Source organism: Vibrio hepatarius (assembly GCF_011806575.1).
GTDB classification, from domain to species: domain Bacteria; phylum Pseudomonadota; class Gammaproteobacteria; order Enterobacterales; family Vibrionaceae; genus Vibrio; species Vibrio hepatarius_A.
The window spans coordinates 1-57,671 of the sequence record NZ_JAATOO010000026.1; the positions used below are offsets into that span (position 1 = coordinate 1).

General features: G+C 46.4%; 54 protein-coding genes (1 of these 54 running past the window's edge). 44 read left to right on the plus strand and 10 right to left on the minus strand.

The genetic code is table 11. The features are described 5' to 3' along the window. The 7 genes from HCZ42_RS17650 to purF form a co-directional block, all read left to right on the plus strand. Positions 1–1,362 (plus strand): FimV/HubP family polar landmark protein (locus tag HCZ42_RS17650; RefSeq protein ID WP_303047963.1); only part of this gene is annotated, 1,362 nt, incomplete at its 5' end. 82 nt (positions 1,363–1,444) lie between these two features. Then, on the plus strand, positions 1,445–2,239 hold the full coding sequence (gene truA, locus HCZ42_RS17655; RefSeq protein WP_167422085.1) for a tRNA pseudouridine(38-40) synthase TruA: 795 nt from the start codon (positions 1,445–1,447) through the stop codon (positions 2,237–2,239). Between the two features lie 174 nt (positions 2,240–2,413). Further along, positions 2,414–3,340, plus strand: coding sequence for an acetyl-CoA carboxylase, carboxyltransferase subunit beta (gene accD, locus HCZ42_RS17660; protein ID WP_167422086.1), 927 nt, complete (start codon positions 2,414–2,416; stop codon positions 3,338–3,340). 44 nt (positions 3,341–3,384) lie between these two features. Next, positions 3,385–4,650 (plus strand): bifunctional tetrahydrofolate synthase/dihydrofolate synthase, encoded by a 1,266-nt coding sequence (gene folC, locus HCZ42_RS17665; protein WP_167422087.1) that lies wholly within the window; start codon positions 3,385–3,387, stop codon positions 4,648–4,650. Further along, complete coding sequence (locus HCZ42_RS17670; protein WP_167422088.1) at positions 4,651–5,202, plus strand: SPOR domain-containing protein; 552 nt, start codon at positions 4,651–4,653, stop codon at positions 5,200–5,202. 62 nt (positions 5,203–5,264) lie between these two features. Next, a complete protein-coding gene (locus HCZ42_RS17675) occupies positions 5,265–5,756 on the plus strand; it encodes a CvpA family protein (protein WP_167422089.1) in 492 nt (163 codons plus the stop codon). Positions 5,757–5,791: 35 nt separating this feature from the next. Beyond that, positions 5,792–7,306 (plus strand): amidophosphoribosyltransferase, encoded by a 1,515-nt coding sequence (purF, locus tag HCZ42_RS17680; protein WP_167422090.1) that lies wholly within the window; start codon positions 5,792–5,794, stop codon positions 7,304–7,306. Positions 7,307–7,360: 54 nt separating this feature from the next. Here purF and znuB read toward each other — a convergent pair whose 3' ends face one another. Together znuB and znuC are read right to left on the minus strand one after the other, a co-directional pair. Next, on the minus strand, positions 7,361–8,146 hold the full coding sequence (gene znuB / locus HCZ42_RS17685) for a zinc ABC transporter permease subunit ZnuB (RefSeq protein WP_167422091.1): 786 nt from the start codon (positions 8,144–8,146) through the stop codon (positions 7,361–7,363). Beyond that, positions 8,139–8,924 carry a zinc ABC transporter ATP-binding protein ZnuC gene (znuC, locus tag HCZ42_RS17690; RefSeq protein WP_167422092.1) on the minus strand — a complete coding sequence of 262 codons (786 nt, stop codon included), beginning with the start codon at positions 8,922–8,924 and terminating at the stop codon, positions 8,139–8,141. The genes znuB and znuC overlap by 8 nt, the downstream gene beginning before the upstream one ends. A gap of 79 nt (positions 8,925–9,003) precedes the next feature. Here znuC and znuA point away from each other — a divergent pair, with 79 nt between their 5' ends. From znuA to HCZ42_RS17715, 5 genes are all read left to right on the plus strand, one after another. Beyond that, entirely contained in the window at positions 9,004–9,879 is an 876-nt protein-coding gene (znuA, locus tag HCZ42_RS17695; RefSeq protein WP_167422093.1) for a zinc ABC transporter substrate-binding protein ZnuA, read from the plus strand. Between the two features lie 259 nt (positions 9,880–10,138). Beyond that, a complete protein-coding gene (locus HCZ42_RS17700; RefSeq protein WP_167422094.1) occupies positions 10,139–13,462 on the plus strand; it encodes a helix-turn-helix domain-containing protein in 3,324 nt (1,107 codons plus the stop codon). 679 nt (positions 13,463–14,141) lie between these two features. Then, positions 14,142–14,369 (plus strand): FeoA family protein, encoded by a 228-nt coding sequence (locus HCZ42_RS17705; RefSeq protein ID WP_167422095.1) that lies wholly within the window; start codon positions 14,142–14,144, stop codon positions 14,367–14,369. Continuing rightward, complete coding sequence (feoB, locus tag HCZ42_RS17710; protein ID WP_167422096.1) at positions 14,370–16,643, plus strand: Fe(2+) transporter permease subunit FeoB; 2,274 nt, start codon at positions 14,370–14,372, stop codon at positions 16,641–16,643. Then, the gene (locus tag HCZ42_RS17715; RefSeq protein ID WP_167422097.1) at positions 16,640–16,870 is read left to right on the plus strand and encodes a FeoC-like transcriptional regulator; all 231 of its coding nucleotides are present in this window, start codon (positions 16,640–16,642) and stop codon (positions 16,868–16,870) included. The genes feoB and HCZ42_RS17715 overlap by 4 nt, the downstream gene beginning before the upstream one ends. 51 nt (positions 16,871–16,921) lie before the next feature. Here the strand turns inward: HCZ42_RS17715 and HCZ42_RS17720 are convergent, their stop codons facing one another. Together HCZ42_RS17720 and argS are read right to left on the minus strand one after the other, a co-directional pair. Next, complete coding sequence (locus HCZ42_RS17720) at positions 16,922–17,350, minus strand: HIT family protein (RefSeq protein ID WP_167422098.1); 429 nt, start codon at positions 17,348–17,350, stop codon at positions 16,922–16,924. Between the two features lie 104 nt (positions 17,351–17,454). Beyond that, on the minus strand, positions 17,455–19,188 hold the full coding sequence (gene argS / locus HCZ42_RS17725) for an arginine--tRNA ligase (protein ID WP_167422099.1): 1,734 nt from the start codon (positions 19,186–19,188) through the stop codon (positions 17,455–17,457). Between the two features lie 246 nt (positions 19,189–19,434). On the opposite strand from argS, the gene HCZ42_RS17730 reads away from it, so the two are divergent. Continuing rightward, complete coding sequence (locus HCZ42_RS17730; protein ID WP_167422100.1) at positions 19,435–20,031, plus strand: VOC family protein; 597 nt, start codon at positions 19,435–19,437, stop codon at positions 20,029–20,031. Positions 20,032–20,084: 53 nt separating this feature from the next. Here the strand turns inward: HCZ42_RS17730 and HCZ42_RS17735 are convergent, their stop codons facing one another. After that, a complete protein-coding gene (locus tag HCZ42_RS17735; RefSeq protein ID WP_167422101.1) occupies positions 20,085–22,859 on the minus strand; it encodes an insulinase family protein in 2,775 nt (924 codons plus the stop codon). A gap of 303 nt (positions 22,860–23,162) precedes the next feature. On the opposite strand from HCZ42_RS17735, the gene sixA reads away from it, so the two are divergent. From sixA to HCZ42_RS17850, 23 genes are all read left to right on the plus strand, one after another. Then, a complete protein-coding gene (sixA, locus tag HCZ42_RS17740) occupies positions 23,163–23,627 on the plus strand; it encodes a phosphohistidine phosphatase SixA (protein WP_167422102.1) in 465 nt (154 codons plus the stop codon). A 192-nt stretch (positions 23,628–23,819) separates the two neighbouring features. Continuing rightward, complete coding sequence (gene flhA / locus HCZ42_RS17745; protein ID WP_167422103.1) at positions 23,820–25,913, plus strand: flagellar biosynthesis protein FlhA; 2,094 nt, start codon at positions 23,820–23,822, stop codon at positions 25,911–25,913. A 29-nt stretch (positions 25,914–25,942) separates the two neighbouring features. After that, the gene (gene flhF, locus HCZ42_RS17750) at positions 25,943–27,415 is read left to right on the plus strand and encodes a flagellar biosynthesis protein FlhF (RefSeq protein WP_167422104.1); all 1,473 of its coding nucleotides are present in this window, start codon (positions 25,943–25,945) and stop codon (positions 27,413–27,415) included. Between the two features lie 13 nt (positions 27,416–27,428). Continuing rightward, positions 27,429–28,316, plus strand: a complete 888-nt coding sequence (locus HCZ42_RS17755) for a MinD/ParA family protein (protein WP_167422105.1) — start codon at positions 27,429–27,431, stop codon at positions 28,314–28,316. After that, positions 28,309–29,043: an RNA polymerase sigma factor FliA gene (locus HCZ42_RS17760; protein WP_167422106.1), complete on the plus strand. Its 735-nt coding sequence runs from the start codon at positions 28,309–28,311 to the stop codon at positions 29,041–29,043. The genes HCZ42_RS17755 and HCZ42_RS17760 overlap by 8 nt, the downstream gene beginning before the upstream one ends. A 43-nt stretch (positions 29,044–29,086) precedes the next feature. Then, positions 29,087–29,455 carry a chemotaxis response regulator CheY gene (gene cheY / locus HCZ42_RS17765; protein WP_053410859.1) on the plus strand — a complete coding sequence of 123 codons (369 nt, stop codon included), beginning with the start codon at positions 29,087–29,089 and terminating at the stop codon, positions 29,453–29,455. Positions 29,456–29,487: 32 nt separating this feature from the next. Beyond that, entirely contained in the window at positions 29,488–30,207 is a 720-nt protein-coding gene (locus HCZ42_RS17770; protein ID WP_167422107.1) for a protein phosphatase CheZ, read from the plus strand. Between the two features lie 9 nt (positions 30,208–30,216). Further along, positions 30,217–32,373 (plus strand): chemotaxis protein CheA, encoded by a 2,157-nt coding sequence (locus HCZ42_RS17775; protein ID WP_167422108.1) that lies wholly within the window; start codon positions 30,217–30,219, stop codon positions 32,371–32,373. Positions 32,374–32,396: 23 nt separating this feature from the next. Further along, complete coding sequence (locus tag HCZ42_RS17780) at positions 32,397–33,536, plus strand: protein-glutamate methylesterase/protein-glutamine glutaminase (RefSeq protein ID WP_167422109.1); 1,140 nt, start codon at positions 32,397–32,399, stop codon at positions 33,534–33,536. Between the two features lie 9 nt (positions 33,537–33,545). Then, positions 33,546–34,322, plus strand: coding sequence for a ParA family protein (locus HCZ42_RS17785; RefSeq protein ID WP_167422110.1), 777 nt, complete (start codon positions 33,546–33,548; stop codon positions 34,320–34,322). Then, positions 34,315–35,265 carry a chemotaxis protein CheW gene (locus HCZ42_RS17790; protein WP_167422111.1) on the plus strand — a complete coding sequence of 317 codons (951 nt, stop codon included), beginning with the start codon at positions 34,315–34,317 and terminating at the stop codon, positions 35,263–35,265. The genes HCZ42_RS17785 and HCZ42_RS17790 overlap by 8 nt, the downstream gene beginning before the upstream one ends. 37 nt (positions 35,266–35,302) lie before the next feature. Continuing rightward, on the plus strand, positions 35,303–35,797 hold the full coding sequence (locus tag HCZ42_RS17795; RefSeq protein ID WP_053410729.1) for a chemotaxis protein CheW: 495 nt from the start codon (positions 35,303–35,305) through the stop codon (positions 35,795–35,797). Further along, positions 35,797–36,288: a DUF2802 domain-containing protein gene (locus HCZ42_RS17800; RefSeq protein WP_167422112.1), complete on the plus strand. Its 492-nt coding sequence runs from the start codon at positions 35,797–35,799 to the stop codon at positions 36,286–36,288. The genes HCZ42_RS17795 and HCZ42_RS17800 overlap by 1 nt, the downstream gene beginning before the upstream one ends. 199 nt (positions 36,289–36,487) lie before the next feature. After that, positions 36,488–37,108, plus strand: a complete 621-nt coding sequence (gene ccmA, locus HCZ42_RS17805; RefSeq protein WP_167422113.1) for a cytochrome c biogenesis heme-transporting ATPase CcmA — start codon at positions 36,488–36,490, stop codon at positions 37,106–37,108. Between the two features lie 2 nt (positions 37,109–37,110). After that, complete coding sequence (ccmB, locus tag HCZ42_RS17810; RefSeq protein WP_053410732.1) at positions 37,111–37,779, plus strand: heme exporter protein CcmB; 669 nt, start codon at positions 37,111–37,113, stop codon at positions 37,777–37,779. 103 nt (positions 37,780–37,882) lie between these two features. Then, positions 37,883–38,635 (plus strand): heme ABC transporter permease, encoded by a 753-nt coding sequence (locus HCZ42_RS17815; protein ID WP_053410733.1) that lies wholly within the window; start codon positions 37,883–37,885, stop codon positions 38,633–38,635. A 3-nt stretch (positions 38,636–38,638) separates the two neighbouring features. After that, entirely contained in the window at positions 38,639–38,845 is a 207-nt protein-coding gene (gene ccmD / locus HCZ42_RS17820) for a heme exporter protein CcmD (protein ID WP_053410734.1), read from the plus strand. Beyond that, positions 38,842–39,327 carry a cytochrome c maturation protein CcmE gene (gene ccmE, locus HCZ42_RS17825; RefSeq protein ID WP_167422114.1) on the plus strand — a complete coding sequence of 162 codons (486 nt, stop codon included), beginning with the start codon at positions 38,842–38,844 and terminating at the stop codon, positions 39,325–39,327. The genes ccmD and ccmE overlap by 4 nt, the downstream gene beginning before the upstream one ends. Continuing rightward, on the plus strand, positions 39,324–41,282 hold the full coding sequence (locus HCZ42_RS17830; RefSeq protein ID WP_167422115.1) for a heme lyase CcmF/NrfE family subunit: 1,959 nt from the start codon (positions 39,324–39,326) through the stop codon (positions 41,280–41,282). The genes ccmE and HCZ42_RS17830 overlap by 4 nt, the downstream gene beginning before the upstream one ends. Beyond that, on the plus strand, positions 41,282–41,836 hold the full coding sequence (locus HCZ42_RS17835; protein ID WP_167422116.1) for a DsbE family thiol:disulfide interchange protein: 555 nt from the start codon (positions 41,282–41,284) through the stop codon (positions 41,834–41,836). The genes HCZ42_RS17830 and HCZ42_RS17835 overlap by 1 nt, the downstream gene beginning before the upstream one ends. Then, complete coding sequence (locus HCZ42_RS17840) at positions 41,833–42,312, plus strand: cytochrome c-type biogenesis protein (protein ID WP_167422117.1); 480 nt, start codon at positions 41,833–41,835, stop codon at positions 42,310–42,312. The genes HCZ42_RS17835 and HCZ42_RS17840 overlap by 4 nt, the downstream gene beginning before the upstream one ends. Next, a complete protein-coding gene (gene ccmI / locus HCZ42_RS17845) occupies positions 42,312–43,529 on the plus strand; it encodes a c-type cytochrome biogenesis protein CcmI (RefSeq protein WP_167422118.1) in 1,218 nt (405 codons plus the stop codon). Before HCZ42_RS17840 ends, ccmI begins: the two co-directional genes overlap by 1 nt. Before the next feature lie 65 nt (positions 43,530–43,594). After that, positions 43,595–44,374, plus strand: a complete 780-nt coding sequence (locus tag HCZ42_RS17850; RefSeq protein WP_167422119.1) for an MlaA family lipoprotein — start codon at positions 43,595–43,597, stop codon at positions 44,372–44,374. Between the two features lie 62 nt (positions 44,375–44,436). On the opposite strand, the gene HCZ42_RS17855 is transcribed toward HCZ42_RS17850, so the two are convergent. From HCZ42_RS17855 to HCZ42_RS17870, 4 genes are all read right to left on the minus strand, one after another. Beyond that, the gene (locus tag HCZ42_RS17855; RefSeq protein WP_167422120.1) at positions 44,437–45,729 is read right to left on the minus strand and encodes an outer membrane protein transport protein; all 1,293 of its coding nucleotides are present in this window, start codon (positions 45,727–45,729) and stop codon (positions 44,437–44,439) included. A 310-nt stretch (positions 45,730–46,039) separates the two neighbouring features. Next, positions 46,040–47,320 carry an outer membrane protein transport protein gene (locus tag HCZ42_RS17860; protein WP_167422121.1) on the minus strand — a complete coding sequence of 427 codons (1,281 nt, stop codon included), beginning with the start codon at positions 47,318–47,320 and terminating at the stop codon, positions 46,040–46,042. A gap of 271 nt (positions 47,321–47,591) precedes the next feature. After that, positions 47,592–48,323: a DUF3379 domain-containing protein gene (locus HCZ42_RS17865; RefSeq protein ID WP_167422122.1), complete on the minus strand. Its 732-nt coding sequence runs from the start codon at positions 48,321–48,323 to the stop codon at positions 47,592–47,594. Further along, positions 48,316–48,822, minus strand: a complete 507-nt coding sequence (locus HCZ42_RS17870; RefSeq protein WP_254868988.1) for a sigma-70 family RNA polymerase sigma factor — start codon at positions 48,820–48,822, stop codon at positions 48,316–48,318. Before HCZ42_RS17870 ends, HCZ42_RS17865 begins: the two co-directional genes overlap by 8 nt. Positions 48,823–49,501: 679 nt before the next feature. On the opposite strand from HCZ42_RS17870, the gene fadI reads away from it, so the two are divergent. The 3 genes from fadI (at position 49,502) to HCZ42_RS17885 (ending at position 53,584) form a co-directional block, all read left to right on the plus strand. Next, a complete protein-coding gene (fadI, locus tag HCZ42_RS17875) occupies positions 49,502–50,809 on the plus strand; it encodes an acetyl-CoA C-acyltransferase FadI (RefSeq protein WP_167422124.1) in 1,308 nt (435 codons plus the stop codon). Then, positions 50,809–52,932, plus strand: a complete 2,124-nt coding sequence (fadJ, locus tag HCZ42_RS17880) for a fatty acid oxidation complex subunit alpha FadJ (RefSeq protein WP_167422125.1) — start codon at positions 50,809–50,811, stop codon at positions 52,930–52,932. Before fadI ends, fadJ begins: the two co-directional genes overlap by 1 nt. Before the next feature lie 103 nt (positions 52,933–53,035). Beyond that, positions 53,036–53,584 (plus strand): NAD(P)H nitroreductase, encoded by a 549-nt coding sequence (locus tag HCZ42_RS17885; protein ID WP_167422126.1) that lies wholly within the window; start codon positions 53,036–53,038, stop codon positions 53,582–53,584. 83 nt (positions 53,585–53,667) lie between these two features. Here HCZ42_RS17885 and HCZ42_RS17890 read toward each other — a convergent pair whose 3' ends face one another. Beyond that, positions 53,668–54,543 (minus strand): LysR family transcriptional regulator, encoded by an 876-nt coding sequence (locus HCZ42_RS17890; protein ID WP_167422127.1) that lies wholly within the window; start codon positions 54,541–54,543, stop codon positions 53,668–53,670. A gap of 235 nt (positions 54,544–54,778) precedes the next feature. Here HCZ42_RS17890 and HCZ42_RS17895 point away from each other — a divergent pair, with 235 nt between their 5' ends. From HCZ42_RS17895 to dnaX, 5 genes are all read left to right on the plus strand, one after another. Continuing rightward, the gene (locus tag HCZ42_RS17895; protein ID WP_167422128.1) at positions 54,779–55,879 is read left to right on the plus strand and encodes a response regulator; all 1,101 of its coding nucleotides are present in this window, start codon (positions 54,779–54,781) and stop codon (positions 55,877–55,879) included. A gap of 164 nt (positions 55,880–56,043) precedes the next feature. Beyond that, positions 56,044–56,175, plus strand: a complete 132-nt coding sequence (locus HCZ42_RS22055) for a hypothetical protein (RefSeq protein ID WP_303047964.1) — start codon at positions 56,044–56,046, stop codon at positions 56,173–56,175. 44 nt (positions 56,176–56,219) lie between these two features. Beyond that, complete coding sequence (locus HCZ42_RS17900) at positions 56,220–56,585, plus strand: YbaN family protein (protein WP_167422131.1); 366 nt, start codon at positions 56,220–56,222, stop codon at positions 56,583–56,585. Positions 56,586–56,759: 174 nt separating this feature from the next. Continuing rightward, positions 56,760–57,305, plus strand: coding sequence for an adenine phosphoribosyltransferase (gene apt, locus HCZ42_RS17905; protein ID WP_167422129.1), 546 nt, complete (start codon positions 56,760–56,762; stop codon positions 57,303–57,305). 12 nt (positions 57,306–57,317) lie between these two features. After that, positions 57,318–57,671: part of a DNA polymerase III subunit gamma/tau coding region (gene dnaX, locus HCZ42_RS17910; protein WP_167422130.1), annotated on the plus strand (this coding region is incomplete at its 3' end). The annotated region continues 1,197 nt past the right edge of the window; the window shows 354 of its 1,551 annotated nt.

Genomic DNA, 57,671 nt, shown 5'->3' on the forward strand with positions numbered 1-57,671 from the left:
GAAGAAGACGCGCTAGCCGATATGGTATCTGAGCCTGGCGAGCCGACTCAGCCTCAAGTTGAAGAAGTACAGCCAGAACCAGTCGCGGAAGACTCGGTTGCATTAAACGATCTAGAGCTACCGGAATATAGCGAAGAAGATGCGCTGGCCGATATGGTATCTGAACCTGGCGAGCCGACTCAGCCTCAAGTTGAAGAAGTACAGCCAGAACCAGTCGCGGAAGACTCGGTTGCATTTGACGATTTAGAGCTGCCGGAATACAGCGAAGAAGACGCGCTAGCCGATATGGCGTCAGAGCCTAGCGAGCCGACACAGCCTCAAGTTGAAGAAGTACAGCCAGAGCAAGCCGCGGAAGACTCGGTTGCATTAAACGATCTAGAGCTGCCGGAATACAGCGAAGAAGACGCTCTGGCCGATATGGTATCTGAGCCTGGCGAGCCGACTCAGCCTCAAGACGAAGTAGCGGAATCTGAGCTGGCAGCGGAAGAGTCAGTAGAGTTCGATGACCTAGAACTGCCGGAATACAGCGAAGAAGACGCGCTGGCCGATATGGTATCTGAGCCTAGCGAGACGACACAGCCACAAGCTGAAGTAGCGGAATCTGAGCTGGCAGCGGAAGAGTCAGTAGAGTTCGATGACCTAGAACTGCCGGAATACAGTGAAGAAGACGCGCTGGACGAGCTGTCAACACAACCTCATGCGGAAAGCGCTGAGTCGTCACACGACCCAGTCGCAGCACATCAAGATTACGATGAACAGGCGTTTGACGAGCTATTGACGGAAGACGACAGCCAAGCAAAGAGTTTCTCGTTTGATCAGCCAATAGATGCCAAGACTTCTGACAGTGCGGGTATGGACATTGACGCTATGTTGGAAATGGGTGGGGAAGACTGGAACGGTTTTACCCTTTCTCCTGAACAACAAGCGCAAATCAGTGATGATATTCCAGAAGAAGACCAAGCTATTTGGTCACAAGAAAATCAGCCTGCTAAAGCAACGGTGCAGGAAGAAAATTGGGAAGACCAACATTCACTGGATGACTTTAATCCGAAAGAAAACCAGTTCCGCACTATTGATGAGTTGATGGCGGAAGTGGAAGGTGATGAAGATTACTTTATCGATGAAGCGCTTAAGCTTGATGTCGGTTTGAATGACTTCCCAGACGTTATAGGCGATATCGGTGAAGAAGAGGATATCGATGCAAATGCTGAAGCTGCGGGCAAACTTGATCTGGCCAAAATCTACATGGAAATGAATGATACGGTGGGAGCAAGAAAGCTGCTGGAAGAGGCGATTGTCGATGGTAACGAAGATATTCGCCGAGAAGCTAAATCTCTCATCGACGGAATCAGTCAAAGTTAGGTAAAAGGGGGCGAGTAGCCCCCTTAATTTTTTATCGAAAAGTGTTTATACTTCCCGCCCCATTTTCTAAGAGAAATCCAAGATGAAAATCGCTTTAGGTATTGAGTACAACGGCACTCATTACTTTGGCTGGCAGCGTCAAAGAGATGTAAAAAGTGTACAGGAAGAGCTGGAACGTGCGTTAAGCGTTGTTGCGAACCATCCTGTTGAAGTTCAGTGCGCAGGTCGAACCGATGCGGGTGTTCACGGCACTGGTCAGGTAGTACACTTTGAAACGACGGCAAATCGTAAAATGGTCGCCTGGACTATGGGAGTGAACGCAAATCTGCCTTCGGATATCGCGGTTCGCTGGGCTAAGGAAGTTCCTGAGGAATTCCATGCTCGATTTTCTGCCACTGCACGACGTTACCGCTACATCATTTTTAATAGCGCATTAAGACCGGGGATTCTTTCTTCAGGTGTCAGTCACTATCACGGTGACTTGGATGTAGAGAAGATGCATCAAGCGGGGCAGTATTTACTCGGTGAAAATGACTTCACTTCTTTCCGTGCGGTACATTGCCAATCACGCAGTCCGTGGCGCAATATTATGCACCTCAACGTGACTCGTCATAATCAATATGTTGTGATTGATATTAAGGCAAATGCATTTGTTCACCACATGGTGCGAAACATTACCGGTAGTCTGATTTGTGTTGGACGTGGCGAGCAGAAGCCAGAGTGGATTCAATGGCTGCTAGAGCAGAAAGATCGTAAGTTGGCAGGGGCGACAGCGAAAGCAGAAGGCTTGTATTTGGTCGATGTGGATTACCCTGAGAATTACGAATTGCCAATAGTGCCGATTGGGCCACTATTTTTACCAGATAATTTGAACTAAACCGTGTTAAATTGTCCAAATTATCATCTCTTTAGAGTGCGTGAGCATGGCTGAAAAATAGGTACAACCAGTTTTTTATCTACAGCTGGCATTTAATATGCTTTAATCCTCACGCGTAAATTAAGAATTTGATCCCTCGCATTTTGCGTGGGAATAATAGAGAAAAGGTCTTCCATGAGTTGGCTTGAAAAGATTTTAGAAAAAAGCAACATCGTAAGTTCACGTAAAGCGTCCATCCCTGAAGGTGTATGGACTAAATGTACATCTTGTGAACAGGTGCTTTACCACGCTGAACTAGAGCGTAACCTAGAAGTATGTCCGAAATGTGACCATCACATGCGTATGAAAGCTCGTCGCCGTCTGGAAACTTTCCTAGATGAAGCTAACCGAGTTGAACTTGCGGATGAGCTGGAACCAAGAGATAAACTAAAATTCAAAGACTCGAAGAAATACAAAGATCGTATTTCAGCGGCACAGAAGAGCAGCGGCGAAAAAGACGCGCTTGTTGTGATGCAAGGTGAGTTGCTAGGTCTACCTATCGTCGCGTGTGCTTTCGAATTCTCATTCATGGGTGGTTCGATGGGTTCTGTGGTTGGTGCTCGTTTTGTTCGCGCAGTTGAAGCAGCGATCGAGAACAACTGTGGCCTAGTGTGTTTCTCTGCGAGTGGTGGTGCTCGTATGCAAGAAGCACTAATGTCACTGATGCAAATGGCGAAAACCAGTGCAGCGCTAGAGCGTCTGTCAGGTAAAGGTCTGCCGTTTATCTCGGTAATGACTGACCCAACCATGGGTGGTGTATCTGCGAGTTTGGCGATGCTGGGTGATATCAACATCGGTGAACCAAAAGCGCTTATCGGTTTTGCTGGTCGTCGTGTTATTGAGCAAACAGTACGTGAAGACCTACCAGAAGGCTTCCAACGTAGCGAATTTCTATTAGACCACGGTGCTATCGATATGATCGTTGACCGCCGTGAAATGCGTCAGCGCATTGGTAGTCTGGTCGCTAAAATGACGAATCAAGCGTCTCCATTGGTTGTTTCTGTGAATGATTCACCAAATGAAGAAGCTTATGAAGTACCAGAAGCTGACGAAAAAGGGTAAAGTAGCACACTAACAAACAACCGCAATTTTTTGGTTTAAGTTAGATGAATCGAACCCAAACTCCTCAAGCCACATCACCACTAGAGATGTGGCTTGATTATTTAGCTAATATCCACACGTCAGCCATCGACCTTGGCTTAGATCGTGTTCAAGCAGTGGCGAAATCCGCCAATCTCACCAAACCTGCTCCTACCGTTATTACCGTCGCTGGCACAAATGGCAAAGGCTCGACTTGTGCGATGATGGAAGCAATTCTACTTGATGCAGGCTACTCAGTCGGTGTTTACAGCTCCCCACATTTGATTCGCTACAACGAACGCGTACGTGTGAATGGTCAAGACTTGGCTGATGAAAAGCACACCGCGGCGTTTGACTTTGTTGAGAAGCAACGTGGTGATATCAGCCTAAGCTTGTTTGAATTTGGCACTCTTGCCGCGTTACGTTTGTTCCAAACAGAACAGGTTGATGTGGTGCTGCTAGAAGTCGGTTTAGGCGGACGACTCGATGCAACAAACGTGGTTGACCATGATGTCTCAGTCATTACTAGTCTGGCAATCGACCATGTTGACTGGCTTGGTGATGATATCAATGTGATCGGTTTTGAAAAGGCGGGCATCTACCGCTCAGGAAAACCAGCAATCTGTGGCCAACCCAAAGCCCCTGCGACTGTAGCGGCGCACGCCGATGATATCGGTGCCGAGCTATTTCAGGTTGAGATTCAGTACGGTTATAAGCAAGTCACTGACACGACTTGGCAGTGGACACATGGCTCTTACGAGTTAACAGACCTGCCTATCCCAGGATTACCACTCCAAAACGCGGCTACGGCGCTGATGGCGTTAGCGACGGCAAACCTAGACATTAGTGACGTAAACATTGTTAACGGCTTAAACAACGCTCAGTTGCCGGGCAGGATGCAGCTAATCAACCAGCAACCGACTATTTTGTTGGATGTGGCACACAACCCTCATTCAGCGCAATATCTGGTGGAGCGCATAAAGCAAAAGTTTGATGGTAAGACGGTTCATACCGTAGTTGCGATGCTGCACGACAAAGACATCAAAGCGACACTGCAAGAATTGTCTGAAATTGCCTCAAATTGGTACCCAGCCTCATTGATGGGACCTCGCGCCGCGAGTGCGGACGAATTATGTCAGTATCTACCTGAAAGTAATCAGAAATACCGCTCTCCTGTTGAGGCTTTTAAAGCTGCAATGACAAATGCCCGAACAGAAGATGTCATTCTAGTGGTTGGATCTTTCCATACCGTAGGGGAAGTTCTCGAATACTGGCAGAGCAAAGGAGCATAAATGGCAAGTAAGTTTCAAAACCGATTAGTCGGCACCATTCTGTTGGTGGCGCTTGGGGTCATCATTTTACCGGATGTCCTAGACGGTAAAAAAACGCACTACAAAGAAGATGTCGCCAGTATTCCGATTAAACCCGATACTGGTAACGACGTAGAAACTTTTGAAGTGTTAGACCCAGTTGATGATAGTGCCAGCTTACCTGAGTCACCTGTTGAAGTCGTGGTTGATGATTCAACGAGCGATGTAGAAGCTCAACAACAGCGTGATGAAATGCCGGTCGTTGTCAAAGATGTTCCTGAACGAAATGACTACGAAGACAGCGCTTGGTTTATCCAGTTGATGGCACTGAAGAATGCTGAAAACGCGAAGAACCTCGTTTTGGACTTGCAAAAGCGTGGATACCAAGCTCATGTGAAACCAGAAAATGGCTTTACTAGGGTCATTATTGGTCCCGATGTATCCAAGAGCAAACTAGAGCGCCAAGTTATTGAACTGGAAAAAATTACCGGTTCGAAAGGTCAATTGCTTAAATTTAAACCACTAAATCCTTAAGAAAACGTTTGCGTCAGCGTTTTTTCTGTTAAAATGCGCGCCAACTTAAGATGTAAGAACAGATGAATCCGTTAGATATTGTCATTTTAAGTGTGATCGGCCTGTCGGCTTTGATCAGTTTAGTTCGTGGCTTCGCAAAAGAAGCATTGTCATTAGTTATTTGGTTTGGTGCGTTTTTCATCGCCAGTCAGTACTACGCAAAATTAGCGGTGTACTTTACTAATATTGAAGATGACATGTTTAGAAATGGAGCCGCAATTGCAGCCTTGTTTGTTGCTACATTAGTAGTAGGTGCAGTGGTCAACTATGTCATTGCGCAACTGGTGCAGAAAACAGGCTTGTCAGGAACAGACAGAGTGTTGGGGATCGTCTTTGGTGGTCTGCGCGGTGTGTTGATTGTTTCTGCTGCACTATTTTTTATGGATGCGTTTACTTCGTTTCCAGACTCAGAGTGGTGGAGGAACTCGCAATTGGTACCGGAATTTAGCCGTATCATCGCGCCGTTCTTCGAGCACTTGCAAGCAACATCTAGTTTCTTATCTGGCGCGTTATAGCGCGCCAGCCATTGTCGCAAATCGAGGGTTAGGACATGTGTGGTATTGTTGGAATCGTGGGCACAACGCCTGTAAACCAGTCTATCTATGATGCATTGACGGTATTGCAGCATCGTGGCCAGGATGCAGCGGGTATTTGTACCATAGAAAGCAATCGTTTTCGTCTAAGGAAGGCAAACGGTTTAGTGAAGGATGTGTTTGAAGCAAAACACATGCAAAGGCTTCAGGGTGAAGTTGGTATCGGCCATGTTCGTTACCCAACAGCAGGCAGCTCTAGCGCCTCAGAAGCTCAACCATTCTACGTAAACTCTCCATTCGGTATCACTCTTGCTCACAACGGTAACTTGACCAACGCGAAAGAAGTTCGTCAAAAACTGTTCGAAAAAGACCGTCGTCACATCAACACAACGTCTGATTCAGAAGTCCTACTTAATGTACTGGCTCACGAAATTGACACGGTTAAAGGTAACGTAACGGCAGAAGATGTATTCCGCGCAGTGACAAATGTTCACCGTACTATCCGTGGTGCATACGCGGTAACTGCGATGATCATTGGTCACGGTATGATTGCCTTCCGCGATCCAAACGGCATTCGCCCTCTATGCCTTGGTAAACGCGAAGTAAAAGGCAAAACAGAATACATGGTGGCGTCTGAGTCTGTTGCATTGGATGCGGTTGGCTTTGACTTCATTCGTGATGTGGCACCGGGCGAAGCAATCTACGCGACGTTTGACGGTGAGCTTCACACCAAGCAATGTGCCGATAATCCTGTACTGAACCCATGTATCTTCGAGTTTGTTTACTTTGCTCGCCCAGACTCGTTCATCGACAAGATTTCGGTGTACAGCGCGCGCGTGGAAATGGGTAAGAAGCTAGGCGAGCGTATTCGTGATGAATACGCGCACCTTGATATCGATGTGGTTATCCCGATTCCAGAAACATCATGCGATATCGCACTGCAAATCGCTCAGGCGATTGATAAGCCTTACCGCCAAGGTTTCGTTAAGAACCGCTATGTTGGACGTACCTTTATCATGCCGGGTCAGCAGCAGCGTAAGAAATCGGTTCGTCGTAAACTCAATGCTATTCGCTCCGAGTTTAAAGACAAAAACGTACTACTGGTTGATGATTCAATCGTTCGTGGTACTACGTCTGAACAGATTATCGAAATGGCGCGAGACTCAGGTGCAAACAAAGTATTTATGGTTTCAGCAGCACCTGAAATTCGCTTCCCGAACGTGTATGGTATCGATATGCCAAGCGCAAACGAGCTAATTGCTCATGGTCGTGACAATGATGCGATCTGTAAGCAAATTGGTGCGGATGAGCTTATCTTCCAAACTCTTGAAGATTTGGTTGATGCCGTTGGTCTAGGTAATACAGATATTGCTAAGTTTGAAACGTCAGTATTTAACGGTGAGTATGTGACTGGTGACATCGACCAGAAATATCTAGAGTTCCTAGAGTCACTGCGCAGCGATGATGCCAAAACGCAGCGCGAGATTAAGCAAGAGTTAGCAAACTTAGAATTGCACAACGAAGGCGCTTAAGTGCTCGAATGACTGAAAAAGGCTTCCTAAAGGAAGCCTTTTTAGTTCTGGGGATTAACGACGCGATTTAGTCAGTTGTGAAAGCATAAACATTGCTGTTGCACTAATGACCACTGAAGGACCAGCGGGCGTATCGAAGTGCCAAGATAGGCTTAGGCCGAGCAATACCGCTACAGAGCCGATAACCGAGGCAAGTAACGCCATTTGCTCGGGAGACTGAGCAAAACGCCTTGCGGCGGCGGCCGGGATAATGAGCAGAGATGTCATGATCAACGCGCCGACAAACTTCATCCCTATCGCGATCACCAAACCAACCATCAACATAAGTAATAAGCGCATCAAATCGACATTGTGACCATCGACTGCCGCGAGATCTTCGCTGACAGTTGTTGCAAGCAATGAACGCCAGAATATAGCTAGGACCATTGATACCGCCAGGACACCAGAATAGATGTAGATAAGGTCAACTGGGGTCACGGCGAGTAGATCGCCAAACAAATAGCTCATTAGATCAATACGTACATCGTCTAAAAAGCTTACCGCAACCAAGCCCAAAGATAGCGAACTGTGCGCAAGAATACCGAGCAAAGTATCTGTTGCGACTTGCTGTTGCTTCTGCAATGTTACCAATAGAAACGCGAGTGCAAGGCAGCAAACCACTAAGGCAAGGTATAAGTTCACATCCAGCAAAAAGCCGAGTGCAATACCCATCAAAGAAGCGTGTGCCAGTGTGTCGCCGAAGTAAGCCATTTTCCGCCATACGACGAAAGAACCGAGTGGACCAGCGATAATTGCAATCCCTAGTCCGGCAAAAATAGAAGGTAACAAAAACTCAATCATGATGGTGACCGTGAGAATGGTGCGAACAGGTTTCAGCGTCACCTGACACAGGCTGCCCCGCTAAATCGTGGTGATGGTGATTATGCTGGTGATGGTAAAGCGCAAGGGCTTCGTTGCGATTATTGCCAAACAGCGCAATATAACTGGGGTGCTGGCTAATCGCGGCAGGGGAGCCTGAGCAACACACGTGGTGATGTAGACAAATAACATCGTCCGTTTTTGCCATCACTAAGTGCAGATCGTGCGAAACCATAAATACCGCGCAGTTGAAGCGATGGCGAATCGTATCAATCAGATCGTAGAGGTCAATCTGGCCTTGAACATCTACGCCTTGTGCGGGCTCATCCAAAACTAATAAGTCCGGGCGTTGCAGCAATGCTCGCGCTAACAGTACGCGTTGATTCTCACCTCCAGAGAGGGAGTGCATATTAGAGCTGAACAGATGCTCAGCACCGACGAGCTTGAGCGCTTCGATGATCTCTTGCTGGCTATATTTGCCTGACAAACGCAGAAATCGCTCGACATTGAGCGGCAATGATTCATTGAGTTTCAGTTTTTGAGGGACGTAGCCGATCCGCAGCGAACGGTCTTTAGTAATCGTGCCTTGGAATTGACGCTGCAATCCAAGCAGGACCTTAACTAGTGTAGACTTACCCGCGCCATTGGGTCCGATCAGTGTGGTGATTTCGCCACGATTCAACGTGAGTGAAACGTTGTCGAGGACCTTTCGTCCGTCAAATTGAACAGAGATATTAGTGAGTTCGACCAATGTCGACATGAATAGCACTCATTTGCAATTATCTAATGTTATAATGTAACATTTAATCTCTCATTAGACTAGATAGCAGTATTCATTTATGAAGCGTATTTTTGCCCTTTTATTCACCGTCGTGGCTGCATTTTCTGTACAAGCAAACACGGTGCTGACCAGCATTAAGCCAATCCAGTTGATTACTCTGGAACTGACCAAGGGTATCTCTCAACCAGATGTTCTTTTGGCTTCCAATACTTCTCCGCACGATTACGCTTTACGACCTTCAGATGTGAAGCGTATTCGCAACGCTGACTTGGTGATTTGGTTTGGTCACGACTTAGAGCCGTTTTTAGAGAAGATCCTCCAGGACCAAGCAAACGTACTTACAATTAGTGATATGTCTCAACTGGCGCTGCGTGAATACAACGGCGACCACGATGATCACCACGGGCATGACCACGGAAATTACGATCCTCATTTCTGGTTGGGTTATGCGCCTACCCAGCAAGTCGCTAAAGCGATTACGGAAAAGTTGATTCAGACAGACACCAGTAATGCACAAGCGTACCGCGATAACTTAACGGCTTTCCTTTCACAGCTAGACAAGCAACATCAAGCGATCAAGCAACAGTTGAATACGGTTAAGAGCCAAGGTTACTACGTTTTTCACGATGCCTATGGCTATTTTGAACAGGACTTCGCACTTAACCACTTAGGCCATTTCACTGTCAGTCCAGACCGTAAGCCGGGGGCCAAAACGCTGATTAAAATTCGCAAGTCTCTGGCGTCTAAGCAAGCACAATGTGTGTTCTCAGAGCCTCAGTTTACGCCTGCGGTCGTGGCATCTGTCACTCGAGGTAGTCACGCAAAAGTTGGTGTTCTTGACCCATTGGGGACAGATGTAGAAGCCGCGGAAGGTGGATATTTCACTTTACTTGGCCAGTTAGCGGATAGCTTTGAGACTTGTTTAAAATCATAAACGAGCAGTTATAGGTAGGGTAAAAAGGGAGCAATAAGCTCCTTTTTTGTAAAGTCCGTATGCTCACTGAGCAATTTGTAAGCTCGTATGTGAGCTCAGCTTAAAAAGTCAGGGAAATTTAGAACGCTGGCTTGTTTATTCGTCATATTCTTAGATAATTATCGAACAAAATAAAGATACATGTTGACTGCTAATCTTTGGTAAGTGGTATGACGTGGTTATGCATTAAAAATTTATTGCTGTTAGGGACTTACTGGTTATGAGAGCCATATTGTTAGCTATCACTTTGTGTTTAGCTACGATAGCAAATGCGGTAGAGCAAACACCGACCGTGTTCTATCCATTGCCCACACAAGCGCAAGGCAAAGTATTTGCGGCCAAAGAGCTGTTTTTAGCTAATGGTGGTGGGGTATGGTTTCAAGATGTTCGCAACCAGATCATGTTCTTCGATGGCCAAGATATCATGCCGAGGTCCGGTTCCGCTCTGGAACATGAGGTTGAACAGGTGACTTATCTCGATAATGCATTCTGGTCGTTCTTTCGCAACGAAATCTATCGAACCGTCCCTAACCAAGAAAGAGAGTTGGTGTTTAGCCTCAAGCCTGGCTCAGAAATTAAACGTATCGGTGCTTCGAAACGCTTTATTTGGCTCTCAGATGATACCCACTTCTACACTTACAACGTCGATACTGGCGAGTTCTCAACCTACTCACTGCTTGAACTGTATAAGTACAGCCAGTCTTCCACGATTCAAATTAACGATGCTAAGTTTGTGCTGTCTAAATGGGTAGTGGCAACCAACGCAGGAGTGTATTTATCTGACGAGAATAACTTTGACCACGTCACTAGCTCTGGTCAGAATTATGTTGAGAAAATTTACTTTTCAGATTCACGTCGAGAGTTGGTCATTGGTTCACTCAAAGGTGCGTTGATTTTTGATATCCAAAACCCTAAACGTCCGACGAAATACATCCCGGGTTCTCATGTTCTCAGTATCACCGAAACCAGCGAAGAGTACTGGATTGGTACTGAAAACGGCTTGCTGGTCTATTCTTTCCTAACGGGTGAGACCAAACGCCTCATCTCTTCTGGCGTGCACGACAATTCGGTTATCCAAGGTAAAATCTACGCGTTACTTAATGATCAAGCCGGCGGGATATGGATCGCTACTGACAGCGGTGTCCGCTATTTTTCACTGTTTTCTCATAAGTTTGAGCGAGTATCTGGTCGTGTACTGACGCCAAACATCGATATCGACAAACCCAAACTGATGCGAAGAAAAGAGAGCAGTGAAGGCTATTGGATGGTCAGTGATTCGGGTATCTACAGTGTTAGTCTTGAGCCGTTCCAGAATCGTCGCTTAATGTATCGAGGTACGGTGAGCGATTTTGCTGAGTCTGATGGTGTGTTGTGGTTAGCGACCAATCAAGGTATACGCAGAATTGACAACGTAACAGGACATGCGGTGCAAGGTAAGCCGATGCCTGAATTTCTCAAAACTGCCGATGTTCGCTTCCTGGAATTGGGCAAGAACGGGGTATTATGGGGAGCAGGGGATGACCATCTTTGGCGCTATGATTTAAACAGTGACCAGTTAACTCAGTATGGTTCAGACTGGATGATAAAAAAATATCTTCCAGCTCAGTTGACTGATATGAAAGTGACCGAACAAGGCTTTTTGATTCTCGGTACCGAACACGGTGTTTACGTGCTGCGCAATGGCCAAATTCATTTTATCGGTGAAAGTGTTCCGTTTGGTTCCGTCATTAACACGGTACAAGTTGATGACTACGATATATGGGTAGCGAGCCGCTACGGATTATATCGATTTGACCTCTATACTGGACATGTCAAATCTCTCCCATTGCTTGATGGACATATCACACCGAAATGTCTCATTGGAAACCAAGACGGCATGTGGTTGACTTCGTCTGCCGGACTTACTCGTTATTCAGAAAAAGGTTATCTGCTGCGTCACTACGGTGAACCTTTCGGCTTAATCAGCAATGAGTTTGCCGCCGGGCAATGCTCATATGGAGCGGGAGACGAACGGACCTTGTTGTTTGGCACGCATTTCAACCTGATTAAGGTCAGTACCCAAGAACTGGTAGTGAGCAAGCTACCAGATGTTCGGGTGATTATCAGCCAAGTAAAAGTGAATCAAACGCTGGAGTCTCTCGGCGCCACAATTAGCTCTCAACCGGAAATCAATTACGGCGAGTCTATCGCTTTTAAATTTGGCGTATTGCCACGTGTGAATAAAGTCAGTGTCGAATACCGACTCAATGATGATGAATGGCAGTTACTCGATGGATCGACTCTTAATATCGAACACTTGATGCCTGGTGATTATCAGCTTGAGGTTCGTGCCGTGCTAAACAATATGCAGCGTGGGCGAAGTAATGTGTTTGAGTTTTCAGTTTCTCGGCCTTGGTTTATGACGCCATACGCGATCATTGCTTACTTTGCTGGAGCGATTATTTTTATCGCCGCGATCGTCTACTGGCGTTCAAGAATCATGAACCAAGCTAACCGAGACCTGAAAGCACAAGTTGCGTTGAAAACTAACCAGTTGCGCCACCAAAGCCGCATTTTGCTAACCAACAACCAACAGCTCCGTAAGCAACTGCAAATTAGACGTTTGATCGCCAACAAATCAATTAAGGCGATGAAACAAAGGTTAGAGAGCTCTTCTGTTAGCAGTGTGGTTCAGCAAAGCGAGGCAAGCCAAAAAGTTGTCAGTTATCTATTGCAGGAGTTGGACTTATTGCTCCATGTTCGTACAACTGACGGAGAAGCCAAGCCGGTTTACAACCTGACTTTAATTCTAAAGTCGGTCTTGAGTGGTTGGGCGGATGAATTAGAGAAAGCCAATATCAATATCGAGCTAGAGTCTGATTCGAAGCGAGACTACTTTGTTAGTTTGACCAGTTTTAACCTCGACGAACTACTTAACTTGCTGATCGACAGCATAGTAAGGCGCTGCTATAGAAATCAGACGGTACTGCTGTCTACTCGTTTAGACGATAAGCGCGTGGTCTTGACGTTACTGGATCAGGGAGAACCGCTTGAAAGTTACAATCACTCTTCTTTATTACAAACCATCAGCTCATTGATTGAACAGAGTGGTGGATGTTGCAATATTCACTCTTCTGCAGAGCGAAACTTGATGGAGGTGAGTTGGATTGCCAGCGATAACTTCGATGAAGCCTCCATCATCGATATTGAGCCTTTTGACTATCATGAACTCAAACCAAGCGAAGACCCGTGGCTTGAGAAGGTGAAGCAACTGGTGTTTAGCCACTACTCGGATCCCGAACTGAGCACCTCTACTGCCGCGAAAATGCTGTATGTTTCAGAACGCAGTCTGCAGCGCCGTTTGAAAACAGCGATCGATAAGACATTCACAGAGTACTTAACCGAGGTGCGCTTAGATAACGCCTGTCGTCGCCTGTTGGCGGGTGAGAAAGTCTCTGATGTTGCATTTGAATGTGGCTTCAATGACCCTTCTTACTTCAGCCAGAGGTTTAAGCACCGCTTTGGGATGTCTCCAACTCAATTTGTTGAAGAAAAAGAAAACTAGTCAAACCAAGAGTGTGAGTAAGTAGCCAACGCAGCCATTAAGCTGTGTGAGTTGTTTTGCGCTCTTTTTACCTTGGGGCGTTTGTCGACCTCATGGGCCATTCCTCCCTATCGGTGACATCAAGTGATGTACGCCGTTAATCAATCTCAAAGTGGAATAGACTTAATAACCAATGTCCTTGCCAGAGCAAAGTTGGGGTAGTGGGTTTGACGTGAGTTTGGGGAAAGAGAAGAAAAAAAATTCGTGGTATAGCCGGGGGGACCATACCACGGGTGCCAATGACACCTTCGCTTGCTGCCGGAGTGGCGCTGGGTGCGCCACCTCTGGAATTCAATGTTATCGTTTGGGCTAAGCCCTCTCGACGGAATTAACTATATCGTGACGACCTTATTTTACTTATAAAATTAACGCCATTGTTACATGATAAAAACGACAGATTTATCAACTTACTGTTTTTTAAGGTTTATTTTTCTTTATGGTCTTTTTTGTTCCAGTTTTATGACAGTTGGTGTAGCTTCCCGAGTTAGTTTTTGACGGAATTGACGTTTTTGTTTTTAACGGAAATGACGTGTCATTTCTGAAAATATTGATTTCAAGCAAAAAAGCATACCGTTATTAGCGATAATATTGTAAGTGTAAATAAAAACAGTTCTCATTTTCGAGTAGTATAGGTTTGTCGATGAAACTTTCAGAGTTGATGCAAGGGCAAGAAGCGACCATTGTTGGCTTTACAGAGCTATCTAATGATGTAAGGAAAAAGTTGATGGTGATGGGGTTGTTACCTAATACGCCAGTTAAAGTGATCAGAAGAGCACCTATGGGCGACCCACTACAAATAGAAGTCCGCGGTGTTTCTCTTGCTGTGCGTAACAGTATCGCGAAATCGGTTTCTGTGGAGGTGCGCTAGATGGACTATCAGATTTTAACGGTAGGTAACCCTAACAGCGGTAAAACGACTTTATTTAACGGTCTAACTGGGGCGAAGCAGCAAGTTGGTAACTGGGCTGGTGTAACGGTTGAGAAAAAGTCCGGTAAATACGCGCATTCTGGTGACAACTTTTTACTCACCGACCTACCTGGTATTTATGCTCTGGATAGTGGTAATGATGGCAACAGTATCGATGAGTCGATTGCGTCACGAGCGGTGTTGACGCATCCAGCGGATCTAATTATCAATGTTGTCGATGTAACTTGCCTTGAGCGCAGCCTATATATGACGCTTCAACTTCGTGAGTTAGGACGCCCGATGGTGGTCGTGCTTAACAAGATGGATGCACTTAAGCGTGAGCGCCAAACCATCAACATTAAAGCACTCGAGAAAGAACTTGGTTGTCCGGTTTTTGCTATCTCCGCCAACAACAAGTCACAAGTGGTCGCGTTTAAAGAGCGCTTACATAAAGCTTTAGTCCTAGGTATTGCTCTGAACGAATTGACTCTTGACTATGGCGAGCAATTCGAACAAGCGATCCATGATGTGCAAACGTTATTCGCTAAACAAGCTGAAGTATCGGCACGTGCGTTAGCAATTCGTGCATTGGAAAACGATCTGCTGGTTCTCAACTCTTTGCCCCAGCATGAGAGAGAACAAGTGACGACCACTCAAGCGCGCTTAGAACTCGACGTAGACTTAATCGTCGCAGACGTAAAATACACTTACCTACATGAGTTATCAAAACGTGTCCGTCGCAGTGAAGGGAAATTGAGTCATAGCTTTACTGAGAAGCTAGATAGCTTCATCCTGAATAAATGGGTTGGTGTACCTTTCTTCTTTGTGGTGATGTATCTGATGTTCATGTTCTCGATTAACATCGGTAGCGCATTTATAGATTTCTTCGATATTGGCGTTGGCGCATTGTTGGTCGACGGTGGACATTACTTATTAGACGACCACTTGCCAGTCTGGCTAGTGACACTGATCGCCGATGGTATTGGCGGCGGTATCCAAACCGTCGCGACTTTCATTCCAGTGATCGCGTGCCTCTATCTTTTCTTAGCCATTTTAGAAAGCTCAGGCTACATGTCTCGTGCCGCTTTTGTATTAGATAAAGTGATGCAAAAGATTGGCTTGCCAGGCAAAGCATTCGTACCACTAGTATTAGGGTTTGGTTGTAACGTTCCCGCGATTATGGCGACGCGAACCCTAGACCAAGAACGAGAGCGTAAACTTGCGGCATCGATGGCTCCGTTTATGTCTTGTGGTGCACGTTTACCCGTTTACGCGTTATTTGCAGCAGCATTTTTCCCAGAAAGCGGCCAGAATGTGGTGTTCTCACTATACATCTTGGGTATTGTCGCTGCGGTATTTACGGGTTTGGTATTGAAGAAAACCCTTTATCCCGGCTCAAGCGATAGCCTAGTGATGGAAATGCCAGACTATGAGTTACCAACACTGCAAAACGTACTAATCAAAACATGGCAAAAACTAAAACGTTTTGTTCTTGGTGCGGGCAAAACTATCGTGATTGTGGTGACATTATTGAGTTTCTTAAACTCAATGGGTATGGATGGTTCGTTTGGTAACGAAGACAGTGAAAACTCAGTATTGTCGAAAGCATCGCAAGTGATCACGCCAGTATTCGCGCCAATTGGCATTGAAGAAGATAACTGGCCAGCGACCGTTGGTATCATCACAGGCATTTTCGCTAAAGAAGCAGTTGTGGGCACGCTTAACAACTTGTATGCACCAACTGATGCAGGTGAAGAAGAGTTTGACCTCGTCGCAAGCCTTGAAGAAGCGCTGATGTCAATTCCTGAAAACTTGATGGGACTAAGTTATTCCGACCCGTTGGGTATTGAAGTGGGTGATCTGACTGATAGCAGCGCAGTAGCTGAAGATCAGGAAGTAGATTCGTCAATCTTTGGTAACCTTAAGCAGCACTTCATTTCAGGTAATGCCGCGTTTGCATACTTGATCTTTATCTTGCTTTACACACCTTGTGTCGCAGCTATGGGTGCTTACGTTCGTGAATTTGGTGCTAAGTACGCGCGATTTATCGCTGTCTGGACTATGGCTCTCGCGTACGGTACCGCAGCGCTTTATTACCAAGTGACGCACTTTACGCTTCATCCTACGACTAGTGCAGCATGGATTGTCGGTATCTTGTTGCTCTGTGCTGTGACTTATCGAATGCTGAAAGTAGCCGGTAAGAAACAGCAAACCTTAGAGGTTCAAGTTGCATGATCTTATCTGAGCTGAAATCGTACATCGAAGAGCACGGCAGTGTGAGCCAAACTGAGTTAGCGAAGAAGTTTGCTCTCAGTGAGGACGGTGTTGATGCGATGCTGACGGTATGGATTAAAAAAGGCTTGGTGTCGCGTTTGGTCGACACCAACAAAGCCGACAAGGTGACCCGAATTCGCTATGCGTTGGTGAAACAGGATGCTTTGTCGCTGACAGTGACGATGTAATTACAATAGAAAAGCCACTCAACTGAGTGGCTTTTTTGTATCGATTGAAGACTATACGCGGCGAAACAAGCTACTTAACGACAACACGTTTCCGATACGTGTCATGATTTCTTGTTGTTCCTCATCGCTGCGGAACTCACCTTTGGTATTGCCCCAAACAGGACCTGGCCAAGCAATGTCATCTTTAAAGCGAGCAATATGGTGAATGTGTAGTTGCGGCACCATGTTACCAAGCGCACCAAGGTTTAATTTGTCCGGACGAAATGTCGCTTCTAACGCTTGGCTGACCGCTTGAGACTCCAGTAAGAATTGTTGCTGCTCTTGCATTGGTAAGTGGTGCAGTTCTTTTAAATCGTGTCTTTTCGGTACTAGGATTACCCAAGGCACAGCGTTGTCTTTGTGCAATAAGGCAACGCATAACGGGAAGTGACCGATCACAGTGGTATCTTGGGCTAACTGAGGATGGAGTTCAAAGCTCATTTCTTTCGTCTCTTGTCGTTATTTTGTTGTGAGTATACGCCAAACAAAAGAAAAGGTTGACGCCAAAACGCCAACCTTTTTCTATGCAAAACCGCAAGTTTAGATTACATGCGATCGAGTGTTTCGATGCCTAGCAGCGATAGACCTTGTTTGATGGTCTTCGCTGTTAGAGCCGCAAGCTTCATACGGCTTAGTTTTACTGACTCGTCTTCACTGTTTAGGATCGGGCAAGCTTCGTAGAAGCTAGAGAACTGACCCGCTAGTTCGAATAGGTAGCTACACATGATGTGTGGTTGACCTTCACGAGCTACAGACTGAACGGCTTCTTCAAACTGAAGCAGCTTAGCAATCAGCGCTTTCTCTTTCTCTTCAGTCACTTTGATCTCACCAGACAGGTCATCCATTGAGATGCCAGCTTTAGCGAAGATTGAAGCGACACGCGTGTATGCGTACTGCATGTACGGCGCTGTGTTACCTTCAAATGCCAACATGTTGTCCCAGTCGAACACGTAGTCAGTGGTACGGTGCTTCGACAGGTCAGCGTATTTAACCGCAGCCATGGCTACTGTTGTCGCGATCTTCTGCTTCTCTTCGCTATCTAGTGAAGGGTTTTTCGATTCGATCAGTGCAACAGCACGCTCTTGCGCTTCATCAAGAAGGTCTGCAAGACGAACAGTACCACCTGCACGTGTTTTAAATGGACGGCCATCTTTACCTAGCATCATACCGAATGCGTGGTGCTCTAGTGTCACTTCTTCAGGTACGTAACCCGCTTTACGGACGATAGTCCAAGCTTGCATTAGGTGTTGGTGCTGACGCGAGTCAATGAAGTAAAGTACGCGGTTTGCACCTAGCGTTTCGTAACGGTATTTCGCACACGCAATATCGGTTGTGGTGTATAGGAAACCGCCATCGCGTTTTTGGATGATAACGCCCATAGGGTCGCCATCTTTGTTTTTGTATTCGTCTAGGAATACCACTTGCGCGCCGTCATCTTCTTGAGCGATACCTTTTTCTTTCAGGTCCGCTACGATGCCCGGTAGCATGTCGTTGTACATGCTTTCGCCCATTACGTCGTCACGAGTTAGTGACACGTTTAGACGGTCGTAGTTACGCTGGTTTTGAATCATAGTTACGTCAACCAGCTTCTTCCACATTTCAGCACAGTACTCGTCGCCGCCTTGTAGTTTCACTACGTAGTTACGCGCTTTAGCTGCGAATTCTTCGTCTTCATCGTAAAGCTTTTTCGACTCGCGGTAGAACGCTTCTAAGTCTGCAAGTTCCATTGAAACTTCACCAGACTCTTGTTGAACGCGCTCTAGGTTTGCGATAAGCATACCAAACTGAGTACCCCAGTCGCCGATATGGTTGGCACGGATAACTTTGTGACCTAGGAACTCAAGAGTACGAACTACGGCATCACCAATGATGGTTGAACGTAGGTGACCTACGTGCATTTCTTTCGCAACGTTTGGTGCTGAGTAGTCCGCAACGATAGTTTGCTGTTCTTCAGCGGCTACGCCTAAACGTGTATCAGCTAGCGCAGCTTCTGCTTGTTTCGCTAGGAACTCTTCGCTTAGGAAAATGTTGATGAAGCCAGGGCCTGCAATTTCTGTCTTGCTTGCGATACCGTCAAGATCCAAAACATCCAATACCTTTTGCGCAAATTCGCGAGGGTTAGTGCCTAGTTTTTTAGCCACGCCCATCACGCCGTTCGCTTGGTAATCACCAAACTGAGGTTTTGCAGATTGGCGAACAGCCGCAGGACTGCCTGCAGGTGCGCCAGCGGCTTCAAGAGCCTGAGATACTTTGTCGTTAATAAGTGCTTGGATATTCACACGCGCTTCCTTCAATTCTGGGGAATTGGTTAGGTATGCATTCCCATTCTCCAAGTTAGCAGCAGGCTATTATTGGATAATATCCACCCGGGTGGAGGTGAATGCATATCTTGATCTAGTTCATAATTTGACGCACATAATACCAACTTTATTGGTTGGCTTATAGGGAGTGAACTGGGAAATTTTCTACTTTTCCTGACGATCTTGTTACTATTGTAGAAAAATTAATGTTTTGGATGGTTGAAAATGTCACAACGACTAATTGATGCTGAATTAATGCCGATTCAGATGTGTGAAAAACTTGATGATTTTATGCATAAAATCCAAGGATTAAGCGAAATTATGCATATCGATTTGTCTAGTTTTCAGGCGGATCATATAGCATTACGTATCAATGATGCAGAACTAGCACAATTAGCTCATCAAGAGTGGCTTAATCAGGGCAAAGAAATATCGAATGCGCAGATCAATGGTCGCCCAATCATTGTGATTGAGTTTACCCAGCCGCTCAAAGCTTTAGGTTGGTCCATTGAGTGCTTGGAACTGCCTTATCCAGCAGAAGGTAAACGCTATCCACAGCAGAGCTGGGAACACGTGGAGTTTGTTGTGCCTTCGGCGGCACAAACCGCACAAGAATATCTGACTGATTTAAAAGCACAGTTTCCTGAATTCGCCCAGCAGTATGACGCATTGGCGGAGCGCGGTGTGAAAACCAAACTCTCCAGCCCGAAAGGCGAGGGGGAGCGTTTAAACAACCCAACGGTTGCCTTCAAACAAGCGGGAGTGTGTATTAAGTTGCACCCCCATTCATTGAAAGCGATCGTAGAATCTGAGCGTCAATAACTAGCTTGATACGCCATAAAAAAGGGCTTCGTAATAGAAGCCCTTTTAAAAGCTTAACCCAGTTCGACGTCTTTTGGTCGCAACTGAAACTCTTCAATAGAGCCAATCTCTAGCCCAAGCTCCAGCTTCTGTTCATCGTGGTGTGCGTTGCCCTGAGTATGCATGATCAAGCGATTTGCGGTGCGCGGTTTTAATTCGTTAACGACAAAGCGAATCATGTCTGCACGCTCTAGACCTTTGAGCTCTTCCAGCACTTTTTCGCGCTGATTAAACTCGATATCTTTATTACCGATGGCAACCCACATACGCTGTGCTCGAGAGCGTAGCGTCGTATCCGGCGTTGAAATCTGGTTCCACAAGCCACGTTTACTGCTATGCCATTGGTACTCATCTAACTCAAGCAACACCATGTAAAACGCATTGAGAAACTCGTCAATTGAGCTCACCAGTTCCGCTGGCGCGGCGTTAGGAGACTGTACATACAATACAATCCCCGGATGCTTGTTGAGTGGTAAGTTGCCTGTACCAACCATATAACCGAGTTGTTGCTTGGTACGGATCTCATGGAAGAAGGTCGCCGACATTAAATGGTTTGCCAATGAATACAGGGCAATGCTTTTTGGGCTGGTGTCATCACACTGATAGTAAAGTACCACCGCTGAATCCTCTTGATCGCAGAACACCTCTCGCTGGAATGTCCCGCTTTTGCCCAGCATGACCAGCGGGCGCAACGACTCTTCATATTGCTGATTTTTTACCCTTAGAGCGTCTTTTAATGTACCACCTAGGGTTAAAGCGTCCGCTTTGTTCCAGTCACCGTAGACAAACATTTCGACGTGCAACTCAGAGAGAATGGAGTCGACAAAGTTGGGCAGCTCTTGAACGTCAATCGTTTCTAAAGCATCGGCTAACACTGCGTAAGGCGGATTGTTCGGCTGCAAGATGCCCGTTAGCGCGTTGAACAACTGCGAAATTGGACGGTCTTGTGCGGCGTTGCGCCAGTTTCTTAACAACTGTTGTTTAATGGTATCGAATCGTTGCTGGCTAAATTCACGGCGGGCAAAGCGTTCAAGGATCAAACGCATCAGCTCAGGTTGCTTTTTGCTAAAGCCAGAAACGGTTAACGTGACGCCACCTTGGTGAGCGTACATGTTGTAGCCCATACCCGCGATCTCGGCTTGGTACGTCTCCGTGGCTAGGCTGTCGAGGAACATCTCGACACATAACCGCGTTTTTACGATCTTACGCGGATTGGCAACGGCTTGTGGACTATCTATTGCGACATACACCATACCTTTAGGGACGCGGAACTCGCTGTCTTGTAAGTGCCACAGCTTGAACCCCGGCAGTTCTTCAATGACTTGCGGAACGTTAGAAGTTGTTTCGACCACTTGTGGGTCTAGCTCGTAGCAAATAAATGGGTTCTTACTCGGCAGGCTGAAATTGAGAACAGACGGAGCAGTAAACTTGCTGAGTTGCTGCTCGTCAAACGCTTTAACCGAGTAGGGGGTAAAGTACCATTTGGCGGTTTTGTCGTACTCCAGTCCTTTGGCAATCACTGTGGTACGTAAGTTTTCGACACTAAAGTAGCCAAGCAGTGTTTTTAACAACTGTTCGTCATAGCCTGTCATCATGTAATCGCCGTAAATCGCGTCTTGCGGCTGATAGTGTTGCAGATTGATGACCAGATGACTGACTAAATCCATAGGGCGGGTTGGTTCTTGGAAACGAAATGCCGATTCGAGCACCGCTTTTTTCTCTAAATAGCGCCACTCATCTAAACCAGAATTGCGGATTAGGTCGATGTAACTAAACACCGCTTGAGTAATATCATCAAGGTGCTCCAGACCATCGGGGGTCAGTGCACAGCTTACCGTGAACTCTCGGTAGTTGCTGCCACTTGTGCCGCCACCTGCAGACAGCGAGGTAATCCAACCTTGTTCTTTTAACGCCAGCATTAAACTGCCTTCACCCTCGTAGCCGAGCAGATGGGCAAAGTAAGAAAGCGGTTTGCTTTGGTAATGCTCATCCATACCGGGCAGTGGAAAGGTAAGGATCAATTTGCGAATTTCTTTAATTGGCTCAACGTGCACGCGCACACCCGTAGAGCTCTCATCGCAGAAAGGAACATCGACCGATTTACCGGCGAGATGGTGATTGGGAACGCTGGAGAACTTCTCGCTGCACCACTGCTCAAGCAGATCGAGATCTTGTGGACCCACGACCGCAAGTGTCATCAGATCCGCCGAATATTGCTGATAGTGGAAGTCGATGATTTCATCACGGATGGATTCACCATTTCGATCTCCTAATGTCTCTAGATTACCAACAGAGAATTTACTGAAAGGGTGCTGTTGGTTGACTACTTCTTTGTGCACTTGGTAGAGGCGTCGAGAATCATCATTGAGTTTTAGCTTGTATTCCGACTCTACAGCTTGACGCTCTTTATCCAGCGCCTCTGAATTAAATAGTGGTGCAGTAAAGAATTGGCTGAAGCGATCAAGGGCATTGTCAAACGCGCTCGGGGTGACATCGAAGAAGAAACAGGTGTGTTCTGTGCCAGTCCAAGCGTTATTACTGCCACCGTGCTGGCTAATATAACTTTGAAACTCGCCCACTTTAGGATACTTTTCCGTGCCTAGGAAAAGCATGTGCTCAAGATAGTGCGCTAAACCTTCGCGGTCGCTGGGATCGTCGAAATGTCCGACGTTAACCGCCAGTGCCGCCGCAGACTTTTGCGCAGTGGCATCATGAATGAGCAAAACCCGAATCCCGTTACTGAGGGTGAGGTAACGGTACAGGTTGGTGTCGTTAGGGCTAATATGCACGCGACGCTCTCCGGTGAAGGTAAAATTTGGGGTGAGTGTTTTATAATTATGACTCGGATAATGACGACTGCAAACTATCTATCTGAGAAATCTGAGCAAAATGCTGTTACTTGGGCAAAAAGCGTATTAGTCAATTGTGTTAGTGAAGTCCAAGTCTTTCTTGAACCAGTTGATATAATTAGTTGCAATATTCAGCGTGCAACAAGCCGCCCATATTTGATAAAAACAACGTCATAATAAAGAAAAGAACAATACAAAGATGAACTCTCCGTAGTCAGTCTCGGATATGTTTAGGAAGAAGCCATGAAAATATTTATTATGCGTCACGGGGAAGCAGAGCACTTCGCTCAGAGTGATGCTGAGCGAGCGCTAACAGAGAGAGGACGCAGTGCCTCTTCGGCAGTCGCGGCAGCTTGTGTGGCACAGGGCATCAAGCATTTTGATAAAGTGATCGTTAGTCCTTACTTACGTGCTCAGCAGACTTGGCAAGAGATCTCGCCTCAGTTCGATGCGCGCCAAATTGAAATCAGTGAAGATATTACCCCTTATGGTGATTCGGAGCAGGTGGCCGAATATGTCAACGCCTTGATTGAGGTGGAAAAGCTGGAATCTGTATTATTGGTCTCTCATTTGCCATTAGTCGGATATTTGGCGGCGGAATTTGTTGTCGATATGGTCCCCCCAATGTTCCCTACCTCGGGGCTATTGTGTATTGACTATTCGCCAGAAAAACATGACGGTGAAGTCGCGTTTAATATCCAGCCTTAATCAATCTTACTCAAAGCTCGTCAGATGAATATCTTGTCTGACGAGCTTTCGTGTTTTTTAGTTTCCCACCAACTTATCGATGGCTGATTCGCAGCTTGAACCTCTAGTCATTTATTTGACATTTTCTATGGATCAAAAATTGCATATGAGAGATAAGTTTCTCTTTCTATAGACAATTGTAGCTGCCTATCTATGAAGTTTTCTTTGCCTTTTGCGGATAAGTTACCTCCTATACCGCAGCGAGCTATGCCAGCGATTGGTGCGCCAGTCATGGTTTTGGCCACGCTGGCGATGGTGGTTTTACCGATACCAGCATTTCTGCTCGATTTGTTTTTTACCTTCAACATTGCACTGGCGATGGTGGTGTTGCTGGTAACGGTTTACACCCGCAGACCATTGGACTTTGCGGCGTTTCCGACGGTATTGTTGATTGCGACTTTGCTGAGATTGGCGTTGAACGTCGCCTCAACACGTGTGGTATTGCTATATGGCCATGAAGGGCCAGGCGCAGCCGGTAACGTGATTGAAGCGTTCGGTAACGTAGTGATAGGCGGCAACTACGCGGTTGGTCTAGTGGTGTTCTTGATCTTGATGATCATTAACTTCATGGTTGTGACCAAAGGTGCTGGACGTATCTCGGAAGTAAGTGCCCGCTTCACACTTGATGCCTTACCCGGCAAGCAAATGGCGATCGATGCAGACTTGAACGCTGGATTGATTGACCAAGACCAAGCTCGTACCCGACGCCAAGAAGTGACTAAAGAGGCAGACTTCTACGGTTCGATGGACGGTGCGTCTAAATTCGTAAAAGGTGACGCGATTGCCGGTATCCTGATCTTGTTCATCAACATTATCGGCGGCTTGTCGATCGGCATGGCTCAGTACGATCTGGGCTTTGGCGAAGCGATTCAAATCTATACCTTGCTCACCATTGGTGATGGTCTGGTGGCGCAAATCCCTTCGCTACTACTCTCAATCGGTGCGGCGATCATGGTGACTCGTCAGAATGCTGACGAAGATATGGGACAACAGGTTGTGTTCCAAATGTTCGACAACCCGAAAGCACTGATGATCACCGCTGGTATTTTGGGTGTGATGGGCATCGTTCCTGGTATGCCGCACTTCGCGTTCTTGCTACTAGCGATTATCGCTGGTGGTTCGGCTTACTGGATTCAACGCAAACAAAAAGTCCAAGAAGAAACCAAAAACCTACCCGCCACGACTGAAACCGATCACCCCACACCGAAAGAACTGTCTTGGGATGATGTTCAGCCCGTCGATATCGTTGGTCTTGAAGTTGGTTATCGCTTAATCCCGTTGGTGGATAAAGACCAAGGTGGCGAGTTGCTTGAGCGCGTCAAAGGGGTACGCAAAAAGCTGTCGCAAGATTTTGGCTTCTTGATCCCTGCGGTTCATATCCGAGATAACCTCGAGCTGACTCCGAACAGTTACCGCATTACCTTAATGGGCGTTGCGGTAGGTGAAGCGGAAATCCGCCCAGACATGGAACTGGCGATCAACCCTGGGCAAGTTTACGGCATGATTGAAGGTGAACCGACGGTTGACCCGGCCTTTGGCCTAGAAGCGGTGTGGATTCGAGAAGAGCAGCGAGAGCACGCACAAGCGCTAGGTTATACCGTCGTGGACTCTTCAACCGTACTGGCGACGCACCTGAGCCAGTTGCTGACCAACAACGCGTCTCAACTTATTGGTCACGAGGAAGTGCAGAATCTACTCGAGATGCTGGGCCGCAGCACGCCGAAACTGGTGGAAGCGTTTGTACCCGATCAACTGCAACTGGGTGTTGTGGTCAAAGTGCTACAAAACCTACTCAATGAAGCAGTACCGATTCGTGATATTCGTACCATTGTTCAAACCCTGTCCGAATACTCAAGTAAGAGTCAAGAACCTGACATCTTAACCGCGGCGGTGCGAATTTCACTTAAACGATTAATTGTTCAAGAAATCAATGGTATAGAGCCAGAACTCCCGGTAATCACTCTAATTCCTGAGCTGGAACAAATATTGCATCAGACAATGCAGGCTTCAGGAGGGGAATCTGCTGGAATCGAGCCGGGGTTAGCCGAGCGTTTACAAGCTTCTTTGAGCAATGCGACTCAAGAGCAAGAACTGAAAGGTGAGCCAGCGGTGTTGTTAACCTCGGGTGTATTGCGTTCGACGTTGGCGAAGTTTGTTAAAAACACGATTCCATCATTGCGAGTTCTCTCTTACCAAGAAATCCCAGACGAAAAACAAATTCGCATTGTTCAAGCGGTCGGTAACTAGGACACATGCGGGAATAAACGGTACCCAAATTGAAGATTAAACGATTTTTTGCCAAGGACATGCGCTCTGCTCTACTCCAAGTGAAAGGGGAGTTGGGAGACGACGCGGTGATCATGTCAAACAAAAAAGTCGCAGGTGGTGTCGAGATCGTTGCGGCGATCGACAGCGAAGGCGCAAATCGCTCGTCGACGAACAACTACGGTTCTAGCCCTCGTCATAACTTACGCCAAGCACCTGCTTCTTTGCCTACTTCGTCAAAACGACAGCTAGAGGATGACCGAGTTTCATTGCAAACTCAGGCCGACTCCGGTCGTTCGATGACGAAGCGTTTCGCCAATATGCTGAAACATTACAGCAACGGGAAACCAGAATTTGAAGAGCGTGAGGAAGAGAGCCAAGACTCACTGTCAGCGTTACTTAAACGCCAGTCTTCAGCACAATCCAATGCCGACCGCATTCAACTGAAAGAAGACTCACCGCTAGCTAAATTGATTGCTGAAGACTCTCGAATTGAACGTCCACAAGAGCGTCTGGACCCAACGCGTTTTGAGCGTGGTCGTCCAAGCCAAGCCGACGTTTCTAATGAAAGCCTAGAAGATATGAAAGAAGAGATGATGTCTATTCGTCGACTTCTGGAGCATCAAGTGTCTGGCCTTATGTGGCAAGAAGTGGAGCGTCGTGAGCCACTGAGAGCAATGTTGATCAAACGCCTAGAGCGTATGGGCGTTTCGTCAGATTTGGCGGACCAATTGGCTTGTTACATTCCTGAAGATACGCCACCAACCAAAGCGTGGAAGGCGCTATTAGGCTTGGTGTCTGACCAAGTTCCAATTTCGAAGCAAGATATTCTTAAACGTGGTGGTGTGGTTGCACTGCTCGGCCCAACAGGCGTTGGTAAGACAACGACTGTGGCTAAGCTTGCGGCTCGTGCTGCGATGGAATGGGGGGCGGACAACGTTGCGTTAGTGACAACTGACACGTACCGAATAGGTGCCCACGAACAATTGGCGATTTATGGTCGAATCATGGGATGCCCGGTAAAAGTTGCTAAAGATTCTAAAGAGTTAGCCGATGTAATTTATCAGTTACGAAACCGTCGCCTGATTCTTGTTGATACCGCGGGTATGGGGCAGCGAGATGTACGACTGTCAGAACAGCTGGATACGTTGATGCACGATAGTGGTGAAGTGATTCATAGTTATCTTGTTCTTCCAGCCACTGCTCAACGCAAAGTGTTGCAAGAGACAATAGACCACTTTAAACGCATCCCATTATCTGGATGTATCTTAACCAAACTCGATGAGTCGTTAAGCCTTGGTGAGTTTGTAAGTGTGGTTGTGCAGAATTCATTACCGGTTGCTTACATAGCAAACGGTCAGCGAGTGCCCGAAGATATTGTGATTGCCCAGCCCAAATATATGGTAGCTAAGGCAAACGAATTACTTGAGAAGTCGACAGAAGATGAGCCTCACTACTGGAATAGTGACGCGGAAAGGTTCTAGGCGGCAGACGATTATGACAAATAACATGATACAAGACCAAGCAAGCGGACTACGCCGCTTAACACAACCTTCTCTAACTAAGGTCATCTCGGTTACGGGTGGTAAAGGTGGTGTCGGTAAATCAAACGTAACTCTCGGCATGGCTATCTGTATGGCTCGCCAAGGTAAGAAAGTCATGGTTCTGGACGCTGACTTAGGTCTCGCAAATGTCGATGTAATGCTAGGTATTCGACCAAAGCGCAACCTCGGTCACGTTCTTGCAGGTGAGTGTGAGCTCAAAGATGCTATTGTTGAAGGACCATTCGGTATAAAAATTATTCCGGCGACATCTGGTACTCAATCTATGGCAGAGCTATCACATGCACAACATATCGGCTTGATTCGTGCATTTGGTAGCCTAGAAGACGAGATGGACGTGTTATTAATTGACACGGCTGCTGGTATCTCTGATATGGTAGTCAGCTTTTCGCGCGCAGCCCAAGATGTGGTGGTGGTTGTTTGTGATGAACCAACCTCGATCACAGATGCATATGCGTTGATTAAATTGCTGAGTAAAGAGCACCAAGTTCAGCGATTCAAAATCGTAGCAAACATGGTCCGAAGCTACCGCGAAGGGAGAGAATTGTTCGCAAAATTGACTTTGGTCACAGAGCGATTCTTGAATGTGAGCCTTGAGCTCGTAGCATGTATTCCATTAGATGATAAAGTTCGACAAGCCGTTAAAAAACAGAAAATTGTTGTCGATGCATTTCCGCGCTCACCTGCCGCTCTAGCGATAGGGTCTCTGGCAAATAAAGCGCTAACTTGGCCAATTCCTAAGACGCCAAGCGGGCATCTCGAGTTTTTTGTTGAACGTTTGTTGAATAGAACAGAAATACTAGAGGAACCATTTGGTGAATAAGGCCCTGACCTATGACCAGTACGGAAACCAGAACAGCCAGCGGGAGTTTCTAGAGAAATACTCGGTGCTTGTGAAGCGTATTGCTCATCATTTGTTGGGTCGGCTCCCTCCTAGTGTGCAAGTAGAAGACCTTATTCAATCGGGCATGATTGGCTTACTTGAAGCCCAGAAGAATTATGACGGTAGTAAAGGCGCGAGTTTTGAAACTTACGCGGGTATTCGAATCCGTGGTGCTATGCTCGATGATATCAGACGTGGAGATTGGGTTCCTCGCTCGGTACACAGACATAGCCGCGAGATAAGCCAGGCGATCGCAACACTAGAGGGTGAGCTAAATCGTGACCCGACGGATATGGAAGTCGCTAAGCACGTAGGCATGAGTTTAGAGCAATACCACTCAGTCCTAACTGACATTAACTGTTCTCGATTGGTTGGTATAGAAGATCTTGGCGTTTCCGAAGACGTGATCAACACTGAAGATAACGAAGAGGCGAACAGCCCTTTTCAAGGTGTCGCGGATGAGTTCTTTCGAAATGCGCTGGTGGAGTCGATTAAATCTTTGCCGGAACGCGAGGCACTTGTGCTGTCGCTTTACTATGACGAAGAATTGAATTTAAAAGAAATTGGCGAAGTAATTGGTGTTAGCGAGTCACGCGTTAGCCAGATACTAAGTCAATCAATGCAGCGTTTACGCACTAAACTCAGTGCGTGGACTAACAATGAGTAAAACACTGATATTGAATTCAGTGGAGGCAATTTTGAATAAAAACATGAAGATCCTTATTGTTGATGATTTTTCAACAATGCGCCGTATTGTTAAGAACCTACTTCGCGATCTGGGTTTCAATAATACATCAGAAGCTGATGACGGCTTGACGGCGTTACCTATGCTTAAAAAAGGTGAGTTCGACTTCGTCGTGACAGACTGGAATATGCCAGGGATGCAAGGTATTGACCTCCTGAAACATATCCGCGCAGATGCTGAACTAAAGCATCTACCTGTCCTTATGATTACCGCGGAAGCAAAACGCGAACAGATCATCGAAGCGGCACAAGCGGGTGTAAATGGCTACATTGTTAAGCCTTTCACAGCTGCGACACTAAAAGAGAAGCTAGATAAGATTTTTGAACGTTTATAGTCTATAACTCAAGGCGTTAAGGCCAATTCAGAATGATTTCATTAGAGCAAGCGAAACAACTCGTAGCGCTACTAGAAAATGAGCAACAACAAGAAGCCAATCTTCTTGTGAAAGATCTGTACGAAAATGCTTCGAATGCAGTGATTGAAGAACTTGGCGAGCTGACTCGTGATCTTCATGAAGCAATCAAGCAGTTCAGTAGCGATGAACGAATGAGTCAAATTGCCAATGACGAAATCCCAGATGCCAGGGATCGCCTTCAGTATGTCATTGATAAGACCGAAGATGCTGCAAATAAAACCATGGACGCTGTTGATCGCTGCATGCCAATAGCTGAAAACTTGCACGAAGGCCTGCTCAAAGTTCGTCCTCAGTGGAATGAACTGATGCACGGGCGCATTGATATCACTGAGTTTAAAGCGCTATGCCACAACATTGATGACCTACTTGGTCAAGTGGAAGGGGATAGCTCTGAATTACGCGGTCAATTGACTGAGATCTTGATGGCTCAGGATTTTCAGGACTTAACCGGACAAATTATTTCCAGAGTGATTACACTGGTGAATGAGCTTGAAAATCGGTTAGTCAATACACTAGCGGCGCATAAAAACTCGTCGTTGGATAAGAGTACAGATAACAACAAAAAAGCATCTACGGACCCAGAAGGTCCGATTCTCAACCCTCACGATAGAGAGGATGCCGTTTCATCGCAAGATGAAGTCGATGACCTTCTCTCGAGTCTTGGGTTTTAGAGGTATTATATGAGCTACGATTTAGACGAAGATATTCTTCAGGACTTTTTGGTTGAAGCTGGCGAGATATTAGAGCTTCTCTCTGAGCAACTGGTTGAGTTGGAAAACAATCCAGATGACAAAGATCTATTAAACGCCATTTTCCGAGGCTTCCACACCGTTAAAGGTGGCGCAGGTTTCTTGTCTTTGACAGAACTTGTTGATACCTGCCATGGTGCAGAGAACGTGTTTGATATTTTGCGTAACGGTCAGCGTCAAGTAGACGCGAGTCTCATGGACACCATGCTACAAGCATTGGATACTGTTAACGAGCAATTCCAGGCGGTTCAGGATCGTGAACCTCTCGTCGCAGCAGACCAATCCTTGCTTGATGAACTTCACCGTCTAAGTAAGCCCGCCTCTGCGGAAGAAGCAAGCGCAGCTCAAGTTCCTGACGCAGAACCTGTGGTAGAGACGCCAGTGGAAGTGCCGGCTGAAACGCCAGCATCCGCAGAAACGTCGACAAATTCTATCGATGAAATTACTCAAGATGAATTTGAAAAATTGCTGGATGAACTGCACGGTAAAGGCAGTGCCCCGAGCAGTTCTACTCCAGCGGCGGCTGCGTCAACACAACCAGAAGACGAAACAAGTGGCGATATCACCGATGATGAGTTCGAGAAATTACTCGACGAACTGCACGGTGTAGGAAAAGCGCCAGGTGATTCGGTTTCAGAATCCACAACACCAACTCCAACTCCAGAGCCGCAATCGAGCGCATCTGGTGATAGCGATTTGATGACCGACGAGGAGTTTGAAAAACTGCTCGACGAGCTGCACGGTAACGGTAAAGGTCCTTCCGTCGAAGAGCTTGAAGCGGCAACTAAGCCAGCTTCTGCAAACCTGCAAGTTGAGCAAAAACCAGCTGCTGCACCAGCTCCAGCAAAAGCGCCTGAAAAAGCAGTACCTGCTAAATCAGAAGCGGCGACGCCAGCGAAAAAAACACAAGCAGAAGCAACAGTCCGTGTTGATACCTCAACACTAGATACCATTATGAACATGGTCGGTGAGTTGGTATTGGTACGTAACCGCCTGCTTAGCCTTGGTTTGAACAGCGCTGACGAAGAAATGTCGAAAGCGGTAGCAAACCTAGATGTTGTTACAGCTGACCTGCAAGGTGCGGTGATGAAAACGCGTATGCAACCGATCAAGAAAGTTTTTGGTCGTTTCCCACGTGTTGTTCGAGATTTGGCGCGCAGTTTGAAAAAAGACATCTCGCTGGAAATGCGTGGTGAAGATACAGACCTAGATAAGAACTTAGTTGAAGCGCTTGCCGATCCATTGATTCACTTGGTGCGTAACTCCGTCGACCATGGCATCGAAATGCCGGAAGACCGTGTTGCAGCAGGTAAACCAAGTACAGGTAAAGTGATTCTTTCTGCTGCTCAAGAGGGAGACCATATCGAATTGGCTATCGTGGATGACGGTGGCGGTATGGATCCAGACAAACTTCGAGCAATTGCGGTTAAACGCGGCATTATGGATGAAGATGCGGCTTCGCGTCTTACCAATAAAGAGTGTTTCAACCTGATCTTTATGCCTGGTTTTTCAAGCAAAGAGAAAATTTCTGACATTTCAGGTCGTGGTGTAGGTATGGACGTAGTGAAAACGGCGATCAATACCTTGAACGGTTCTATTGATATCGATTCAGAAATGGGTCAAGGCACGAAAATCACCATCAAAGTACCGTTAACACTGGCGATTCTGCCAACGCTAATGGTTGGTGTGGGTGGTCATCCGTTTGCGCTGCCATTGGCGAGTGTGAATGAGATTTTCCACTTAGATTTAAGTCGCACAAACGTTGTTGATGGTCAGTTGACGATCATTGTGCGTGATAAGTCGATTCCTTTGTTCTACTTGCAAAACTGGCTCACGCCAAGCATGGGGCAAGTGGAACTGCGTAAAGGGCATGGCCATGTAGTGATTGTTCAACTGGGTAGCCAGCGAGTTGGCTTTGTGGTTGATACGCTTATCGGCCAAGAAGAAGTGGTTATCAAGCCGCTGGATAAACTACTACAAGGCACTCCAGGTATGGCGGGCGCAACAATTACGAGTGATGGTCATATCGCGTTGATTCTAGACGTGCCAGATCTGCTAAAGCAGTACGCGGCAGCTTCACGAATCTAGGTCATAGGAAGTAAAGGAAAGATATGGCAATTAAAGTATTAGTCGTCGATGATTCAAGTTTTTTCCGCCGCCGAGTGAGTGAAATCATTAACTCGGAAGCACGACTAGAAGTGGTAGACGTCGCAACCAATGGCAAAGAAGCAGTAGAGAAAGCACTGCGCATTAAGCCAGACGTGATTACCATGGATATTGAAATGCCAGTGATGGATGGTATCACTGCGGTACGTGAAATCATGGCGCAGTGTCCAGTTCCTATCTTAATGTTTTCGTCCCTGACTCATGATGGGGCGAAAGCGACACTTGATGCACTCGAAGCGGGTGCATTAGATTTTCTGCCGAAAAAGTTCGAAGATATTGCGCGTAATCGTGACGAAGCTGTGACTCTATTACAGCAGCGTGTGATTCATATTGCCTCTCGTCGTGCGTTTATGCGCCGTACGAGACCAGCAAGCCCAGTGAAATCACCAAGTTCATCCGCGCCAACTTCAAGCTTGCTGAATCGACAAACGACATCGACCAGTACACTACCGCGCTCAACTGCGGCTCCAAAACCAGCGGTGAACGCACGTTTTCGCTCATCTGGCAAAAAATATCAGCTAACCGCGATTGGTACTTCAACAGGAGGTCCTGTTGCGCTACAAAAAATTCTAACCAATTTGCCTGCCAACTATCCACATCCGATCGTTTTAATCCAGCACATGCCAGCAACCTTTACCGCAGCATTTGCTACCCGTTTGAACTCGCTATGTAAGATACAGGTGAAAGAAGCGGAGAATGGCGATGTGCTAAAGCCGGGTGTCGCATATTTGGCTCCAGGTGGTAAGCAAATGATGATCGACGGTCGTCCGGGAGCGGCTAAGCTGCGCATTCTCGACGGTGGTGAGCGTATGAATTACAAACCATGTGTTGATGTGACCTTTGGCAGTGCCGCGAAAATTTACCATGACCAAGTCTTATCAATGGTGTTGACTGGAATGGGAGCGGACGGACGAGAAGGCGCAAGAATGTTGAAAAACGCTGGCTCAACGATCTGGGCGCAAGACGAAGAAAGCTGTGTGGTTTACGGCATGCCTCAAGCAGTGGCAAAAGCGGGTATTTCTACTGAAGACCTACCACTGGACCGCATCGCAGAACGCATGCTGGTCGAAGTCGGTTTAGCCTAGAGGTTCGTCATGATTGTATGGAGCATTGCAAACCAAAAAGGTGGCGTAGGTAAAACCACTACGACAATTACGTTAGCCGGCTTGTTAAGTCAGCAGGGGAAGCGCGTACTGCTTGTGGATACCGATCCGCACGCTTCGCTAACTACCTATTTAGGTTATGACTCGGATAATGTGCCCGTCAGCCTGTTTGACTTGTTTCAGTTGAAAGAATATACCGAGCAAACGGTCGCTCCGCTGATTATGCAGTCCAACATCGAAGGGATAGACATTATTCCAGCACACATGTCTTTGGCGACGTTAGACCGTGTGATGGGTAATCGAAGTGGTATGGGATTGATCTTAAAACGTGCTTTGCTCGCGCTGAGAAAACGTTATGACTACGTACTGATCGACTGTCCTCCGATCCTTGGGGTGATGATGGTCAACGCACTGGCTGCGAGTGACCGCATTCTGATCCCTGTACAAACCGAGTTTCTGGCGATGAAAGGTTTGGAGCGTATGGTTCGCACCTTGGCGATTATGCAAAAATCGCGTGGTAAATCATTTAACGTGACGATTGTGCCAACGATGTACGATAAGCGAACGAGAGCGTCGCTACAGACCTTACAGCAACTGAAGAAAGACTATCCAGAGCAAGTTTGGTCATCGGCTGTACCGATTGATACTAAGTTCCGCGATGCTAGTTTGAAGCGCCTTCCAGTGTCTCATTTTGCATCGGGAAGCCGAGGTGTGTTTGCTTACAAGCAGTTGTTGCTTCACCTAGAGAGGTTGTCGATCGATGACTAGTCAGTCACTTTCTAGTGAACAAGCGTTGGATGATTACTTCTCTGCGTTGCTTGAAGGCAGTTCGGATGAAACGGCCGAACTAACACCGGTAGAGCCAGTGGTTGAACTGGTACCAGAACCTCAATTGCAGCCAGTAGAAGAGTCTCACTTTGTTGAGCCTGAGTTGGAAGAGGTTGACGTTCCTAACCTTGAAGATGTGGAACGCTTGCTCAAACAACTAGAAGCGTCCAACCCAGTCGATGAGGTCGACGTCGAGCATATTCTCGAACAAAATACCGTGAGTATTGCTCAGACTCAACCTGTTGTTGAAGAGATCCAAGAATGGGATACGGAGACGCTGGTTGAAGAGACGGTTGTGGAAATACCAACGGTTGAGTTGAACGTTACACCAGAAGTCATTGAGCCCGAAATCGATATTGCTATCGACATCGTACCTGAAGTTGAAACTCAACCGCAAGAAGCGAGTGAAGAGGCGTGGCAGAGCATAGCTAGAAGCGAACGCTTTCAAGTTTTGTACTTCGATGTTAACGGTGTACTGTTTGCGGTTCCGCTCGACGAGTTGGGTGGGATACACCGACTTGGTGAGCTAAACCACTTGATCGGCCGACCAGCTTGGTACTTAGGTTTACAAACCAGTCGTGACGCACAATTGGATGTCGTTGATACAGCCAAGTGGGTTATGTCTGAAAAAATTAAGGATGACGCTTACAAAGACGCGTATGAATACGTAGTAATGTTAGGCGAAAGTATGTGGGGCTTGGCTTCTACCCAACTTAAAGGAACAGAAGCGCTGGAACCAGAAACCGTGCGTTGGCGAGAAAAGGCGGGTAAACGCCCTTGGCTCGCAGGCATGGTAAAAGAAAAAATGTGTGCTTTGATACATGTTGACGCATTAATCGCTATGCTTAATGCAGGGCTTGATGTTAAAGCACTAGATAATTAGAACATTTATGCCGCTTTAGGCTTAGAGAGGATTAGGTATGTCTCAAACTAACGAAGTAGAAGTAAGAAAAGACCAGTCTAACGACGAAGTGCTTCAGTGGGTGACGTTCCAGCTAGAAGAGGAAACCTACGGTATCAATGTAATGCAGGTACGTGAAGTCTTGCGTTACACAGAGATCGCTCCAGTCCCAGGTGCTCCTGACTATGTACTAGGTATCATCAATCTGCGTGGTAACGTTGTAACCGTTATTGATACACGTTCACGCTTTGGTTTGGTTGAAGGTGAGATCACCGACAACACGCGTATCATCGTAATCGAATCTGAGCACCAAGTGATCGGTATTTTGGTCGATAGTGTGGCTGAAGTGGTTTACCTACGTTCTTCTGAAATCGATACAACGCCAAGTGTGGGTACGGATGAGAGTGCTAAGTTCATTCAAGGTGTAAGCAACCGCGACGGCAAACTGCTTATCCTTGTCGATTTGAACAAGCTACTGACAGACGAAGAATGGGATGAGATGGCTCATCTATAATGGATTTCGCTTGGATTGTTAATGACCCGGTATTAGCTGGGTCTTTGGCTGCTGTAGTTGTACTTGTACTGTTCGTTTTTATGCGAATGAAGCGCAGTCAAACGCGAGCGTTCGAACACGCTCGTCAACAAAACCGCAAGTTAGATAAAGAACTGCAAAAAGCGAACAAGCAATTGCTTGAAGTTCGTTCGGTTGTGGTTGGGTTGGGTCAAAGAGTCAGTGAACAACAGGACATCATCCAGCACCTTAATGAACGAATCACCGAGCTTGAGCAAGAAGACAGCGACGGTCGCTTGTATTCTCGAGCGAGTAAAATGGTTCAGTTGGGCGCGGATATCAATGAGTTGATTGAAGAGTGTGAATTGCCTAAAGCAGAAGCCGAACTGATGATGTCGCTGCAGAAGAAGATCGCTGGAAAAGAGAAAGTCCCGCCGATGGAGAGTAACCCAGAGCGGCAAAGAGCTCTCGCCCGTCAGAGACGTGCAAGATAACAACACAACGATTAAAAGAAAGGTGCTCTAGGGCACCTTTTTTATTTCTGAATGTAACCATTTAGGGGTAGATGAGTTTCTATATGCATAATTGTTAACAGATTCTTACTCAGTTTCGTGATTCGTATAGGTCTAATGCTGTGTTGTGCTTAACAGGCTGTGGTAATATAGCGACTCAAAATTTTAGTAGTGACAGCACATGTTAGAAGTATCCCAGCTTACCGCCATTAGAGATGAAAGAATTTTATTTGAATCCCTTTCTTTTACTATAGATACCGGAGAGTTAGTACAGATTGAAGGTCGCAACGGCACAGGTAAAACGACCTTACTACGTATCGTGACAGGGCTGGGCGACCGTGATAATGGCGAGATATTTTGGAATGGCGAAAATATCGAATCTAACCGTGATGTGTACCACGAAGACTTACTGTTTCTTGGCCATAGCACTGGTGTGAAGCGAGAGCTAACAGCATATGAAAACCTACGCTTCTACCTCAACATCCATTCAAAAACACCGGTAAGCAAAGAACAGATCTACAACGCACTAACGAAAGTAGGTCTCGCGGGAAGGGAAGATGTCCCTGTCGCACAGCTTTCTGCAGGTCAGCAACGCCGCGTGGCATTAGCGCGCTTGTGGTTGAGTCAGCATAAACTGTGGATTTTGGACGAGCCTTTAACCGCTATAGATAAACAAGGCGTAAAGGTGCTGGAGTCACTATTTTTGAACCATGCGGAGCAGGGTGGCATTGTGGTGCTAACCACTCACCAAGATATGTTTACCGATAACCCTAAACTTAGAAAAATCAAACTGGGTGATTAATCATGTTAGCGACTATGAATAGTATTGTGCGCCGCGAACTTTTAATCGCTTTTCGCCGTCAAGCTGATGTTTTTAACCCACTGTGGTTTTTTATCATCGTTATTACCTTATTTCCTCTTAGTATTGGTCCTGAGCCGAACTTATTAGCGCGAATTGCCGCTGGTATCGTCTGGGTGGCTGCGTTGCTTTCGGCATTGCTCTCTCTCGAACGACTATTTCGTGATGATTTTCAAGACGGTTCGTTGGAACAAATGATGCTTATGCCTGTCCCATTACCGATTGTTGTGATCTCCAAAGTGATCGCCCACTGGGTACTGACAGGTTTGCCACTGATTTTAATTAGCCCATTGCTCGCGATTCTACTCTCTTTGGATTTCAACACTTGGTTGGCGGTTGTGCTGACTTTGCTGGTTGGTACACCGACGTTGAGTTTTATCGGAGCCATTGGTGTCGCGCTAACCGTTGGGTTGCAAAAAGGTGGGGTACTGCTGAGTTTGCTAGTACTGCCGCTGTATATTCCGATTTTGATTTTTGCGACCTCAGCAATTGACGCCGCATCACTCAGTGTTGCGTATAACGGTCAGTTAGCCATTTTAGGTGCAATGTTTATGGGAGCATTTACCTTAACGCCGTTTGCAATTAGTGCCGCGCTGCGTGTAAGCGTGAATTAGTTGTTTTCGATCAAGCACGAAATTTTCCCGTTATATAAATTACAAATAAAAATTGTCACTGCGATTTGAGTGACACAAAACTGAAGTAAGAGTGAGAATAAACATGTGGAAGTGGCTCCATCCTTATGCCAAGCCTGAAACCACTTATCAGTTGTGTGGTAAGTTGCTGCCTTGGTTTTCCATTTTAGCCCTATTGTGCCTATCGATCGGTACGGTTCTCGGCTTAGCGTTTGCTCCGGCGGATTACCAACAAGGCGATAGTTTCCGAATTATCTACATTCATGTTCCAGCTGCAATCTGGTCGATGGGTGTCTACATGTCGATGGCGATTGCCGCATTTATCGGTATTGTGTGGCAAGTTCGCTTGTCAGACATGGCAGCATCGGCAATGGCTCCTATTGGCGCGGTTTACACCTTTATTGCTCTTTTAACTGGTGCTATCTGGGGCAAACCGATGTGGGGAACCTGGTGGGTTTGGGATGCACGCTTAACCTCAGAACTGATTCTTCTATTCCTTTACCTAGGTGTTATCGCGCTCTACCACGCGTTTGATGACCAAAAAACAGCCGCGAAAGCTGCGGGTATTTTGGCGATTGTCGGTGTGGTGAACTTACCGATTATCCACTTCTCAGTAGAGTGGTGGAACACACTACACCAAGGTGCGACGATTACGAAATTTGAAAAACCATCTATTTCAAGCGACATGTTATGGCCGCTGCTCCTTAATATCTTCGGTTTCGCATTTTTCTTCGGCTCAGTGACCATGATTCGTTTACGTAACGAAATCCTGAACAAAGAGAGTCACCGTCCGTGGGTGATTAAACTTGCCGAAGCTAAATCTCAGAGAGGTAATTAAATTATGCATTTCGAATCTTTGAGTGATTTTTTTGCTATGGGCGGATACGCAGGTTATGTGTGGAGCGCCTTTGGTATTACGTTTTTGTCAATGCTGATCCTTTTGTTTGTTAGCGTACGCCGCGGCGACGCGCTGTTAAAAGAAGTTCAGTCAAAAATTGACCGACAAGCCCGCATTGAAGCAGCTAAGAATTTGGAGAACACACTATGAACCCAAGACGTAAAAAGAGGCTCGGCATTGTTCTTGCGATCTTTATTGGTATTGGTGCCACTATCGGCCTAATGCTTTACGCTCTGAACCAAAATATGGACCTGTTTTACACACCGACCGAGTTGGTCAATGGTAAACCAGACGGAACCAAACCAGAAGTTGGCCAGCGTCTTCGTATCGGCGGTATGGTTGTTGAAGGTTCTGTAAAGCGTGACCCTGAATCGCTACGCGTTTCATTCGATCTGCATGATGTCGGCCCGAAAGTGACGATCGTTTACGACGGTATTCTTCCGGATCTATTCCGCGAAGGGCAGGGGATTGTGGCTCAAGGTGTTCTTTTAGATTCAACAACGGTTGAAGCGTTTGAAGTACTGGCTAAGCACGACGAAGAATATATGCCGCCAGAAATCGCAGAAGCGATGAAGAAAACGCACGAACCGCTTCAATACTCTGAACAACAAAAACAAGGAAGCGGTCAATGATTGCTGAAATTGGTCATTTCGCTCTGATCGTCTCTTTGGCGATGGCAGTATTACTGAGTGTGCTGCCGTTGGTCGGCGCATCTCGAAATAACACGATGTTGATGAACACCGCAAGACCGCTGTCTTGGGGCATGTTCCTATTACTTTTATTCTCTTTTGGCGCTCTGCTTTGGGCGTTTTATACCAACGATTTTACCCTTAACTATGTGGCAACCAACTCAAACAGCCAGTTGCCATGGTATTATCGCTTAACTGCGGTATGGGGGGCGCACGAAGGTTCGTTGTTGCTTTGGGTTTTAATCCAAGCGGCGTGGACTATCGCAGTCGCAACGTTTAGCCGTGGTATGCCACAAGAATCTGTCGCTCGTGTACTTGCAGTCATGGGTATGATCAGCGTTGGCTTCTTACTATTTATCATCGTCACGTCAAACCCATTCTTACGAACCTTGCCGTTCTTCCCAGTGGATGGTCGTGACCTTAATCCACTATTGCAAGACCCGGGTCTTATCATTCACCCACCAATGCTGTACATGGGCTACGTTGGCTTCTCAGTTGCGTTCTCGTTTGCGATTGCTTCACTGATGACAGGCCGTTTGGATACAGCATGGGCGCGTTGGTCTCGTCCGTGGACAACCGCAGCGTGGTTGTTCTTGACGCTGGGTATCGCACTAGGCTCTTGGTGGGCCTACTACGAATTAGGCTGGGGTGGCTGGTGGTTCTGGGATCCAGTAGAAAACGCGTCCTTTATGCCTTGGCTAGCGGGTACAGCGCTGATGCACTCACTCGCGGTAACCGAAAAACGCGGTACGTTTAAAGCGTGGACGGTGCTACTGGCGATTTCTGCTTTCTCGCTCAGCTTACTAGGTACCTTCCTTGTTCGTTCAGGTATTTTGGTATCGGTACACGCGTTCGCTTCTGACCCTGCGCGCGGTATGTTTATCCTCGGCTTCTTAGTGTTTGTCATCGGCGGTTCATTATTGCTGTTTGCACTAAAAGGTGCCTCGGTACGAGTACGTGGCAATTTTGACCTCGTATCACGTGAAAACGCATTACTAGCAAACAACGTTCTACTGATTGCGGCGTTAGTCGTGGTGTTAGTGGGTACTCTGTTGCCATTGGTGCATAAACAAATCGGCTTAGGCTCGGTATCTATCGGTGCACCGTTCTTCGATATGTTGTTTGCCTGGTTGATGATTCCATTCTCATTCTTACTGGGTATTGGTCCTCTGATCCGTTGGAAGCGCGACAATCTATCGGGTTTATTAAAGCCAATGCTAATTTCAGGTGTGGCTTCGTTTGCGCTTGCAGGTGTGTTCGTAACCTTGTTCTCCGAGTTCTTCCAGTTTATGGCGTACATCGGTTGGGTAATGGCGCTGTGGATCATCTTTATGCATGGCTTCGAGCTTCACGAACGTGCGACGCATCGTCACAGCTTCTTCGAAGGTGTTAAGAAACTTCAACGTAGTCACTGGGCGATGATGTTAGGCCATATTGGTCTGGCAGTTTCGGTGATCGGTATTGCGATGGTGCAGAACTACAGCATCGAGCGCGATGTGCGTCTGGCACCAGGTGAGCATTACCAAATCCAAGGCTACGATTTCTACTTTAAAGGTCTGCGTGACAAAGATGGCCCGAACTACGACGGTTACATCGCTGACTTTGAAATTAAGCGCGATGGTCAGTATGTCAATACGCTTCATGCCGAAAAACGTTTCTACCGCACCGCGCGTTCAATGATGACCGAAGCGGCAATCGACCGTGGCGTAACCCGTGACCTATACATCGCGATGGGTGAACGTTTAGAAGACAATAAGTCGTGGGCCGTTCGTATTTACTACAAACCATTCGTTCGTTGGATTTGGGCGGGTGCGTTACTTATGTCGCTTGGCGGTGCTATCGCGATCAGCGATAAACGTTACCGCTTTAGAAAAAGCGCGAAGAAGCAGGAGGCATAATGAATAAGAAGTATCTATTTATTCCGCTGGTTGCATTTTTAGGTTTGGTGGCGGTATTTGCCACCCAACTGATTAAAAACTCTCACGGTGACGATCCAACGAAACTTGAGTCGGTACTGGTGGGCAAGTCGGTACCAGAATTCCGTCTGGAAGATTTGGCTGAGCCAGGCAAGTTGTACGATCAGGCGATCTTTAAAGGTGAGCCACTACTGCTTAATGTTTGGGCGACATGGTGCCCAACCTGTTATGCCGAACACCAATACCTTAACCAGCTTGCTGGCGAGGGCGTGAAGATCATCGGTATGAACTACAAGGATGATCGTACTAAAGCGATTGGTTGGTTAAACGACCTTGGCAATCCGTATCTGATCAGTTTATTTGACGGCAATGGCATGCTTGGTTTGGATCTTGGTGTTTACGGCGCGCCGGAAACCTTCTTGATTGACGCTAACGGTGTTATCCGTTACCGCCATGTTGGTGACGTAAATGACCGTAACTGGAATGAAACTCTTAAGCCGATGTATGAGCAGCTTTTGGCGGAGGCGAAGTCATGAAGAAGTTAGTGTTAACTCTTTTTGCAGCTTTAACTCTGTCTATGGCAGCGCATGCGGCGATTCAGATCTATGAATTTGAAACTTTGGAGCAAGAGCAGCAGTTCAAAGAGCTTGGCAGTACGCTGCGTTGTCCTAAGTGTCAAAACAACACCATAGCGGATTCTAATGCGGAGCTTGCGGTCGATTTACGTCAGAAAGTGTATGAGATGACTAAAGAAGGTAAGTCTAAGCAAGAGATCATCGATTACATGACGGCGCGATACGGTAACTTCGTCACCTATAATCCTCCGTTTACTGCAGCGACTTCTATTCTGTGGCTAGGCCCACTGTTTGTCGTGGTGTTTGGTTTTGGCTTTATTGTGCTAAGAAGCCGCAGCAAAAAAGCAGTGGCTAAGTCGTCAGAAACTTGGGATGGTGACAAAGAAGCCCGCCTTAAAGAACTGCTAAATGAAAAGAATGATGGAGATAAGCAGTAATGACATTATTTTGGATAGCCTCTGTCGTCCTTGTTGTTTTTAGCTGTATTTTGATCGCGTTACCTATCTACAGACAGAAGGTAAACAATGACGAAGCGTTGCGTGATGAGCTAAACAAAGCGTTCTACAAAGACCGTTTATCTGAGCTGCAAGAAGAAGCAGAAGAAGGCTTGGTTGAAGACCAACAAGACCTGATTGAAGACCTGAAGCAATCGTTGCTTGATGATATTCCGGCTCAAAAAGACAATGCAAATGGTCGCTCAATTTCGCCAATGGCGGTACTAATCCCATCGGTTATCGTGGTGATTGTGTTGTCTTACGGTATGTACATGAAGTTTGGCGCCCACCAAGAAGTTCAAGAGTGGCAACAAGTCACGGCTAACTTACCGGCATTGTCGAAAAAACTGATGGCACCAGAGGGTGCGGCGTTGAGTGACGACGAAATGCGTGATCTGACTCTAGCGTTACGTACACGTCTACACTACCAGCCTGATGACTCTACTGGTTGGCTGTTACTTGGTCGTATTGCGTTGGCGAATCGTGACGTTGATACTGCAATTGGCTCGATGAAGAAAGCCTACGACCTAGAACCGAAAGACCCAGATGTCATGCTTGGGTTTGCGCAAGCATTGATGTTGTCTCAAGATGATGTGGAACAAGATCAAGCGCGACGCATTCTTGGTGAACTAGTGAAGGATGATTACGTTGATTTACGTGTTTTCTCACTGCTCGCGTTTGATGCATTTGAGCGTAAAGACTTCCCGGCGGCAATTCGCTACTGGAGCGTGATGCAGCAAATGATCGGTCCGCAAGACAGTCGCTATGAAATGCTAAGTCGCAGTATTGAGAATGCGCAAAAGCAAATGGGACAGCAAGTAGGTACAGGTAAGTCGGTTTCAGTTGCTATTTCGGTGGCAGACAACGTTTCAGTAGACCCGAATGCCGCGCTGATTGTCTCTATTCACACTGCTGATGGTTCTCCAATGCCTGTAGCGGCGGCTCGATACCCAGTAGGTTCACTACCTCGTACGGTTGTGCTGGATGATGGCAATAGCATGATTGCAGAGCGTAAACTATCCTCACTAGATACGTTAATGGTACGCGTTCGAATCGACAGCGACGGAAATGTCGCAACCAAACAAGGGGACTGGTTTGGTGAGAGTGAAGCAGTTAAAATGGGCGAATCAGTTACTGTAGTTATTGATAAACAGTACTAAAACCGCCAGTTGAATGAAATAAGGCCGGTTCATGTGACCGGCCTTTTTTATGGAAAATAATAATTATGATTAGGATAAAGTCGCGGATATGGCCTTTATTGTGTGCCGTACTCGTATTGTCAGGATGCGCTGGAACACCTCAAGAAAGTGACGAAACCGAATATAACGTTGAAGCTGAAAACGCTCATGTGAACGACCCCTTTGAAGGGTTCAACCGGACCATGTGGACAATCAACTACGATTATCTGGACCCTTATATTTTGCGCCCGGTGTCTTTAGCCTATGTTGGTTATGTACCGTCGCCACTGCGGAAAGGTATCGCGAATTTTCTCGGTAACTTAGATGAACCCTCGAGCATGATTAACAATTTGTTGATGGGTAATGGTGAAAAGGCGGTCGATCACTTTAACCGTTTTTGGATCAACAGTACCTTTGGCCTATTAGGTTTAATCGATATTGCCTCGGCTGCGGGCATTACTGACCATAATGAGAAAACCTTTGGCGATGCCGTCGGACATTATGGTGTCGGTAATGGACCATATGTAATGGTACCCGGTTATGGACCTTGGACAGTACGAGAGACAGGAGACGTCGTTGACGGAATGTATGTGCCGTTGTCTTACCTGAACATTTGGGCAGGGCTAGGTAAATGGGCATTAGAAGGGTTAGAAAGCCGCGCAGCGGTCGTCTCGCAAGAAGCTATGCTACATAACTCTCCAGACCCATACGCACTGGTTAGAGAAGCGTACATCCAGCATCAAGACTTCAAAGCCGAAATTGAAGTTGAAGATCAATATGATGCCGAAGAAGAAGCATACTTGGACGAATACTTAGACGATTACTGATAAGTACCTAAAAAGAAAAGGCTTGGTATTAACCAAGCCTTTTTTGTCTCTATTAAACGAGATTAGAAGCGGTAGTTCGCTTGAACACCGATTAGCCATACGTGACCACTTGTCTCACCAACAAATTGGCCACCAACGGCTTCGGCTGCATTGTCAGATGCGTAACCGCGCGATTCAGTGATCGGTGCGTCTTTAGCAATAATGTAGGTAAAGCCGCCATCAAGTGTAAATTGTTTAGTGAAGTCGTAGCTTGCTCCTAGGCTTAGCCAAGTACGATCCGTTTCTGGAATCGTGATGGTGCGGTTTTTATCACTTACTGCAGACGTATCGTAAGCAACACCAGTGCGTAGGGCTAGTTTAGGGTCAACTTGGTATGTTGCGCCCACAGCGAAGCGATAGTTATCTTTCCAGTTTTCAACCTTAACCATATGAGTGCCTAAGGTATCTAGTTCTGCTTCCAATTTTTCAAAACTACTCCAATCAGTCCAGTTAAAACTCGCGTGAAGGGCAAGTTTTTCAGAAACTTGGTGGAAGCTCGCAAGCTCGGCTGTTGCAGGTAGCGAAAGATCCATATGGCCATCTTCGCGTGTACCATTCGCTAGACCAAAGCCAAGACCGGTGGCGTAGCCTTCAAGTTTTAGGTCTACGGCGGACTTGTACGAAATGCCAACGCGGTGATTTGGGTTAAGTTGCCATGCCGCACCGATTTGCCATCCCCAAGCCGTATCGTCGCCTTCCATGTACTTAAGTGTATCGCCTTCATTTAGAGGAGTAACAGCTGCGGTTTGGGAAGGAACGGTTGCACCAAAACTACCTTCACCCATTACATAGCGAATACCACCCCCAACACTCACTGTTTCAGTAAGTTGGTAGCCCATGTTTAAGTTAGCTTCGACGGTAGTGATGCTTGCTTCGTTCCCGAAATGAGCCGCAGTAAAGTCAGTACCAAGCTCCGTTTCCATCCCGTAGTTAGTGCCGAAAGCCAGGCCAACTGCTAGTTTGTCGCTGTAGCGGTGAGAGACATATAAGTTAGGGATTACTGCGTCATTAGCAAAGTCGTCGGACTCGCTGCGTACATCGCCGGTCACGAAACGGGTGCTTCCATCGACGTCAAGGTTTGGGTTTACATAGATAGCGCCAACAGAAACTTGTGTACCTTCTAAGTAGGTCAGCATTGCAGGGTTGCGCCATTGTGCACTGGCGTTATCTGCCATCGCTGCTTCGCCAGCGTACGCACGACCAAGGCCCGTTGCCGAGTATTCTGCCAACTGAAAGCCAGCTGCGCTAGCTGTTGAAGATACAGTTGCTAAACCACATGCCACTGCAAAAGATAGGAGAGTCTTGTTTGTTTTCATTCTAATGTTCGCTGAATTTTGTGGGTTTTAGTCATGCGATCATACGGTTAGAGTAAAAACTTTAAAGTTAAAATGGCTTTAAGGGGTAACTTTTAGGATTTAATACCTTAAAAAAGATATTGATAGTTAAAAATACCAAATTAACAAGGGTGTAATAAGAAATTGAGCGTACACATGTAGCATGTATAGGGGCGTTTCACTTACAGGTGTAAGCTAAAATTCAGCGAATATTGGAAGTGTATAAATAAAGGGAGGAACAAAAAAGGCCAGCTCTCGCTGACCTTTTTAATAAAGATATTGCTAACTTGCCTTAGAAAGTACGGCTGTACTGAAGACCTACTAGGATAGCATCGGCTGTTGTTGTACCTTCCACTTGAGTGGCCAAGTAAACACCTGACGTCGGTGTTGGAAGAGCTTTAGTCTCTTTAACATCCACTTCTTTGCCCATTAAGTAAGTAAAACCAAAGTCAATGTTTGATTTTTCAGTTAAATGATAGGTGAAACCTGTAGAGAACCACTGACGGTCAGAATCTGGTACTGAGATCGAGCGAGTGTCATCTTGCGCACTAGTGTCGTACATGTAACCTGCGCGTAGTGTCCAGTCTTGGTTTAGGTAGTATGTACCACCAATTGCATAGTGCATACCGTCTTGCCAGTTGTACTCGTTCAGGTCACCTGCTTTTTTACTTTCCAGTACGTCGAATGATTCCCAACCGATCCACTGCACGCTGTAGTGAACTGCAAACTTAGTATCTTCAATGCGGTGGTAACCAGAAAACTCTAGCATATCTGGCAACGGCATATAGATAGTATCGCTATTTAGTTTTGCGCCACCGTATGTAGTATCACCTTTTGCTTCTAGCTCAGGGCTGTAATGGTAAGCTAGGCCAAAACGGTTGTTTTCGTTTAGTTCATAAACTGTACCAAGGTTAAAGCCTACTGCCCAACCATCAGCGTCCACGTCTAAAAGCTCTGGTCCGCCTGTTAGTGCACGCTCTAATTTACCTTGACCATAAATTAAATCTAGACCTGCACCAAAGCTCCATTGTTCATTTAAACGGTATGAACCGGCTAAACCAAAGTTTACGCTTTTTACGTCTGTTAGGCCGGCGTATTCGCCAGCAGCATAGCTATCAGAGAACTCTGTTTTAGTACCAAAGTTAGTGTAAGCGTTAATACCCCAAGCAAACTTGTCATTTACTGGCACAATCAAGTGAATGTTTGGTGCAATCGACGTATCACCAGCATCATCGTAGTCAGCATTTACTTGTTTTACTGCTCCAACTGGTGTGCCGGTACCAGTAACTGGTACAGAAGTATATTTTGCATCTTTAACTTCAATCATAGAAGTGATGCTTTCAAAACCTAGCGACAGAGAAGTTTCGTCAAATAGAGCCATTGCCGCTGGGTTACGAGCCATTACAGATGCGTTATCTGCGATTACAGCATCACCAGCAAACGCACGGCCGATACCGGTTGCTGATTGCGCATTAAGTTGGAAGCCTGCAGCGAGAGCCTGCTGCGAAGCAAGTGTTGCGGTTGTGATGGTCACTGCTAATAGTGACTTTTTAAACAGACGCGTCTTGTTCATTGTTGCTTTTTCCTTTTTCTAATATTCGCCTCTATGTGGGCGATATATTTGAGCAAAAGCTCAGTTGGTGGCTGATACTAGACTCAAGTATAAAATATAGAAATCCGACCATTGCCTATTTGGGCGATAAAATTACCGAAATGGTGGTTATTTGGCAGGAAACAGGCGTAAAATATAATTTTTTAGAGTCTAAGCTCTAAAAAAGTGAGACAAAAAAGGCTCGAGACAGCGCCTCAAGCCTTGAGTTAGATCACAAAATGTTATTTTTTTGTTAAATTGATGGTTTGATAATAGTCGCGATCTTTTCGGCGATCTTAGCGACATTTTCGCCTTGCTCGCCAACCAGTATCATACTGGTATTTCCGATTGGTTCGACCAAACCAGACATACCATCTTTAACAAAGCTCTCTGCCTGAGCCGATGACAGACCCGTAAAGAACAAAGTTACTTTGCCAGCTTCTCCCTGAAAAACCATGTGCAGGGCGTTCGATTTACCAAATCCGCAATGATTCAAGTAATAGACATGATACGGGAAAGAGTCACTCAACTGGTGTTGATAGGGTTCCATCTTGGCGTTGATCTGTGATAGCTGTACTTTCTCATCCAGTTGTTCAACAAATGATTTTTCATTAATCACGTGCTTGAGCGCCGTATCTGCCAAACTCGCTTGAGCAGGAGATACGATTAAGTTGCCCCAATTCACTTGACCCACTAAAATGCCGACAACAAAAGCAACCGAAGCGGCCATTGCCATTGCGCGTTTAGCAAAGTTTGGACGAATTACCTTGTCATCTTGGTGGCTCGACGTTTGGTTGAACAGAATTCTATCTGCTAGATCTTCCGGTACGTCAACCGACATCGCTTTAGCAATTTGGCTATCCAGATCTAAAATCTCATCAGCAAATTTGCTGTTGGACTCACTTCCTTTGATTGCCGCAGTGAGTTCACTGTCTCGACATTTCGGATCGGACATAATGCGACGACGAAATTCTAAATCATCCATTTTTCTGCCCCCTTTGACTGTTTTCTGGATCTATTGCTTCTTTGAGTTGATTACGTGCACGGAATAAGCGTGTCATGACGGTATTCTTGTTTAACCCCAAAATCTCACCGATTTCTTCACCGCTAAATCCTCCAATCACTTGTAGGAAAAGAGGTTCGCGGTAATCCACATCGAGCTTCATGATCTGCGCTTGAACCCATTCAGTTTGATGATGGGGATCATCGCTGACTTTCGCCTCATTACCAAAGTCATCGATATCCACCAGGTCGAACTGTTTGCGCTCGAAGCGGCGTGCATTCTCTCGGCGAAGAATAGTAATCAACCAAGACTTTGCCGCTTTTTCATCTTGTAAGCTATCGAGTGATTTCCATGCTCGTAAGCAAGTTTCTTGCACCAAGTCTTCCGCAATGCTTGGGTCTTTTGACAACCAATAGGCATAGCGATACAAATCCCGGTGGTAGGCTCTGACGAGCGCTTCATATTTTCTTTGTCTGTCCATATCCGAGTTGACCGGACGTTCAGGCTTTTTCTTCCCAAAGAAGTTTATTATTGACACAAGAGCCTCCCTAACGCTCTGTGGTTCGCTACCTAAATCGGCGTATTTTGTTAATCATAGGCCGTTAAAAGAACGATTTGTTCAATGTAAATCAGAGATCGTGATCAACACAACTTGCTTAAAAGCTAGTCAGCGTTTGATATTTTGCCGTTGCAATTGAGATATATAGGCGATTCAACACGATAAACTCACTTAAAATTGATCTAATTCAAAATCCAATGTAACACAACGGTTATAGTAACTCCTGTCATCTAGTCGGCTCTGCCGGCATGTTGAGCAAGATGACACTTCCTTTTGAAGGCTGACTTTACTTTCTCCTAATCAGGAAACTGATTATTTTCAATTGGCGTAAGTTAATTGCTTTATACATTCCAACCACACAGTTTTGTGTGGTTTTTTTTTGCCTAAACACCGCCCAAAGTGACACTTTCCTGACGTCAGGTCCCGTTCGGTTTGTCAATATACAAATCAGCGCCTTAGCTGCTAAATTTGAAGTATTCTTATGGCGAATGCGACAAACACTTTTCCACTCTAAATCACGTTTATTTAAACGATCGTTTGATTGAATTAACATTTTCGTTACAGTGTTGTGGTCAGACCTCTTAAAATCCAAGGAGAAACAATGGGCAAACAGGAAGTGAGAACTCGCTCCGGAGAGCGTATCGCGATCGTTGCTGGTTTGCGAACCCCTTTTGCGCGCCAAAGCACGGAGTTTAGCCAAGTTCCAGCAGTGGACTTAGGCAAAATGGTGGTGAGTGAATTGATGGCTCGCACGGAAATTGATCCTACATTGATTGATCAAGTTGTCTTCGGTCAAGTGGTTCAAATGCCAGAAGCGCCAAACATCGCTCGTGAGATCGTATTGGGTACAGGCATGAATATTCATACCGATGCCTACAGTGTGACGCGCGCGTGTGCGACGAGTTTTCAATCGGCAGTGAATGTGGCCGAGAGCATTATGTCGGGAACGATCGATATTGGTATCGCCGGCGGTGCTGATTCATCTTCAGTGTTGCCTATTGGCGTCTCGAAAAAGCTGGCGGCAAACCTATTGGCCTTGAGTAAAACCAAAACGGTTGGCCAGAAACTTAAGCTACTTAAAACCCTTTCACTAAAAGACTTAATGCCAGTCCCACCTGCAGTGGCCGAATATTCGACGGGTTTATCGATGGGACAAACCGCGGAACAAATGGCGAAGTCTCATGGCATCAGTCGTGAAGAGCAAGACGCGTTAGCGCATCGTTCTCACTCTCTAGCGTCTCAAGCTTGGAAAGAGGGCAAAATCGAAGGGGAGGTGATGACTGCATTCCCAGAACCTTATAAAAAGTGGATTTCGCAAGACAACAACGTGCGCCATGACTCCACATTAGAAGGCTATGCGAAACTGCGTCCAGCGTTTGACCGTCAATACGGTAGTGTGACAGCTGCGAACAGTACGCCATTAACAGACGGCGCCGCGGCGATCCTTTTGATGCGTGAAGGCCGAGCAAAAGAGCTTGGGTTGGAAGTGATGGGCTACATTCGCTCTTACGCGTTTTCCGCTATCGGGGTAGAGAAGGACATGCTAATGGGACCTTCTTACTCGACGCCACTCGCATTAGAGCGAGCGGGTATTGAGCTGTCAGATTTAACTCTAATCGACATGCACGAAGCATTTGCGGCGCAAACTCTCTCCAACGTCAAAATGTTTGCCAGCGACAAGTTCGCTCAAGAACACCTCGGCCGAGCAAAGGCAATTGGCGACATTGATATGGACAAGTTCAATGTACTGGGCGGCTCTATCGCTTACGGACACCCATTTGCAGCGACAGGCGCACGTATGATCACACAGACTCTTCGCGAGCTTAAGCGACGCGGCGGTGGTCTTGCGCTGAATACCGCGTGTGCGGCTGGTGGCCTTGGTGCTGCGATGGTTTTGGAGGTTGAGTAATGAGTGAGCAAAAAGCATTTAACTTAAGTATTGATGAACAAGAGATCGCTTGGTTAGCAATCGACGTACCTGGCGAGAAAATGAATACTCTCCAAGCTGCTTTTGCAGAAGAGATGGAACAGGTATTCGAGCAGTTGAACGAGAAAAAGGGTGCAATCAAAGGCCTGATTGTTCACTCTTTGAAACCCGATAACTTCGTAGCGGGCGCTGATGTTCGCATGTTAGACGCCTGTAAGACCGCGGAAGAGGCACAAGCACTGGCAGAAAAGGGACAACAGATGTTCCAACAGCTGTCAGATCTGCCTTATCCCGTTGTTGCTGCGATTCACGGCCCGTGCCTTGGTGGTGGTTTAGAACTTGCGTTAGCGTGTGACTACCGTGTATGTACTGAGTCAGACAAAACCCGTTTGGGCTTGCCAGAAGTTCAGTTAGGCCTATTGCCGGGTTCTGGTGGTACGCAGCGCTTACCGCGTTTGATTGGCTTGCTTCCGTCATTAGACATGATCTTAACTGGTAAACAGTTACGAGCGAAAAAAGCCAAAAAGCTAGGTGTGGTTGACGCAGTTGTACCAGACACGATTCTGTTGGAGGTCGCGAAGCGTTTCGTCAACGACAACATCGGTAAGAAAAAAGCCAAACGTAAGACTTCAACCAAAGAGAAGTTGATGGCGAACACTGGCTTTGGTCGTAAAGTTATTTTCGAACAAGCGGCGAAGAAAACCAACCAGAAGACTCGCGGCAACTACCCAGCCGCAGAGGCTATTTTGGAAGTGATTCGCTTTGGTCTTGAACACGGTTTCGAAAAAGGCCAGAAGAAAGAAGCGGAGCGATTCGGTGAGTTAGTCATGACGTCTGAATCAAAGGCTCTTCGCTCAATTTTCTTTGCCACAACCGAAATGAAAAAAGAGCACGGTAGCGACGCAAAACCAAACAAAGTAGAGCGCGCGGCGGTACTTGGCGGTGGTCTGATGGGCGCGGGTATCAGTCACGTTAGTGTGGCTAAAGCGAAAGTGCCTGTGCGCATCAAAGATGTGTCGAACGATGGTGTTTTGAATGCGCTTCAGTACAACTACAAGTTGTTTGAAACGCAGCGCAAGCGTCGCATTATTTCTAAACCGCAACTGCAAGCGAATATGCTTCAGTTGTCAGGCGGTACAGACTTTACTCGTTTTAATCATACCGATATCGTGGTCGAGGCGGTGTTTGAAGACTTGAATCTCAAACAGCAGATGGTTGCCGATGTGGAAGCGAATGCTAAACCGACCACTATCTTCGCGACCAACACGTCCTCGCTGCCGATTCACCAGATTGCGGAAAAAGCGCAGCGACCAGAAAACGTGGTCGGTTTGCACTACTTCAGTCCGGTAGAAAAAATGCCGCTGGTGGAAGTGATTCCGCATCAAGGTACGTCTGACGAAACCGTCTCAACTGTGGTTGAGTTTGCCCGCAAGCAAGGTAAAACGCCTATCGTGGTAAAAGATTGTGCGGGTTTTTACGTGAACCGCATTCTAGCGCCATATATGAACGAAGCCGCACAAGTCTTGATGGCAGAAGAGCCGATTGAAGCCTTGGATAAGGCGCTGCTTAACTTTGGTTTCCCTGTCGGTCCTATCACCTTATTAGATGAAGTCGGCGTGGATATCGGCGCGAAAATAATGCCAATCTTAGTCGCAGAATTGGGTGAACGATTCAAAGGTCCGGAGGTATTCGATACCTTGCTTAATGATGGCCGCAAAGGACGTAAGAGCGGCAAAGGTTTCTACACCTACAAAGGTAAGAAGAAAGAAGTCGATAAATCTGTCTATAAACTGCTGGGTCTGAATCCAGAAGCGAAAATGTCAGAAAAGGACATCGCGATGCGCTGTGTACTGCCGATGCTGAACGAAGCGGTTCGTTGTCTGGATGAAGGTATTATTCGCAGCCCTCGTGATGGTGATATCGGCGCGATCTTTGGTATCGGCTTCCCTCCATTCTTAGGTGGACCATTCCGCTATATGGACCAAATCGGTGCGAAGAAGTTGGTCGAGATCATGAACGAGCACGCGAGAAAGTATGGTGACCGATTTGCTCCTTGTGACGGGTTACTGACGCGAGCTGGATTGGATCAACCCTTCTACGAATAGTCGTATGTTGCAAGAAAAGGCGAACCTTTGGGTTCGCCTTTTTTATTATTGAGAGTTATTATCAAGAAAAATACAGAGAAAATCTTAAATAGAAGGATTTCAAATGGATGCTTTAGATCTATTGCTCAACCGCCGCTCAATTGCCAAGCTCTCAGCGCCAGCGCCAGAAGGTGAAGTGCTAGAAAATATTATCCGCGCAGGTTTGCGTGCTCCAGACCATGCAGGTTTAACGCCTTGGCGTTTTGTTATCTCTCAAGGTGAAGGGTTGAACAAACTGTCTGACATTCTAGTAAAAGCGGCTGTTGCCGAGCAAAGCGACGATGCAGTGGTAGAAAAAGTCAAGAATGCGCCGTTTCGTGCTCCTATGGTGATTACGGTGATCGCCAAAGTGACCAAACATGAAAAAGTCCCAGCACTTGAACAATATCTTTCTGCAGGCTGTGCGGCGCAAGCGATGCAAATGGCTGCGGTTGCTCAGGGCTTCCAAGGTTTTTGGCGATCAGGTAAATGGATGTTCCATGAAGAGGTGCATAAAGCATTTGGTTTAGAAAGCGACGATGAGATCGTGGGCTTCTTATATATAGGTACACCGGGCTGCACACCAATGAAAGTGCCACAAAGAGATTTAAGCAAGTTTGTCGAATACTTGTAAGCCTAGTTAACTAGAATAACAACGCTTTATTCTGTGTCACCCAGATAGAAAAAGAGCTTGGTGATTCCAAGCTCTTTTGTATTCTAGTGAATGTTATAGGCAATCACAAAGTCGATAAATAGACGCACTTTTTCTGGCAAGTGGTCCTTGTGATTGTACAGCATGTAAATGTCACGCGGGTTCGCACTCCAATCTTCTAAGACACGCACTAAGCTGCCATCTTCAATATACTCACGCAACATCACGTTAGGCATCAGCGTGATCCCCAAACCGTCCGAACATGCGCTGCGCACGACATCTAACGTGTTGGCTTGGAAACGCCCTTTGTCATTGTTTACAACCGTTTCACCGTTTTGATTGGTCAGTTGCCATTTCAGCAGCGGTGAGCCTTTCAGCAGGCTGTGTTGGTGAAGCTCTTCAGCGTGTTTTGGTGCTGGGTTGTTTTTCAGGTAGCTCGGACAAGCCACCAGAATGTCTTCTACGGAGCTGATTTTACGCGCGATAAGGCTAGAATCGCGTTGTGGACCAACACGGAAAATGACATCCCATTCGGTTGGATCAAGTTGATCCGAATGGTTGCTGGTAGTGAGTACGATATTGATATCCGGGTACTGCTGCATAAAAGCATTGAACATCGGCATCATCATACGCTTGGTCAGGTTAGATGGTGCTGTAATGCGGATTTTCCCCGCTGCGCCACGACATTCATCAGAGATTTCTTCAGCTGTCGAGGTCAGACGATCCAATAGAGGAGAACACTCATTGTAGAAGCGCTCACCAGCTTCGGTAAGAGAGAGCTTGCGAGCGTGTCTGTTTAACAGACGTAAGTTTAGAGAGTCCTCTAGAGCTTGTATACGTCGAGTAATCGTCGCAACTGGAATCATGTTTTTTCGCGAAGTTGCAGTGTAGCTTCCATTTTCGACCACAAGTCTAAATAGGTTTAGATCATCTAATTTCATTGTATCAGACACATTTTTTTACTAATTCGGGTAATTTATATCTATATCACGTGTTAAAGCTTGAGTCACATCAACTGTTTCACCGATATTCGATATTCCATACATATAGTATGCAACACGGTCGAATAGTGGAAGATTTGTATAAACAGCCGTTAAGGGCTACTTTTTAATAAGTGCTTAAATTATCAAATAACAATAACAATTAGTCGTACCTTGGGTTGTGAGGCAAAGGTTTATGTACAAGACAACGGAAGTGTTGCCCAGTGATGTCACAAGCATTACTCCGGGAGACAAGTTAATTATGTTGGTTGACGATGACCCTATATTCCGCCGGATTACTTCTGCATATCTGCATAGTGGCGGCTACAAGGTCGTTGAAGCGAAAGATGGTCTAGATGGGCTGCGCAAGTTGCGTGACGTCGAACCCGATCTCATTATGTGTGATCTCTCGATGCCCGTGCTTGATGGTATTGAATTCGTCGAAGAAGTGAGTCTAGAGTATCCGTCACTACCTCTCATTGTGGTGTCTGCGACAGAAGATATGTCTGATGTAGCAAGCGCGCTCAAATATGGTATCAAAGACTTTCTGCCTAAGCCGATCAACAACCACAAGCATCTAATGTGTGCAATTGAGAATACGCTTGAAGACTCCGACAGCCACGTGGGTGATTTGCGTGATTTCTCTAGCCAGTGGTTTCGCGTCGACAGCGGAGATGTTCCTGAAGAGCAAGAGTTGCACTGGCACTTAGAGTTTTTACAACAAAACCGCAATGCAGCGAGAGATCTGCTGCACGCGTTGCTGCCTGAAAAAGACACCTCACAGGGCGATTGGAAGTGTAGTTACCGCTTATTGCAATCTGTTGAATCGATGCCGGTGGTGTTTGATTATGCGTGGTTGATGAACGGGCAGTTTGCGTTCTATTTAGTAGACTCAGATACGCCAAACGGCGATGGGGCCGCGACAACCTTATTAGTAAGGGCGATGTTCCATGACTATTTGCGTAATTTGAAGAGCTTCAACGCCGATCTTAAAGATCTGGCGTATCTGATAGAGAAGGGTATTCACTGCTCTCAGTGCTCGACCCCGGTCAAAGCGCTATTTGGTGTGGCGAATCTGTCTGAAGGAACGTTATCACTGCTACCCGCTGGCTTGGAATGTCAATGGTCGAACGGTTATGTGTCGCAGCACGTCTCTTCAGGCGTGTTACTTGGTGACAATTGCACCAGAAATTTTATTACCGATGACCTTGCGATTCATTCTGCTTGCCAGGTGACACTAAGTTGCTTAGGCTCATGCAGTTTTAGTTTAGATATCTACCGCGGAGGTAGTGCTTAGCCACTGCCTTTTGCTGTTTTAAAGTCTTAATAACCTTATTATTACTCGGTGTTTGTGACAAAAGTAATAGGGTATAGTCTGCCCCAAACAAAAAAGACCCAAAAAGTTAACCTGCGATTAACTTCGGGTCGATAAATCGTCACCAACATTAGAGAAGTAATCCCATGGCAGATCAAGATTTTAAAGAACCGTACAATATCTTTTACTTTTTTGGATTTATTGCAGTCCTACTCATCCCAACACTTCCTGCGACTCTGACTTGGATTCGCGTTGTTAACGGATATGCGGGCTACTAATTAGACCGGAGCGCACCATCAGTATTCGTAGACTTGGTTTAAATATTGTTGGTAGCTTAAGTTTGTGCCTGGGTTTTCTGGGCATATTTCTGCCAATCCTTCCTACTACCCCTTTTGTCCTTTTGGCCAGCGCGTGTTTCATGCGTAGCAGTCCTACATTTCATCGTTGGCTTCATCAACACAAAACCTTTGGACCCATTCTTGATAATTGGCATCAGCATCGCGCGGTTACCAGCAAAGTAAAATGGCGTGGTGCAGTGTGTATGGTGGCCAGTTTCACGTTCTCGATCTGGATTGTTCCTCATTATTGGTTAAAGGTTGCGCTAGTTGTCATGCTGATAATCTTGCTGAGCTGGTTTATTCGGCTGCCTGTGATGGAGCACCTTGCTGATGAGCAAGAAAATCACTAAGATTGCAAAGAAGCGTGCCCACCTTCGAGTGGGCGTTTGTATTTTTAGGCACAGTCATCTTTAGTCAGCGATTCGATTCACATCGAATAGGTATGTTGTGCAGAGAACCAACGCTATTGCTTGAAAATTACGATTATACCAATCTCCAAGCTTAGCCAATCTAAGTAGTGAATTATGACAACAGACACAATTTCTCTGATCAAATCCAGTATCAAAAGCATTCCAGATTACCCAAAACCAGGCATTCTATTCCGTGATGTGACCAGCTTGATGGAAGACGCAGCGGCATACAAAGCGACAATCGATCTGCTGGTTGCTAAGTATAAAGATATGGGTTTCACCAAAGTTGTGGGTACAGAAGCTCGTGGTTTCTTGTTCGGTGCGCCACTTGCGCTAGAGCTAGGTGTTGGTTTTGTGCCTGTTCGTAAACCGGGCAAACTACCGCGTGAGACTGTCGCTCAAACTTACGAACTTGAATACGGCGTGGACACGCTCGAGATTCATACCGATGCGATTTCTCAGGGTGACAAAGTATTGGTTGTGGATGACCTATTGGCCACAGGTGGAACCATTGAAGCAACCACTAAGCTTATTCGTCAGCTCGGTGGTGAAGTCCAGCACGCAGCATTCGTCATTAACCTACCTGAAATCGGTGGTGAAAAGCGTTTGCAAGGTCTGGGTCTTAACGTTTACAGCATCTGTGAGTTTGAAGGTCACTAATCGGGATTATTCATGAGTTATCTTGCCTTAGCGCGAAAATGGCGTCCTACGAAATTCAATGAAGTTGTAGGACAAGGCCATGTTTTAACCGCACTAGAAAACGCTTTAGCACAAAACAGGCTCCACCACGCTTATCTATTTAGCGGTACGCGTGGTGTTGGTAAAACCACCATTGGTCGTCTGTTTGCCAAAGGGTTGAACTGTGAGACAGGGATTACTGCGACACCGTGTGGTGAGTGTGATACCTGTAAAGAAATCGACCAAGGTCGTTTTGTTGACCTACTCGAAATCGACGCAGCCTCGCGCACTAAGGTTGAAGATACTCGTGAACTGCTCGATAACGTTCAATACAAACCTGCGCGCGGT

Bases quoted from the DNA above. Each gene is read 5' to 3' on its own strand.
- truA (WP_167422085.1), top strand. From the start codon at position 1,445: ATGAAAATCGCTTTAGGTATTGAGTACAACGGCACTCATTACTTTGGC.
- accD (WP_167422086.1), top strand. From the start codon at position 2,414: ATGAGTTGGCTTGAAAAGATTTTAGAAAAAAGCAACATCGTAAGTTCA.
- folC (WP_167422087.1), top strand. From the start codon at position 3,385: ATGAATCGAACCCAAACTCCTCAAGCCACATCACCACTAGAGATGTGG.
- HCZ42_RS17670 (WP_167422088.1), top strand. From the start codon at position 4,651: ATGGCAAGTAAGTTTCAAAACCGATTAGTCGGCACCATTCTGTTGGTG.
- HCZ42_RS17675 (WP_167422089.1), top strand. From the start codon at position 5,265: ATGAATCCGTTAGATATTGTCATTTTAAGTGTGATCGGCCTGTCGGCT.
- purF (WP_167422090.1), top strand. From the start codon at position 5,792: ATGTGTGGTATTGTTGGAATCGTGGGCACAACGCCTGTAAACCAGTCT.
- znuB (WP_167422091.1), bottom strand. From the start codon at position 8,146: ATGATTGAGTTTTTGTTACCTTCTATTTTTGCCGGACTAGGGATTGCA.
- znuC (WP_167422092.1), bottom strand. From the start codon at position 8,924: ATGTCGACATTGGTCGAACTCACTAATATCTCTGTTCAATTTGACGGA.
- znuA (WP_167422093.1), top strand. From the start codon at position 9,004: ATGAAGCGTATTTTTGCCCTTTTATTCACCGTCGTGGCTGCATTTTCT.
- HCZ42_RS17700 (WP_167422094.1), top strand. From the start codon at position 10,139: ATGAGAGCCATATTGTTAGCTATCACTTTGTGTTTAGCTACGATAGCA.
- HCZ42_RS17705 (WP_167422095.1), top strand. From the start codon at position 14,142: ATGAAACTTTCAGAGTTGATGCAAGGGCAAGAAGCGACCATTGTTGGC.
- feoB (WP_167422096.1), top strand. From the start codon at position 14,370: ATGGACTATCAGATTTTAACGGTAGGTAACCCTAACAGCGGTAAAACG.
- HCZ42_RS17715 (WP_167422097.1), top strand. From the start codon at position 16,640: ATGATCTTATCTGAGCTGAAATCGTACATCGAAGAGCACGGCAGTGTG.
- HCZ42_RS17720 (WP_167422098.1), bottom strand. From the start codon at position 17,350: ATGAGCTTTGAACTCCATCCTCAGTTAGCCCAAGATACCACTGTGATC.
- HCZ42_RS17730 (WP_167422100.1), top strand. From the start codon at position 19,435: ATGTCACAACGACTAATTGATGCTGAATTAATGCCGATTCAGATGTGT.
- sixA (WP_167422102.1), top strand. From the start codon at position 23,163: ATGAAAATATTTATTATGCGTCACGGGGAAGCAGAGCACTTCGCTCAG.
- flhA (WP_167422103.1), top strand. From the start codon at position 23,820: ATGAAGTTTTCTTTGCCTTTTGCGGATAAGTTACCTCCTATACCGCAG.
- HCZ42_RS17755 (WP_167422105.1), top strand. From the start codon at position 27,429: ATGACAAATAACATGATACAAGACCAAGCAAGCGGACTACGCCGCTTA.
- cheY (WP_053410859.1), top strand. From the start codon at position 29,087: ATGAAGATCCTTATTGTTGATGATTTTTCAACAATGCGCCGTATTGTT.
- HCZ42_RS17770 (WP_167422107.1), top strand. From the start codon at position 29,488: ATGATTTCATTAGAGCAAGCGAAACAACTCGTAGCGCTACTAGAAAAT.
- HCZ42_RS17775 (WP_167422108.1), top strand. From the start codon at position 30,217: ATGAGCTACGATTTAGACGAAGATATTCTTCAGGACTTTTTGGTTGAA.
- HCZ42_RS17780 (WP_167422109.1), top strand. From the start codon at position 32,397: ATGGCAATTAAAGTATTAGTCGTCGATGATTCAAGTTTTTTCCGCCGC.
- HCZ42_RS17785 (WP_167422110.1), top strand. From the start codon at position 33,546: ATGATTGTATGGAGCATTGCAAACCAAAAAGGTGGCGTAGGTAAAACC.
- HCZ42_RS17790 (WP_167422111.1), top strand. From the start codon at position 34,315: ATGACTAGTCAGTCACTTTCTAGTGAACAAGCGTTGGATGATTACTTC.
- HCZ42_RS17795 (WP_053410729.1), top strand. From the start codon at position 35,303: ATGTCTCAAACTAACGAAGTAGAAGTAAGAAAAGACCAGTCTAACGAC.
- HCZ42_RS17800 (WP_167422112.1), top strand. From the start codon at position 35,797: ATGGATTTCGCTTGGATTGTTAATGACCCGGTATTAGCTGGGTCTTTG.
- ccmA (WP_167422113.1), top strand. From the start codon at position 36,488: ATGTTAGAAGTATCCCAGCTTACCGCCATTAGAGATGAAAGAATTTTA.
- ccmB (WP_053410732.1), top strand. From the start codon at position 37,111: ATGTTAGCGACTATGAATAGTATTGTGCGCCGCGAACTTTTAATCGCT.
- HCZ42_RS17815 (WP_053410733.1), top strand. From the start codon at position 37,883: ATGTGGAAGTGGCTCCATCCTTATGCCAAGCCTGAAACCACTTATCAG.
- ccmD (WP_053410734.1), top strand. From the start codon at position 38,639: ATGCATTTCGAATCTTTGAGTGATTTTTTTGCTATGGGCGGATACGCA.
- ccmE (WP_167422114.1), top strand. From the start codon at position 38,842: ATGAACCCAAGACGTAAAAAGAGGCTCGGCATTGTTCTTGCGATCTTT.
- HCZ42_RS17830 (WP_167422115.1), top strand. From the start codon at position 39,324: ATGATTGCTGAAATTGGTCATTTCGCTCTGATCGTCTCTTTGGCGATG.
- HCZ42_RS17835 (WP_167422116.1), top strand. From the start codon at position 41,282: ATGAATAAGAAGTATCTATTTATTCCGCTGGTTGCATTTTTAGGTTTG.
- HCZ42_RS17840 (WP_167422117.1), top strand. From the start codon at position 41,833: ATGAAGAAGTTAGTGTTAACTCTTTTTGCAGCTTTAACTCTGTCTATG.
- ccmI (WP_167422118.1), top strand. From the start codon at position 42,312: ATGACATTATTTTGGATAGCCTCTGTCGTCCTTGTTGTTTTTAGCTGT.
- HCZ42_RS17850 (WP_167422119.1), top strand. From the start codon at position 43,595: ATGATTAGGATAAAGTCGCGGATATGGCCTTTATTGTGTGCCGTACTC.
- HCZ42_RS17855 (WP_167422120.1), bottom strand. From the start codon at position 45,729: ATGAAAACAAACAAGACTCTCCTATCTTTTGCAGTGGCATGTGGTTTA.
- HCZ42_RS17860 (WP_167422121.1), bottom strand. From the start codon at position 47,320: ATGAACAAGACGCGTCTGTTTAAAAAGTCACTATTAGCAGTGACCATC.
- HCZ42_RS17865 (WP_167422122.1), bottom strand. From the start codon at position 48,323: ATGGATGATTTAGAATTTCGTCGTCGCATTATGTCCGATCCGAAATGT.
- HCZ42_RS17870 (WP_254868988.1), bottom strand. From the start codon at position 48,822: ATGGACAGACAAAGAAAATATGAAGCGCTCGTCAGAGCCTACCACCGG.
- fadI (WP_167422124.1), top strand. From the start codon at position 49,502: ATGGGCAAACAGGAAGTGAGAACTCGCTCCGGAGAGCGTATCGCGATC.
- fadJ (WP_167422125.1), top strand. From the start codon at position 50,809: ATGAGTGAGCAAAAAGCATTTAACTTAAGTATTGATGAACAAGAGATC.
- HCZ42_RS17885 (WP_167422126.1), top strand. From the start codon at position 53,036: ATGGATGCTTTAGATCTATTGCTCAACCGCCGCTCAATTGCCAAGCTC.
- HCZ42_RS17890 (WP_167422127.1), bottom strand. From the start codon at position 54,543: ATGAAATTAGATGATCTAAACCTATTTAGACTTGTGGTCGAAAATGGA.
- HCZ42_RS17895 (WP_167422128.1), top strand. From the start codon at position 54,779: ATGTACAAGACAACGGAAGTGTTGCCCAGTGATGTCACAAGCATTACT.
- HCZ42_RS22055 (WP_303047964.1), top strand. From the start codon at position 56,044: ATGGCAGATCAAGATTTTAAAGAACCGTACAATATCTTTTACTTTTTT.
- apt (WP_167422129.1), top strand. From the start codon at position 56,760: ATGACAACAGACACAATTTCTCTGATCAAATCCAGTATCAAAAGCATT.